This window comes from Burkholderia sp. Bp9142, assembly GCF_003853415.1.
GTDB lineage: Bacteria > Pseudomonadota > Gammaproteobacteria > Burkholderiales > Burkholderiaceae > Burkholderia.
Window position 1 is genome coordinate 55,611 of record NZ_QTPP01000020.1, and the last position, 57,671, is coordinate 113,281.

48 protein-coding genes (1 of these 48 only partly in view) are annotated in these 57,671 nt (G+C 66.0%); 9 read left to right on the forward strand and 39 right to left on the reverse strand.

All coding sequences use genetic code 11. The annotated features are described in order from the left end of the window. Positions 1 to 150: 150 nt before the first annotated feature. The 4 genes from DIE22_RS21780 to hemE all read right to left on the reverse strand — a co-directional run bounded on the left by DIE22_RS21780 (position 151) and on the right by hemE (position 9,492). Entirely contained in the window at positions 151 to 1,290 is a 1,140-nt protein-coding gene (locus DIE22_RS21780; protein ID WP_124499697.1) for a branched-chain amino acid ABC transporter substrate-binding protein, read from the reverse strand. A gap of 84 nt (positions 1,291 to 1,374) precedes the next feature. Next, positions 1,375 to 5,307 carry a trifunctional transcriptional regulator/proline dehydrogenase/L-glutamate gamma-semialdehyde dehydrogenase gene (gene putA, locus DIE22_RS21785; protein ID WP_124606085.1) on the reverse strand — a complete coding sequence of 1,311 codons (3,933 nt, stop codon included), beginning with the start codon at positions 5,305 to 5,307 and terminating at the stop codon, positions 1,375 to 1,377. A gap of 380 nt (positions 5,308 to 5,687) precedes the next feature. Next, positions 5,688 to 7,949 (reverse strand): primosomal protein N', encoded by a 2,262-nt coding sequence (locus DIE22_RS21790; RefSeq protein ID WP_124606086.1) that lies wholly within the window; start codon positions 7,947 to 7,949, stop codon positions 5,688 to 5,690. Positions 7,950 to 8,397: 448 nt separating this feature from the next. Continuing rightward, entirely contained in the window at positions 8,398 to 9,492 is a 1,095-nt protein-coding gene (gene hemE, locus DIE22_RS21800; protein ID WP_311767461.1) for a uroporphyrinogen decarboxylase, read from the reverse strand. Between the two features lie 149 nt (positions 9,493 to 9,641). On the opposite strand from hemE, the gene DIE22_RS21805 reads away from it, so the two are divergent. Next, on the forward strand, positions 9,642 to 10,442 hold the full coding sequence (locus DIE22_RS21805) for a transporter substrate-binding domain-containing protein (RefSeq protein WP_124606087.1): 801 nt from the start codon (positions 9,642 to 9,644) through the stop codon (positions 10,440 to 10,442). Between the two features lie 284 nt (positions 10,443 to 10,726). Beyond that, positions 10,727 to 10,882: a hypothetical protein gene (locus DIE22_RS38510; protein WP_221623900.1), complete on the forward strand. Its 156-nt coding sequence runs from the start codon at positions 10,727 to 10,729 to the stop codon at positions 10,880 to 10,882. A 286-nt stretch (positions 10,883 to 11,168) separates the two neighbouring features. On the opposite strand, the gene DIE22_RS21815 is transcribed toward DIE22_RS38510, so the two are convergent. The 25 genes from DIE22_RS21815 to DIE22_RS21940 form a co-directional block, all read right to left on the reverse strand. Further along, a complete protein-coding gene (locus DIE22_RS21815) occupies positions 11,169 to 12,896 on the reverse strand; it encodes an AMP-binding protein (RefSeq protein ID WP_124606088.1) in 1,728 nt (575 codons plus the stop codon). 258 nt (positions 12,897 to 13,154) lie between these two features. After that, positions 13,155 to 13,580, reverse strand: a complete 426-nt coding sequence (locus tag DIE22_RS21820; protein WP_006477288.1) for a F0F1 ATP synthase subunit epsilon — start codon at positions 13,578 to 13,580, stop codon at positions 13,155 to 13,157. 242 nt (positions 13,581 to 13,822) lie between these two features. Beyond that, positions 13,823 to 15,217, reverse strand: coding sequence for a F0F1 ATP synthase subunit beta (atpD, locus tag DIE22_RS21825; protein WP_021160446.1), 1,395 nt, complete (start codon positions 15,215 to 15,217; stop codon positions 13,823 to 13,825). A 66-nt stretch (positions 15,218 to 15,283) separates the two neighbouring features. Next, complete coding sequence (gene atpG, locus DIE22_RS21830; protein WP_124499691.1) at positions 15,284 to 16,159, reverse strand: F0F1 ATP synthase subunit gamma; 876 nt, start codon at positions 16,157 to 16,159, stop codon at positions 15,284 to 15,286. Positions 16,160 to 16,228: 69 nt separating this feature from the next. After that, a complete protein-coding gene (gene atpA, locus DIE22_RS21835; RefSeq protein WP_006756467.1) occupies positions 16,229 to 17,770 on the reverse strand; it encodes a F0F1 ATP synthase subunit alpha in 1,542 nt (513 codons plus the stop codon). A gap of 44 nt (positions 17,771 to 17,814) precedes the next feature. Next, on the reverse strand, positions 17,815 to 18,354 hold the full coding sequence (locus DIE22_RS21840) for a F0F1 ATP synthase subunit delta (RefSeq protein WP_014895498.1): 540 nt from the start codon (positions 18,352 to 18,354) through the stop codon (positions 17,815 to 17,817). A 2-nt stretch (positions 18,355 to 18,356) separates the two neighbouring features. Further along, complete coding sequence (locus DIE22_RS21845) at positions 18,357 to 18,827, reverse strand: F0F1 ATP synthase subunit B (protein WP_006751767.1); 471 nt, start codon at positions 18,825 to 18,827, stop codon at positions 18,357 to 18,359. Positions 18,828 to 18,956: 129 nt separating this feature from the next. After that, positions 18,957 to 19,229 carry a F0F1 ATP synthase subunit C gene (gene atpE, locus DIE22_RS21850; protein ID WP_021160442.1) on the reverse strand — a complete coding sequence of 91 codons (273 nt, stop codon included), beginning with the start codon at positions 19,227 to 19,229 and terminating at the stop codon, positions 18,957 to 18,959. Positions 19,230 to 19,304: 75 nt separating this feature from the next. After that, the gene (gene atpB / locus DIE22_RS21855; RefSeq protein ID WP_124499690.1) at positions 19,305 to 20,156 is read right to left on the reverse strand and encodes a F0F1 ATP synthase subunit A; all 852 of its coding nucleotides are present in this window, start codon (positions 20,154 to 20,156) and stop codon (positions 19,305 to 19,307) included. A 110-nt stretch (positions 20,157 to 20,266) separates the two neighbouring features. Then, positions 20,267 to 20,794 (reverse strand): ATP synthase subunit I, encoded by a 528-nt coding sequence (locus DIE22_RS21860; RefSeq protein WP_124499689.1) that lies wholly within the window; start codon positions 20,792 to 20,794, stop codon positions 20,267 to 20,269. 573 nt (positions 20,795 to 21,367) lie between these two features. Then, positions 21,368 to 22,498, reverse strand: coding sequence for an SLC13 family permease (locus DIE22_RS21865; RefSeq protein WP_124606089.1), 1,131 nt, complete (start codon positions 22,496 to 22,498; stop codon positions 21,368 to 21,370). Between the two features lie 13 nt (positions 22,499 to 22,511). Further along, the gene (locus tag DIE22_RS21870) at positions 22,512 to 23,405 is read right to left on the reverse strand and encodes a ParB/RepB/Spo0J family partition protein (protein ID WP_124499687.1); all 894 of its coding nucleotides are present in this window, start codon (positions 23,403 to 23,405) and stop codon (positions 22,512 to 22,514) included. Between the two features lie 31 nt (positions 23,406 to 23,436). Further along, on the reverse strand, positions 23,437 to 24,216 hold the full coding sequence (locus DIE22_RS21875) for a ParA family protein (protein WP_124499686.1): 780 nt from the start codon (positions 24,214 to 24,216) through the stop codon (positions 23,437 to 23,439). A gap of 51 nt (positions 24,217 to 24,267) precedes the next feature. Next, the gene (rsmG, locus tag DIE22_RS21880) at positions 24,268 to 24,954 is read right to left on the reverse strand and encodes a 16S rRNA (guanine(527)-N(7))-methyltransferase RsmG (RefSeq protein ID WP_124606090.1); all 687 of its coding nucleotides are present in this window, start codon (positions 24,952 to 24,954) and stop codon (positions 24,268 to 24,270) included. Continuing rightward, positions 24,951 to 26,921 carry a tRNA uridine-5-carboxymethylaminomethyl(34) synthesis enzyme MnmG gene (gene mnmG / locus DIE22_RS21885; RefSeq protein WP_124499684.1) on the reverse strand — a complete coding sequence of 657 codons (1,971 nt, stop codon included), beginning with the start codon at positions 26,919 to 26,921 and terminating at the stop codon, positions 24,951 to 24,953. Before mnmG ends, rsmG begins: the two co-directional genes overlap by 4 nt. 523 nt (positions 26,922 to 27,444) lie before the next feature. Beyond that, positions 27,445 to 28,200 (reverse strand): ABC transporter ATP-binding protein, encoded by a 756-nt coding sequence (locus DIE22_RS21890; protein ID WP_124606091.1) that lies wholly within the window; start codon positions 28,198 to 28,200, stop codon positions 27,445 to 27,447. After that, positions 28,200 to 29,984 carry an ATP-binding cassette domain-containing protein gene (locus DIE22_RS21895; RefSeq protein ID WP_124499682.1) on the reverse strand — a complete coding sequence of 595 codons (1,785 nt, stop codon included), beginning with the start codon at positions 29,982 to 29,984 and terminating at the stop codon, positions 28,200 to 28,202. The genes DIE22_RS21890 and DIE22_RS21895 overlap by 1 nt, the downstream gene beginning before the upstream one ends. Before the next feature lie 4 nt (positions 29,985 to 29,988). Next, positions 29,989 to 31,044 (reverse strand): branched-chain amino acid ABC transporter permease, encoded by a 1,056-nt coding sequence (locus tag DIE22_RS21900; RefSeq protein WP_124606092.1) that lies wholly within the window; start codon positions 31,042 to 31,044, stop codon positions 29,989 to 29,991. A 198-nt stretch (positions 31,045 to 31,242) separates the two neighbouring features. Then, positions 31,243 to 32,400: an ABC transporter substrate-binding protein gene (locus DIE22_RS21905; RefSeq protein WP_124499680.1), complete on the reverse strand. Its 1,158-nt coding sequence runs from the start codon at positions 32,398 to 32,400 to the stop codon at positions 31,243 to 31,245. A gap of 1,136 nt (positions 32,401 to 33,536) precedes the next feature. Further along, positions 33,537 to 34,511, reverse strand: a complete 975-nt coding sequence (locus DIE22_RS21915; protein WP_185640665.1) for a branched-chain amino acid ABC transporter permease — start codon at positions 34,509 to 34,511, stop codon at positions 33,537 to 33,539. After that, on the reverse strand, positions 34,511 to 35,395 hold the full coding sequence (locus DIE22_RS21920; RefSeq protein ID WP_124499677.1) for a branched-chain amino acid ABC transporter permease: 885 nt from the start codon (positions 35,393 to 35,395) through the stop codon (positions 34,511 to 34,513). Before DIE22_RS21920 ends, DIE22_RS21915 begins: the two co-directional genes overlap by 1 nt. Before the next feature lie 133 nt (positions 35,396 to 35,528). Then, on the reverse strand, positions 35,529 to 36,728 hold the full coding sequence (locus DIE22_RS21925) for an ABC transporter substrate-binding protein (RefSeq protein WP_124499676.1): 1,200 nt from the start codon (positions 36,726 to 36,728) through the stop codon (positions 35,529 to 35,531). Positions 36,729 to 36,804: 76 nt separating this feature from the next. Then, positions 36,805 to 37,560, reverse strand: coding sequence for an ABC transporter ATP-binding protein (locus DIE22_RS21930; RefSeq protein WP_124499675.1), 756 nt, complete (start codon positions 37,558 to 37,560; stop codon positions 36,805 to 36,807). Further along, positions 37,557 to 38,336 carry an ABC transporter ATP-binding protein gene (locus tag DIE22_RS21935; protein WP_040142748.1) on the reverse strand — a complete coding sequence of 260 codons (780 nt, stop codon included), beginning with the start codon at positions 38,334 to 38,336 and terminating at the stop codon, positions 37,557 to 37,559. The genes DIE22_RS21930 and DIE22_RS21935 overlap by 4 nt, the downstream gene beginning before the upstream one ends. A gap of 495 nt (positions 38,337 to 38,831) precedes the next feature. After that, on the reverse strand, positions 38,832 to 40,517 hold the full coding sequence (locus DIE22_RS21940; RefSeq protein WP_124606093.1) for a GMC family oxidoreductase: 1,686 nt from the start codon (positions 40,515 to 40,517) through the stop codon (positions 38,832 to 38,834). A gap of 269 nt (positions 40,518 to 40,786) precedes the next feature. Between DIE22_RS21940 and DIE22_RS21945 the strand changes: the two genes are divergently transcribed. Then, entirely contained in the window at positions 40,787 to 41,686 is a 900-nt protein-coding gene (locus tag DIE22_RS21945) for a LysR family transcriptional regulator (protein WP_124606094.1), read from the forward strand. Positions 41,687 to 41,794: 108 nt separating this feature from the next. Beyond that, entirely contained in the window at positions 41,795 to 42,328 is a 534-nt protein-coding gene (locus DIE22_RS21950) for a class IV adenylate cyclase (protein WP_124499672.1), read from the forward strand. Between the two features lie 42 nt (positions 42,329 to 42,370). Here the strand turns inward: DIE22_RS21950 and DIE22_RS21955 are convergent, their stop codons facing one another. Further along, positions 42,371 to 42,856 carry an Lrp/AsnC family transcriptional regulator gene (locus tag DIE22_RS21955; protein ID WP_006408082.1) on the reverse strand — a complete coding sequence of 162 codons (486 nt, stop codon included), beginning with the start codon at positions 42,854 to 42,856 and terminating at the stop codon, positions 42,371 to 42,373. A 106-nt stretch (positions 42,857 to 42,962) separates the two neighbouring features. Here DIE22_RS21955 and phhA point away from each other — a divergent pair, with 106 nt between their 5' ends. Together phhA and DIE22_RS21965 are read left to right on the forward strand one after the other, a co-directional pair. Then, positions 42,963 to 43,889, forward strand: coding sequence for a phenylalanine 4-monooxygenase (phhA, locus tag DIE22_RS21960; RefSeq protein WP_124606095.1), 927 nt, complete (start codon positions 42,963 to 42,965; stop codon positions 43,887 to 43,889). A gap of 157 nt (positions 43,890 to 44,046) precedes the next feature. Beyond that, a complete protein-coding gene (locus DIE22_RS21965) occupies positions 44,047 to 44,355 on the forward strand; it encodes a 4a-hydroxytetrahydrobiopterin dehydratase (protein WP_124606096.1) in 309 nt (102 codons plus the stop codon). A gap of 92 nt (positions 44,356 to 44,447) precedes the next feature. Here DIE22_RS21965 and DIE22_RS21970 read toward each other — a convergent pair whose 3' ends face one another. Beyond that, positions 44,448 to 44,678 (reverse strand): DUF3717 domain-containing protein, encoded by a 231-nt coding sequence (locus DIE22_RS21970; RefSeq protein WP_059682648.1) that lies wholly within the window; start codon positions 44,676 to 44,678, stop codon positions 44,448 to 44,450. Positions 44,679 to 44,800: 122 nt separating this feature from the next. On the opposite strand from DIE22_RS21970, the gene DIE22_RS21975 reads away from it, so the two are divergent. Next, a complete protein-coding gene (locus DIE22_RS21975; RefSeq protein ID WP_006401494.1) occupies positions 44,801 to 45,493 on the forward strand; it encodes a response regulator transcription factor in 693 nt (230 codons plus the stop codon). Between the two features lie 105 nt (positions 45,494 to 45,598). Beyond that, positions 45,599 to 47,083: a sensor histidine kinase gene (locus DIE22_RS21980; RefSeq protein WP_124606097.1), complete on the forward strand. Its 1,485-nt coding sequence runs from the start codon at positions 45,599 to 45,601 to the stop codon at positions 47,081 to 47,083. Between the two features lie 107 nt (positions 47,084 to 47,190). On the opposite strand, the gene DIE22_RS21985 is transcribed toward DIE22_RS21980, so the two are convergent. From DIE22_RS21985 to mnmC, 7 genes are all read right to left on the reverse strand, one after another. After that, positions 47,191 to 47,712 (reverse strand): SET domain-containing protein, encoded by a 522-nt coding sequence (locus DIE22_RS21985; RefSeq protein WP_124499668.1) that lies wholly within the window; start codon positions 47,710 to 47,712, stop codon positions 47,191 to 47,193. A 180-nt stretch (positions 47,713 to 47,892) separates the two neighbouring features. Continuing rightward, positions 47,893 to 49,005 carry an NADH:flavin oxidoreductase/NADH oxidase gene (locus DIE22_RS21990; protein ID WP_124499667.1) on the reverse strand — a complete coding sequence of 371 codons (1,113 nt, stop codon included), beginning with the start codon at positions 49,003 to 49,005 and terminating at the stop codon, positions 47,893 to 47,895. Between the two features lie 208 nt (positions 49,006 to 49,213). Beyond that, positions 49,214 to 49,924, reverse strand: coding sequence for a glutamine amidotransferase (locus tag DIE22_RS21995; protein WP_124499718.1), 711 nt, complete (start codon positions 49,922 to 49,924; stop codon positions 49,214 to 49,216). Between the two features lie 28 nt (positions 49,925 to 49,952). Beyond that, a complete protein-coding gene (locus DIE22_RS22000) occupies positions 49,953 to 50,591 on the reverse strand; it encodes a MarR family winged helix-turn-helix transcriptional regulator (RefSeq protein ID WP_124499666.1) in 639 nt (212 codons plus the stop codon). Positions 50,592 to 51,096: 505 nt separating this feature from the next. Continuing rightward, positions 51,097 to 52,212 carry a YbdK family carboxylate-amine ligase gene (locus DIE22_RS22010; RefSeq protein WP_124606098.1) on the reverse strand — a complete coding sequence of 372 codons (1,116 nt, stop codon included), beginning with the start codon at positions 52,210 to 52,212 and terminating at the stop codon, positions 51,097 to 51,099. 14 nt (positions 52,213 to 52,226) lie between these two features. Continuing rightward, positions 52,227 to 53,441, reverse strand: coding sequence for a cation:proton antiporter (locus DIE22_RS22015; protein ID WP_124499664.1), 1,215 nt, complete (start codon positions 53,439 to 53,441; stop codon positions 52,227 to 52,229). Positions 53,442 to 54,115: 674 nt separating this feature from the next. Beyond that, complete coding sequence (gene mnmC, locus DIE22_RS22030; RefSeq protein ID WP_124606100.1) at positions 54,116 to 56,074, reverse strand: bifunctional tRNA (5-methylaminomethyl-2-thiouridine)(34)-methyltransferase MnmD/FAD-dependent 5-carboxymethylaminomethyl-2-thiouridine(34) oxidoreductase MnmC; 1,959 nt, start codon at positions 56,072 to 56,074, stop codon at positions 54,116 to 54,118. A 389-nt stretch (positions 56,075 to 56,463) separates the two neighbouring features. On the opposite strand from mnmC, the gene DIE22_RS22035 reads away from it, so the two are divergent. Then, entirely contained in the window at positions 56,464 to 56,742 is a 279-nt protein-coding gene (locus tag DIE22_RS22035) for an HU family DNA-binding protein (RefSeq protein WP_006401505.1), read from the forward strand. 136 nt (positions 56,743 to 56,878) lie between these two features. On the opposite strand, the gene DIE22_RS22040 is transcribed toward DIE22_RS22035, so the two are convergent. Beyond that, positions 56,879 to 57,671: the 3' portion of a GTP-binding protein gene (locus DIE22_RS22040; protein ID WP_124499661.1), read on the reverse strand. Its footprint extends 518 nt past the window's final position; the window shows 793 of its 1,311 coding nt (coding positions 519–1,311); its start codon lies off the right edge, out of view; the stop codon is at positions 56,879 to 56,881.

Sequence of the window (57,671 nt, forward strand, 5' to 3'; positions counted from 1 at the left end):
CTGCCCCCCGCCTGCAAGATCCCTATGCCCTGCTGGCCGTGTCCCACCAAAGAAAAAACCACCGGACCCGACGGACCCGGTGGCTTTTTTTGCGTGAGGCGCGGGACGACGCATCGCGCCGCCGCCCGCTCTCCACGTCACATCAGGCTCTTACTTGCCGCCGATGCTCTTCAGCGGCTTCCACTCGCCCTTCTCGACCTTGTACATCGTGATGCCGCCGTTCCTCAGGTCGCCCTTCGCGTCATACGCGACGTGCGACGACGTGACGCCGGCCATGTCGGTCTTCGCGAGCACCGGCAGGTACTTCGCCGGATCGGTCGAATCAGCCTTCTTCATCGCGTTGAGCAACGCCATCGCGCCGTCGTACGCATACGGCGAGTAGGTCTGCACGTCCTCGCCGAAGCGCTTCTTGTACTTGTCCGCATAGGTCTTGCCGCCCGGCATTTCTTCCAGCGGGAGGCCTGCCAGCGATGCGATCGTGCCGTCGGCCGCGTTGCCCGCGATCTTCAGGAACGTCGGCGTCTTCACCATTTCGCCGCTCATCAGCGGTGCGGTGATGCCGAGCGTCTTCATCTGCTTGACCATCGGCGCTGCCTGCGAATCCGCGCCGCCGTAGTAGACGAGGTCCGGCTTCGCCGCCTTCAGCTTGGTCAGGATCGCCTTGAAGTCGACGGCCTTGTCGTTCGTGAATTCACGGTCGACGATCGTCGCGCCGCCGGCCTTCGCGGCCTTCTCGAACTGGTCGGCGAGGCCCTGGCCGTAGGCCGTGCGGTCGTCGACGATCGCGATCTTCTTCATGCCGAGATCCTTCGACGCGAAGGTGCCCGCCACCGAGCCCTGCTGCGTGTCGGACGTCATCATGCGGAAGGTCGTCTTGTAACCCTGCTGCGTATATTCCGGTGCCGTCGCCATCGCGATCTGCGGAATGCCGGCGTTCGCGTAGATGCGCGAGGCCGGGATCGTCGTGCCCGAGTTGAAGTGGCCGAGCATGCCCTTGATGCCGTCGTCGACGAGCTTCTGCGCGACCGTCGTGCCGGTGCGCGGGTCAGCCTGGTCGTCCTGCGTCTCGAGCACGAACTTCACCGGCTTGCCGCCGATCTTCGGGTTGGTCGCGTTGAAGTCTTCCAGCGCGAGCGCGATCCCGTTCTGCATATCCTTGCCGTAGTGAGCCTGAGCGCCCGTCATCGGCCCCGCGTAACCGATCTTCACGTCGTCCGCATGAGCCGTCCCCGCCAGCGACATGACAGCGACGAACGTCGCGCCTGCCAGCTTTTTCATCGTGTGTTGCATAGCATCTCCTTGGTACCAGGGTAAATGGAGCGGCTTCGGGATCGCCTTGCCGCTTCCTTTGTTTGATCCGAACGGCAAGGATGGTCAGCCGATCGTCATCAAATTCGCATTGCCGCCCGCCGCGGCCGTGTTCACGCTCACCGAGCGCTCGGTCAGCAGCCGCTCGAGCGCGTAATCTTCCGCGTCGCCGTTCTCGAACGCGCCCGCCGACACGCCCTGCACCGACACGATCGGGCCCGGCCGCTGCGCGACGTCCTTCACGAGCGTCTGCAGTTCGTCGCTGTCGCCTTCGAACAGCACCGCGTCGAACGGCGCGTCGGCCTGCTTGCGCACGGCCGCATGCGCCTTCAGCGCAGCCGGCAGCGCCGCGACCAGCGCCTCGCCCGCCGCACCGGCGAACAAGGCGCGGTTGCCCGTCGCCAGCACCGCCGCGAACTGCGCGCGCGCACCGCCCGGCGTCGCCGCGACACACAGCACCGTGCCGCGCGGGCCGAGTGTATACGTGTTTCGCTCGCCCGTCGGCCCGGTCAGCACCGCGGTCGCACCGGCCGGCACCTGCGCCAGATAGCCGTCGCAGCGTGCGGCCAGCGCCGGCTCGCGCTGCTCGATCAGCCAGTCGCGCAGCGCGGTGAGCGCCGCCGCCGGCTTGCCGTGCTGTTCGCCTTCGACCGCGCCATCCGGAATCAGCGTCTGCGCGAGCGAACGCGGCAGGCCCGACGGACGCGTCGCGAGCAGGCGCTGCAGGTACAGCGCGCCGCCGGCCTTCGGGCCCGTGCCCGACAGCCCTTCGCCGCCGAACGGCTGCACGCCGACCACCGCGCCGATCACGTTGCGGTTCACGTAGATGTTGCCGACGTGCGCGTTCGAGATCACGTGCGCGATCGTCTCGTCGATCCGCGTATGGATCCCGAGCGTCAGGCCGTAGCCCGTCGCGCGGATCTGCTCGAGCAGCTTGTCGAGCTGGCTGCGGCGGTAGCGCACGACGTGCAGCACGGGGCCGAACACTTCACGCTTGAGCTCGTCGATGCTGCCGATCTCGACCAGCGTCGGCGGCACGAACGTGCCGTGCGCACAGGCTTCCGGCGACGGCAGCTGCGTGACCGTGTGGCCCTTGTCCTTCATCGTCGCGACGTGCGTGTCGATCGTCTGCTTCGCTTCGGCGTCGATCACCGGGCCGACGTCGGTCGACAGGCGGTCCGGGTTGCCGAGCGCCAGCTCGTGCATCGCCCCCTTGAGCATCGTCAGCGTGCGGTCCGCGACATCGTCCTGCAGACACAGAACGCGCAGCGCCGAACAGCGTTGACCGGCCGAGTCGAACGACGACTGCATCACGTCCGCGACCACCTGCTCCGCGAGCGCCGACGAGTCGACGATCATCGCGTTCTGGCCGCCCGTTTCGGCGATCAGCGGGATCGGCTTGCCGTCCGGGTCGAGGCGCGCGGACAGCGTCTTGTTGATCAGGCGCGCGACTTCCGTCGAGCCGGTGAACATCACCGCACGCGTGCGCGGATCGGCGACCAGCGCCGCACCGACGGTCTCGCCGGTGCCCGGCAGCAGTTGCACCGCGCCGGCCGGCACGCCGGCCTCGCGCAGCAGGCGCACGGCCTGCGCGGCGATCAGCGGCGTCTGTTCGGCCGGTTTCGCGAGCACCGTGTTGCCGGCCGCCAGGGCGGCTGCCACCTGGCCCATGAAGATCGCGAGCGGGAAGTTCCACGGGCTGATGCAGACCACGGGGCCGAGCGGACGGTGCGTGTCGTTCGAGAATTCGTCGCGGATCTGCGCCGCGTAGTAGCGCAGGAAGTCGACGGCTTCGCGGATTTCGGCGATCGCGTTCGGCAGCGACTTGCCGGCTTCGCGCACGATCAGGCCCATCAGCGTGTGCATCTGCGCTTCGAGCAGGTCGGCCGCGCGCACCAGGCAGTCGGCGCGCGCATCAACCGGCGTCGCCTGCCAGATCGGCGCGGCAGCCACCGCGTGCGCGAGCGCCGCGCTCACGTGTTCGGCCGTCGCCTCGCTGACCGTGCCGACCACGTCGCGCTGGTCCGCCGGGTTGCGCACGTCGCGCACCGGGGCATCGGCGAGCGCGTCGTCGGCGAGCATCGGCGCCGCGCGCCACGGATGATGCGCGCTCGCGAGCAGCGCGGACGACAGCGACGCGAGACGGTGTTCGTTCGACAGGTCGAGGCCCATCGAGTTGGGACGCTCGTCGCCGTACAGGTTGCGCGGCAGCGGGATCTTCGCGTGCGGCGCGCCGAGCGGCACGACCTTCGACGCTTCGTCGACCGGATCGGCGACCAGCTCCTTCACCGACACGGTTTTATCGGCGATGCGGTTCACGAACGACGTGTTCGCGCCGTTTTCCAGCAGGCGGCGCACGAGGTACGCGAGCAGCGTTTCATGCGTGCCGACCGGCGCATACACGCGGCACGGACGGTTCAGCTTGTCGCGGCCCGTGACTTCCTCGTACAGCGGCTCGCCCATCCCGTGCAGGCACTGGAATTCGTACTGGCCCGGGTAGTAGTTCTGGCCGGCCAGGTGATAGATCGCGGCCAGCGTGTACGCGTTGTGCGTCGCGAACTGCGGGTAGACGGCGTCGGGCGCCGCGAGCAGCTTCTTCGCGCACGCGAGGTACGACACGTCCGTGTAGATCTTGCGCGTGTAGACCGGATAGCCTTCGAGGCCGTCGACCTGCGCACGCTTGATTTCGGTGTCCCAGTACGCGCCCTTGACCAGGCGGATCATCAGGCGGTGGCGGCTGCGGCGCGCGAGGTCGATCAGGTAGTCGATCACGAACGGGCAGCGCTTCTGGTAGCCCTGCACGACGAAGCCGATGCCGTTCCAGCCCGCGAGCTCCGGATCGAAGCACAGCGCCTCGAGCAGGTCGAGCGACAGTTCGAGACGGTCGGCTTCTTCCGCGTCGATGTTCAGGCCGATGTCGTAGCGGCGCGCGAGCAGCGCCAGCGCGCGCACGCGCGGCAGCAGCTCGCTCATCGTGCGGTCCTGCTGCGAGCGCGAGTAGCGCGCGTGCAGTGCCGACAGCTTGATCGAGATGCCCGGGCCTTCGTAGATGCCGCGGCCGCCGGCCGCCTTGCCGATCGCGTTGATCGCCTGCTCGTACGACGCGTAGTAGCGCTGCGCGTCCTCTTCGGTCGTCGCCGCTTCGCCGAGCATGTCGTACGAGTAGCGGAAGCCGCGCGCTTCGTACTTGCGGCTGTTCGCGAGCGCTTCGGAAATCGTCTCGCCGGTGACGAACTGCTCGCCCATCAGGCGCATCGCCATGTCGACGCCCTTGCGGATCAGCGGCTCGCCGCCGCGGCCGATCAGGCGCGTGAGCGCCGACGACAGGCCCGCTTCGCTGTTGGTCGTCACGAGCTTGCCGGTGATCATCAGCCCCCAGGTCGCCGCGTTCACGAACAGCGACGGCGCGTGGCCGACGTGCGAGCGCCAGTCGCCCTTGCTGATCTTGTCGCGGATCAACGCGTCGCGCGTCGCGCGATCGGGAATGCGCAGCAGCGCTTCGGCGAGGCACATCAGCGCGACGCCTTCCTGGCTCGACAGCGAGAACTCGTGGATCAGCCCTTCGACGCCGCCGCCCGAGCTCTTCTCGCGCAGCGCCTCGACGAGCGTCGTCGCGAGCGTCTGCGCGTCGGCCTGCAGGTTCGCCGGCAGGCGCGCCTGGCCCAGCAGGAACGGCACGCACTCCGGCTCGGGGCGGCGATACGCGGCCGTGATCGCCGCGCGCAGCACCGACTGCGGCTGCACGTTCTGCGCGAACTCGAGGAACGGATGCGGCGAGTTGTCGTCGTCGCCATCCGCCGCCTGGCTGTCGGCGAGCTCCGTCACACCGCTGCTGCCCGACAGCTCGGGCGGCAGCTGGCCGTGCTCGATCCGCTCGAGATACGCGAAGATCGCCTGCTTGATCAGCCAGTGGGGAGTGCGCTCGAGACGCGCGGCCGCGTCTTTCAGGCGCGAGCGGAGAAGGTCGTCGACTTTGACGCCGAGAGTCGTGCTTGCCATGGTGGGTTCGTGCGCCGGTGCGAGCCCGGCAATGTGGTGTGAGAGGATGCGCGAAATCCTACGGCACGCAATAAAAAGGTGCAACCGAATTACGAGATTGGTTGCACCCTAAAGTTAGTCAATATAATCAGCCACTTAGATGGTTGCAACCTAGGGGTTGCCCGTGGTCCGCAGATCGGTGTTTTCCCTGATCGGACCGATTCGGCGCGCGTGTGCAACCCTCGGCGTGCAGGACGGAGGGGAAAAAGCGGGTTGCACTGGGCAGGCTGGCGGGTGCCGCAGACAGGTGCGGAACGGGCCCCGCCAGCGAGGATCGCGCGCGGCCCGGCGGGCTCGAAGCCAGGCAGCGGCGCACGGCACGACGACCGGGCCCGCGCCGCTCAGATATCCAGCGGATCGACCTCGACGCTCCACCGGAGCACGCCCTTCAGCGCGCGCAGCTCCGGCTGCCATGCGCGCAGCGCATGCTGCAGTGCCGCCCGCGACGCGCTTTCGAGCAACAGCTGCGCGCGGTGGACGTTCGCGACCTTCACGATCGTCATCGGCACCGCGTCGTAGACGGTCACGCGATCGGCGCCCGGCAGCCCCGGCAATGCGGCCGCGGCCTGCAGCAGGAACGCGAGCGCCGCATCGAGCGTGCGTCCTTCGGCGCGCAGCAGCGCCTGGTAGACGAACGGCGGCAGGTGCGCGTCGCGGCGCTCGCCGAGCGTCGAATTCGCGAAGCCGACGTAATCCTGCCGGCCGAGCGCGTGATACAGCGCGTGACGCGGATAACGCGTCTGCACGAGCACCTCCCCCGGCAGCCCGGCGCGCCCCGCACGGCCGCTCACCTGCATCAGCTGCGCGAACAGCCGCTCGCTCGCGCGGAAATCGTGCGAGAACAGCGCGGTGTCGGCATTGAGCACGCCGACGAGCGACACGCGCTGGAAGTCGTGCCCCTTCGCGATCATCTGCGTGCCGACCAGGACGTCGACCTCGCCGGCGTGCACGTCCGAGAACAGCGCCTGCGCGCTGCCCTTGCGCCGCGTGCTGTCCGCGTCGATCCGCAGTATCCGTGCGCCGGGCACGGCCTCGGCGAGCGCCTCCTCGATGCGCTGCGTGCCGCGCCCGAGCGGCGCGATGTCGACGTTCCCGCATTCCGGGCACGACCGCGGAATGCGCGCCTCCCAGCCGCAGTGATGGCAGCGCAGCACATGCTCGGGCTTGTGCAGCACGACATAGGCGCTGCAGCGCGGGCATCCGGCGACCCAGCCGCACGCGTCGCAGGCGAGCTGTGGTGCGTAGCCGCGCCGGTTCAGGAATACGAGGCTCTGTTCGCCGCGCTCGAGCCGCGCCTTCAGCGCCGCGACGAGCGGCCCCGACAGCCCGCCCAGCGACGCGCGCCCGCGCCGCCGCTCCTCCTCGAGATCGATCAGCCGCACGGTCGGCAGCGTCGCGTCGGCCACCGCGCGGCGCGACAGCGTGAGCCGCGTGTAGCGCCCCTGCTCGGCCTGCCACCAGCTCTCGAGCGACGGCGTCGCCGAACCGAGCACGACCGGAATGCCGAGATGCTTCGCGCGCCACACCGCGAGATCGCGTGCCGAATAGCGCAGCCCTTCCTGCTGCTTGTACGCGGGCTCGTGTTCCTCGTCGACGACGATCAGCGCGAGCGCCGGCAGCGACGCGAGCACCGCGAGCCGCGTGCCGAGCACGATCCGCGCGCGGCCCGTATGCGCGGCGAGCCAGTTGCGTGCACGCTCGCCCTCGGCGAGCCCGCTGTGCAGCGTGACGATCGCGTCGTCGGCAAGCGTGCCCGCGAAGCGCGCGCGAAACGCGGCCTCGAACTGCGGCGTCAGGTTGATTTCGGGCACGAGCACGAGCGCCTGCGCGTCGGGCCGCGCATCGAGCAGCGCGGCGAGCGCATGCAGATAGACCTCGGTCTTGCCGCTGCCCGTCACGCCGTGCAGCAGGAACGGCGCGAAACCCTGCGCGGCGCGGATCGCGTCGAATGCCTCGGCCTGCTGGTCAGTGAGCGCCGGCGGCACAGCTCGTCCACCGGTTGTCGACAGGTTATCCACAGCTTTGGGCACAGGCGCATCGGCCCAGCCGATTTCCTCGACGGCGGCCCAGCCGCGCGCCGCCCAATCGTCGAGCGTGGCGGCCGCCTTCGGGTGCAGCGCGCGCGCATCGGACAACGCCAGCGAATCGGTGCCGGCGAGCGCCTGCGCGAGCCGCCGCAGCGCGGCCCCGCGCGCGGGCAGTGCGTCGGGAAGCGCGGCGCGGCCGGCTTCGCTCAGCCGGTAGCGCACCTCCGGCGCCAGCAGACGCCCCCAGCGCGGCGCGTCGCGCAGCGCCTGCGGCAGCGCCGGCAGCGCGACTTCGCCGCGACCGCGCTGGTAGTAGTCGGCCGCGAACGACACGAGTGCCAGCCAGTCCGGCGCCAGCGGCGGCAGTTCGGTACAGATTGCGTCGATCGCCCGCAACCGGGACGGCGGCACGTCGGTGTGAGTCGTTACTTCGCAGACGAGCCCGACGACCTGCCGCTTGCCGAACGGCACCTGGACGAGCGTGCCGGGCGCCGGCGCCGGCTGGACGTCGCAGCGGTAGTCGAACAGGGTGGCGAGCGGATGGTCGAGCGCGACGCGCAGGTAGGTATCGCCCATCACCGCGCTCCGGCGGCGGCGCGGGCCGCGCGAACGGCTGGCACCCGCGTCCGCGTCAAGGTGGCGAACTTAAAGTAAAACTTCAGATTCGGCGCTAAGTTTTGGATTCGCATTAGGAATCGCCGTATACCCTGACCAGCCTGTGGATAACTTTGTTGAGAACTCGGCGTTCAACCGCCGCAAAGCGCGCGGGGCCGTGCTTTCCGCTGATTTTGCCGGCCGCCCACCGCGCCCCGCGGAGCCTTATTCCATAAGGCTGCTATTCAAATTCCCGAACCATAGCGAGACAATTCGACCGATACAGGGCTCTACCGCGCTGCAACGTGGAAAATGTGCATAAGTCAAGTCTTGACAAGCCATGAATCGGCAACCGGTGCGGGGTTGCGCCCTGTTTAGCACCGACAGCGAAACACTGTCACCCCGCAGTGCAGCATGACAGCGCTGGCGCTCAGCCCGCCGCTCCGCTACGGATCTTGCGGCTGTGGCTGTGCACTTCGTCGACGAGTTCGGCGACGTGGTCAGGCGACGTGAACTGCGAAATGCCGTGGCCGAGATTGAATACGTGGCCCGGATGATTGCCGTAGCTGTCGAGTACCGCGCGTGCCTGCTCGCGCACCGCGGCCGGCGGCGCAAACAGGATCGTCGGGTCGAGGTTGCCCTGCAGCGCGACGCGCCCCGCGACGCGCTCGCGCGCAACACCGAGGTTGACGGTCCAGTCGAGCCCGACCGCGTCGACGCCGGTCGCGGCGATTTCCTCGAGCCACAGCCCGCCGCCCTTCGTGAACGTGATCACCGGCACGCGCTCGCCGTCGTGCTCGCGCTTGAGCTGCGCGACCACGCGGCGGATGTAGTCCAGCGAGAAGCGCTGGTACGCGCCGTCCGCCAGCGCGCCGCCCCATGTGTCGAAGATCATCACGGCCTGCGCGCCGGCTTCGATCTGCGCGTTCAGGTACGCGGCCACGGCCTGCGCGTTCACGTCGAGGATCCGGTGCATCAGGTCGGGGCGCGAATACGCCATCGACTTCACCGTGCGGAAATCGTCCGATCCGCCGCCTTCGACCATGTAGCACGCGAGTGTCCACGGGCTGCCCGAGAAGCCGATCAGCGGCACGCGCTGGCGGCCCTGCCCGTCGGTCAGCGCACGGCGGATCTCGCGCACGGCGCCCGTCACGTAGCCGAGCGTCGCGTCGATGTCCGGCACCGCGAGCTTCGCGACGTCGGCCTCGGTGCGCACCGGATGCGCGAACTTCGGCCCTTCGCCGACCTGGAAGTCGAGGCCGAGGCCCATTGCGTCGGGAATCGTCAGGATGTCCGAGAACAGGATCGCGGCGTCGAGCGGGAAGCGCTCGAGCGGTTGCAGCGTCACCTCGGTCGCGTAGTCGGGATGCTTCGCGAGGCCGAGGAAGCTGCCGGCGCGCGCGCGCGTCGCGTTGTATTCGGGCAGGTAGCGGCCGGCCTGGCGCATCAGCCAGATCGGCGTGTAGTCGGTCGGCTCGCGCAGAAGCGCACGCAGGAAGGTGTCGTTGAGCAGATTATGGGCCACGGTAGGAGCGACGATGCGAAGGCAAAGCGGCATTTTACCGGAGCGGGGCCGCACGGCTGCGTATCCCGATGCGATGGCGGCCATATGACGCGCGCGATGGCTCCGTTATGATCGGACGCTGATATCAAACCGAACGAAGGAGGAGACCGATGAAGACATTCGCCACGCTGGCCGCGCTCGCCGCCGCCACCACGCTTTGCTGCGCCGCCGCGCACGCGCAGACCGCTGCGACCTCGACCGCCGCCGCCGGTTCGCGGCTCGACGACGTGCTCGCCCGCGGCACGCTGCGCGTGTGCACGACGGGCGACTACAAGCCGTATTCGTACCACCGGACGGACGGCCGCTTCGAGGGCATCGACATCGACATGGCCGAATCGCTCGCGAAATCGCTCGGCGTGAAGGCCGACTTCGTGAAAACGAGCTGGCCAAACCTCACCAACGACTTCGTTGCGAAGTGCGATATCGCGGCGGGCGGCGTATCGACGACGCTCGAGCGCCAGAAGCGCGTGTTCTTCACGCAGCCGTACGTGGTCGACGGCAAGACGCCGATCGTGCGCTGCGCGGACGCCGACAAGTACCAGACCGTCGCGCAGATCGACCGGCCCGAGACCCGCGTGATCGTGAACCCGGGCGGCACCAACGAGCGCTTTGCGAAGCAGTTCTTCACGCACGCGAACCTGACCGTCTATCCCGACAACGTGACGATCTTCAAGCAGATCCTCGCGGGCAAGGCGGACGTGATGGTGACGGATGCGTCCGAGACGCTGTTGCAGCAAAAACTGAATCCGGGCCTGTGCTCGGTGCATCCGGACAAGCCGTTCCAGTTCGGCGAAAAGGCGTACATGGTGCCGCGCGGCGACGTCGCGTTCCAGCAATACGTCGACCAGTGGCTGCACCTCGCGCTGTCGACCGGCGAATACCAGGCGATCGCCGACAAATGGCTGAAGTGAGCGCGATCGCGCGCGATAACGGGGGCCGATGACGGGCACGGCCCCCGTTATCGCGGCCGCCGGACGCGATGCCGGCGGCGCTGTCCGGCGGCCGGCCGCCGCGCCGTTACACATCGGCGCGGCACGCGGCGGGGGCGAAACGGTGAAAACTGGCCGAATGGCCGACTATCGCGCCCCACGATCACGTTTCAAAATCTTTCCGACGAATGAATCGTCATACGCGGTATCTGCCGCGCGATGCACATTCCCGCGTGTAAATCGGCAATTCAGCGATGTCGCAGCGCATGAAAAACGCATTGCGCGCATACGATGAAAACTCTGCGGAAAAGATAAGTAAATATGACCTTTTTCAGGACCCCGAAAACAGCAAAAAATCCCGGGAAGCCTTATCTGGCGGGCGTTACAACCTGAAACACTTTGTTACCGCGACGGGTCATTAATTCGCCCACAATGGCCTCAACGGTTTCAACACGGATGCGGTCTCGTGTGCCAAGTGTGAGCGGACGCGAAGCGCTGCGAGCCAGTCGGTCACGTACCGAAGCCCTTCCGAGGGGCATCCCTGTTGGAGTCGTTTCCGGCCCCCCGCCGGACTCGGTTTCATCTTTGGTCTCCTCGCGCTAACCCCGTAGCGTGTGGTTTTTAGCGGGCTAATAAGCCCGCTTTTTTTCGTCCATCGAAAATGCAACGGCCCGCAAGGCCGTCACGTTTTTCCGCCGCCGGGCCGCTTCAAGCGGTCTTCTGCACGTCGAGCTTCAGCTCCTCGATCATTCGTTCGCGCATCACGAACTTCTGCACCTTGCCCGTCACCGTCATCGGCAGCTCGTCGACGAAGCGGATGTAGCGCGGAATCTTGTAGTGGGCGATCTGGCCATGGCAGAACGCCCGCACGTCGTCCTCGGTCATCTGCTCGTTAGCGCGCAGCACGATCCACGCGCACAGCTCCTCGCCGTACTTCGCATCGGGCACGCCGAACACCTGCGCGCTCTGAATCTTCGGATGCCTGAACAGGAATTCCTCGATCTCGCGCGGATAGACGTTCTCGCCACCGCGGATCACCATGTCCTTCAGCCGGCCCACGATGTTGCAATAGCCATCTGCGTCGAGCGTCGCGAGGTCGCCCGTATGCATCCAGCCGTCGACCAGCACCTCGCGCGTCTTCGCGTCGTCGTCCCAGTAGCCGAGCATCACCGAATAGCCCTTCGTGCACAGCTCGCCCGTCGCGCCGACCGGCACGACGTCGCCGTTCGGATCGACGATCTTCACTTCCAGATGCGGCTGGATGCGGCCGACCGTCGTCGTGCGCTTCTCGAGCGGATCGTCGGTCGAGCTCTGGAACGACACGGGACTCGTCTCCGTCATCCCGTACGCGATCGTGATCTCGGACAGATGCATCTGCGATACGACGCGCTTCATCGTCTCGATCGGGCACGGCGAGCCGGCCATGATCCCGGTGCGCAGCGTCGACAGATCGAATTTCCCGAACTCCGGATGATCGAGCTCGGCGATGAACATCGTCGGCACGCCATGCAGCGCGGTGCAGCGTTCGTCCGCGACGGCCGCGAGCGTCGCGACCGGGTCGAATGCCTCGCCGGGGAACACCATCGCCGCCCCCTTCGACACGCAGGCGAGCACGGCCAGCACCATCCCGAAGCAGTGATACAGCGGCACCGGGATGCAAAGCGAGTCCTGTTCGGTGAAGCGCATCGCCATCGCGATCGAGCGCGCATTATTGACGACGTTGCGATGCGTGAGCGTCGCGCCCTTCGGGCTGCCGGTCGTGCCGCTCGTGAACTGGATATTGATCGGATCGGTGGCCGCAAGCGTCGCGCCGATCGCGTCGAGCCGCGCGACATCGAGCGTGTCGCGGCCGCGCGCCATCACGTCCGCGAAGCGGAACATGCCGGCCGGCGCGACCTCGCCCATCGATACGACCGTGCGCAGGCTCGGCACGCGCGCCGCATGCAGGTCACCCGGCGTCGCGCTCGCGAGCTCCGGCGCGATCGCCTGCAGCATCTCGACGTACGCCGACGTCTTGAAGCGCTCGGCCGCGATCACGGCCTTGCAGCCGACCTTGTTCAGCGCGTATTCGAGCTCCGCGAGCCGGTAGGCCGGGTTGATGTTGACGAGGACCGCGCCGATGCGCGCGGTCGCGAACTGCGTGAGCAGCCATTCGCTGCGGTTCGGCGACCAGATGCCGACGCAATCGCCCTTCACGATCCCGAGCGCGGCCAGGCCCGCCGCGAGCGCGTCGACCTCGTGCGTGAATTCGCGCCAGGTCCAGCGTACCTGCTGTTCGCGGAACACGACGGCCGGACGATCGGGAAAGCGATCGGCTGTGTCGAGCAGGAACCGGCTGATCGTCGCTTCGGATAGCGGCACGTCGGTCGCGCCGCGCACGTACGACAGTCCGTTTTCGGGCGCGATCAGCACCCCCAAGCCAAGGTCTGCTGCCATCGATGTCTCCGTCCGTTTTTGTCTGATCGGCCCGGCACGCGACTGATGCGCGCGCCTGCTCCGCCGCGATCGCGGCGGGCAGCCTCTGCACGGATGATGCCGCGCTCCGCTGACGACACTCTGACAGTAAATCGCGGCGGCCGGATGAAATAGCACGACCGGACGATATGATCCGGCCCGCAAAAAACAGACGAAAACGACACACGAAAAAAAAGCAGCCCGAAGGCTGCTTTCTTTCGCGGGATACGCGTGCGCGGCTCAGTGCCGGCTGCGAATCTTCGCCAGACGCTGGATCGCCTCGAGCTGCGCCATCGCGGTCGCGAGCTCGGATTGCGCCTTTGCGAGGTCGAGGTCCGACTTCGCGTTCTGCAGCGTTTCCTCGGCACGCTTGCGCGCTTCCTCGGCTTTCGCCGCGTCGAGGTCCTTGCCGCGGATCGCGGTATCGGCGAGCACCGTCACGGCGCCCGGCTGCACTTCGAGAATGCCGCCTGCGACGAACACGAATTCGTCGTTGCCGCCCTCGACTTCGATGCGCACCGCACCCGGACGAATCCGCGTGATCAGCGGCGTGTGACCCGGCAGAATACCCAGCTCACCCGTTTCGCCCGGCAGCGCGACGAATTTCGCCTCGCCCGAGAAGATCTGCTCTTCCGCGCTGACGACGTCTACTTTGATGGTTGCCATATCGACTCCTGCCGACGGGAGTTAGCGCTTTAGCGCTTACGCCCGTCCCATGCCGCGCTTGGAAAGAGTTGGCGCTTCAGCGCTTACTCTTTCCTCGCGGCGGTCGATCGGAGCGGGCACTTGCGCACCTGCGCCGATCCCATGCACGGCGGGTTGAGCGTGTTGCAGCGGCATGGATGCCGGAATTATCAGTCGGACTGTTAATCCCGGTCGGACCACGCCAGCACGACTCACTCGAACCCTTACGAGATCTTCTTGGCCTTTTCGAAGGCTTCGTCGATCGTGCCGACCATGTAGAACGCCTGTTCCGGCAGGTGGTCGCACTCGCCGTCGACGATCATCTTGAAGCCACGGATCGTTTCCTTCAGCGGCACGTACTTGCCCGGCGAGCCCGTGAACACTTCAGCGACGTGGAACGGCTGCGACAGGAAACGCTGGATCTTACGTGCACGTGCGACCGACAGCTTGTCTTCCGGCGACAGTTCGTCCATGCCCAGAATCGCGATGATGTCGCGCAGTTCCTTGTAGCGCTGCAGCGTCTGCTGAACGCGACGGGTGATCGAGTAGTGCTCTTCACCGATCACGTTCGGGTCGATCTGGCGCGACGTCGAGTCGAGCGGGTCGACCGCCGGGTAGATACCCAGCGAAGCGATGTCACGCGACAGCACGACGGTTGCGTCCAGGTGGCCGAAGGTGGTCGCCGGCGACGGGTCGGTCAAGTCGTCCGCAGGGACGTACACGGCCTGAACCGACGTAATCGAGCCCTTCTTGGTCGACGTGATGCGTTCCTGCAGCTTGCCCATTTCTTCAGCCAGCGTCGGCTGATAGCCCACTGCCGACGGCATACGGCCGAGCAGTGCCGACACTTCGGTACCGGCCAGCGTGAAACGGTAGATGTTGTCGACGAAGAACAGCACGTCGAGGCCTTCGTCACGGAAGTGCTCGGCCATCGTCAGGCCGGTCAGCGCGACACGCAGACGGTTGCCCGGCGGCTCGTTCATCTGGCCGTACACCAGCGCGACCTTGTCGAGAACGTTCGAGTCCTTCATTTCGTGGTAGAAGTCGTTCCCTTCACGGGTACGCTCGCCCACGCCCGCGAACACGGAGTAACCGCCGTGTTCCTTCGCGATGTTGTTGATGAGCTCCATCATGTTGACGGTCTTGCCCACGCCAGCACCGCCGAACAGGCCCACCTTGCCGCCCTTCGCGAACGGGCAGATCAGGTCGATGACCTTGATACCCGTTTCGAGCAGTTCGGTCGACGGCGACAGTTCGTCGAACGCCGGAGCCTTCTGGTGGATCGAACGCGTATGTTCGCTTTCGATCGGGCCGGCTTCGTCGATCGGACGGCCGAGCACGTCCATGATACGACCGAGGGTCGGCTTGCCGACCGGCACCGAAATCGGCTTGCTCGTGTTCTTCACGGTCAGGCCGCGGCGCAGGCCGTCGGATGCACCCAGACAAATGGTACGGACCACGCCGTCGCCCAGCTGCTGCTGGACTTCGAGCGTCAGTTCCGAGCCATCGAGAATGAGCGCGTCGTAGATCTTCGGCATGCTGTCGCGCGGGAATTCCACGTCGATAACGGCGCCGATGCACTGTACGATCTTGCCTTCTACCAAAGCAGCAGTACTCATCGCTTTTCCTTTAAATACCTGATTCTTTACTCGCGCAAAGGCGCAGTTGTCGTCCCGGGCGCGCGCTTAAACAGCGGCTGCGCCGCCGACGATCTCCGACAGTTCTTTCGTGATCGCGGCCTGGCGGCTCTTGTTGTATACGAGCTGCAGTTCGCTGATCACCGTCTTCGCGTTGTCGGACGCGGCCTTCATCGCGACCATCCGCGCCGATTGCTCGGACGCCATGTTCTCCGCGACGGCCTGGTACACCAGCGCCTCGACGTAACGCACGAGCAGTTCGTCGACGACTGCCTGCGCGTCCGGCTCGTAGATGTAGTCCCACGACGTGGCCGGCGTACCGTCATCGGCTTCGAAGTGTTCCGACGACAGCGGCAGCAGCTGCTCGATCACGGCTTCCTGCTTCATCGTGTTGACGAAGCGCGTGTAAGCGATATAGACCGCCGCCAGCTTGCCTTCCGAGTACAGGTCGAGCTGCGTCTTCACCGCGCCGATCAGCTTGTCCAGATGCGGGGTGTCGCCGAGGTGCACGACCTGCGACAGCACCTTCGCGCCGAAGCGGTTCAGGAACCCGAGGCCCTTGCTACCGATCGCGGTGGCTTCGACCTTCTGGCCCTTCTCTTCCAGCTCCTTGAACTTCTGCACCGTCGCACGCAGCACGTTGGTGTTCAGACCGCCGCACAGACCCTTGTCCGTCGTGACGAGGATGATGCCGGCCGTCTGCGCGCCTTCGTTCGCCACCATGAACGGGTGGCGGTACTCCGGGTTCGCGCGGCTCATGTGCGCGGCGATGGCACGGACCTTGTCCGCATACGGACGAGCGGCGCGCATGCGTTCCTGCGCGCGACGCATCTTCGATGCGGCCACCATCTCCATCGCCTTCGTGATCTTGCGCGTGTTCTGCACGCTCTTGATCTTGCCGCGAATTTCCTTCATTCCAGCCATAGCTTGCTCCTTGACCGAAGCGGCGCGGGCGCATCAGCACCCGCGCGGCCTCAGTGTGTCACTCGCGGATCAATAGGCACCGGACTTCTTGAAGGATTCGATCGCCGCGCGCAGCGCGCCTTCGTCGTCCTTCGAGAGATCCTTGGTGTCTTCGATGCGCTTGATGAGGTCAGCGTGGCTGGTCTTCAGGTTGTCGCGCAGGCCCTTCTCGAACGACAGCACTTGCTTGACGTCGAGATCGTCGAGGTAGCCGTTGTTCGCGGCGTACAGCGACACGGCCAGTTCCCACACCTGCAGCGGCTGGTACTGCGGCTGCTTCAGCAGTTCCGTCACGCGGCGGCCGCGCTCGAGCTGCTTGCGGGTCGCTTCGTCGAGGTCCGATGCGAACTGCGCGAATGCTGCCAGTTCACGGTACTGCGCGAGGTCGGTACGGATACCGCCCGACAGCTTCTTCACGACCTTCGTCTGCGCGGCGCCACCGACGCGCGACACCGACACGCCGGCGTTGATTGCCGGGCGGATGCCTGCGTTGAACAGGTCGGTTTCCAGGAAGATCTGGCCGTCGGTAATCGAGATCACGTTCGTCGGAACGAACGCGGTCACGTCGCCAGCCTGCGTTTCGATGACCGGCAGTGCCGTCAGCGAGCCGCTCTTGCCCTTCACTTCGCCGTTCGTGAACTTCTCGACGTACTCTTCCGACACGCGAGCAGCACGCTCGAGCAGACGCGAGTGCAGATAGAACACGTCGCCCGGGTACGCTTCACGGCCCGGCGGGCGGCGCAGCAGCAGCGAGATCTGACGGTATGCCCAAGCCTGCTTGGTCAAGTCGTCATAGATGATCAGCGCGTCCTGGCCGCGGTCGCGGAAGTATTCGCCCATCGTGCAGCCGGCGTACGGTGCCAGGTACTGCATTGCGGCGGAATCCGATGCCGAAGCGGCGACGACGATCGTGTATTCCATCGCGCCCGTTTCTTCGAGCTTGCGCACCACGTTCATGATCGACGAAGCCTTCTGGCCGATCGCGACGTAGATACAGATCAGGTCCTTGCCCTTCTGGTTGATGATCGCGTCGAGCGCCACCGCGGTCTTGCCGCACTGACGGTCGCCGATGATCAGCTCACGCTGGCCACGGCCGATCGGCACCATCGCGTCGATCGACTTGATGCCCGTCTGCACCGGCTGCGACACCGACTTGCGCCAGATCACGCCCGGGGCGATCTTTTCGATCGCGTCGGTCAGCTTCGCGTTGACCGGGCCCTTGCCGTCGATCGGGTTGCCGAGCGCATCGACCACGCGGCCGACGAGTTCCGGACCAACCGGGACTTCCAGAATGCGGCCCGTCGTCTTGACGATGTCGCCTTCCGAGATGTGTTCGTATTCGCCGAGAATCACCGCGCCGACCGAGTCGCGCTCGAGGTTCAGCGCGAGGCCGAACGTGTTGCCCGGAAACTCGAGCATTTCGCCCTGCATCACGTCCGACAGGCCGTGGATGCGCACGATACCGTCGGTCACGGAGATCACGGTGCCCTGGTTGCGAACGTCTGCGCTCGCTTCAAGGCCCTGGATCCGGCTCTTGATCAGCTCGCTGATCTCAGAGGGATTGAGTTGCATTATTCGCTCCTGATAGTCAATTCTGTTGCGTGCCGGCGTGGCGCTCAGGCGGTCAAGGCAGCCTGCATCGATGCGAGGCGCGCGCGAACCGAGGTGTCGAGCACTTCGTCGCCGACCGTCACGCGCACGCCGCCGATCAGCGACGAATCGACTTCGACCGTCGGCTTCAGCTTGCGCTTGAACTTGCGTTCGAGGCCAGAGACGAGACTTTCGAGATCCGCGCCGTTCAGCGGGAATGCGCTCACGATCTCGGCGTCGGCTGCACCTTCACGCTCGTTCTTGAGCGCCTCGAACTGCTCGGCGATTTCCGGCAGCAGCGCGATGCGATGATTGTCGACCAGCATCTGCACGAAGTTCTTCGCTTCGGCGCCGGCCGCGACCGGCGACTTCACCGCAGCAAGCAGCAGCTCGGCCACTTGCGTGCGCGTCACCTTCGGGCTCGACGCGACCGACAGCACTTCCGGCAGACGCGCAACCTGGGCCAGCTCTTGCACGAGCGTGGACCAGGCGGCGATGTCACCTCCCTCGGCCACGCGGAACAGCGCTTCTGCGTAAGGGCGGGCGATGGTTGCAAGTTCGGCCATGATCAGAGCTCGGCTTTCAGTTGATTCAGCAGTTGGGCGTGGGCCGTTTGATCGACTTCGCGCTTCAGGATCTGCTCGGCGCCCTTCACGGCCAGCGAGGCGACTTCGCCACGCAGCGCTTCGCGCGCCTTCACGATTTGCTGTTCTGCTTCCGCTTTCGCCTGGGCGACGATGCGGGCGGCTTCAGCCTGGGCGTTGGCCTTGATTTCCTCGGCGACCGCCTGGGCACGCTTTTCGGCGTCGGCGATGCGCTGCTGGCCGTCGTTGCGGGCCTGCGCGAGTTCCTGGTCCACGCGCTTGTGCGCTGCGTCGAGTTCCGCCTTGCCCTTCTCCGCGGCTGCGAGGCCGTCGGCGATCTTCTTCGAACGTTCGTCGAGGGCGTTGATCAACGGCGGCCACACGAACTTCATCGTGAACCACGCGAGGACCAGGAACACGACCATTTGCGCAAACAGAGTTGCGTTGAGATTCACGGTGTTTCCTTATCTGCTATTCCGGAAAAATGAAACGGTAAGGCGCTCATCGAGTTGCATTCGATCAGCGCCCCAAGTCTCCGTTCCGCCCTGCGCCGGCTTGCGCCGGACGCATATTTCCGAGGAACCTTAGCCTGCGACGAGCTTCGACAGGAGCGGGTTCGCGAACGCGAACAGCATTGCGACACCAACACCGATCAGGAATGCAGCGTCGATCAGGCCGGCCAGCAGGAACATCTTCGTTTGCAGCGGGTTGATGAGTTCCGGCTGACGCGCGCAGGCTTCGATGTACTTGCCACCCATCAGCGCGATACCGATACAGGCGCCGATTGCACCCAGGCCGATGATGATGCCGATACCGATGGCGGTCAGACCCTGGATGTTGGCGATGTAAGCTTGCATGATCACTCCTTTGTGAAAAGACTTGGAACTGAGATTTAAAAAACTAAAACGGAAACTCTTTTTTGCACGCCGCGCTTAGTGCTTGTCGTGCGCCTGGCCGAGATACACCAGCGTCAGCATCATGAAAATGAATGCCTGCAACAGAACAATCAGGATGTGGAAGATTGCCCAGACGCTACCCGCGATCACATGACCAACGAAGCCGAGGAACGTTGCGTCGCCACCGAAGCTCCACATGCTGCCGAGCAGGGCGATCAACAGGAACAACAGCTCACCCGCATACATGTTGCCGAACAGCCGCATGCCGAGGGAGACGGTCTTCGCGAGATATTCGACGATGTTCAGCGCGAGGTTCGGGATCCACAGCAGCGGGTGGGCGCCAAACGGGGCCGACAGCAGCTCATGCACAAAGCCGCCCGCGCCCTTGATCTTGATGCTGTAGTAGATCATCAGGACGAACACGCCGAGCGCGATGCCGAGCGTGCCGTTCAGGTCGGCCGTCGGGACGATGCGATGGTGGGAAATCATGTCCGACAGACCGAGCAGGCCGATCACGCGGCCCGGCAGGTCGACGGGGAGAAAGTCGAGGGCGTTCATTAGCGCGACCCACACGAACACCGTGAGGGCGAGCGGAGCGATGAAGGTGCGGTTGCCGTGGACGATGGCCTTCGATTGGTCTTCGACCATTTCGACGAGCATCTCGATCGCGCACTGGAAGCGGCCCGGCACGCCCGAGGTCGCCTTGCGGGCGGCCAGACGCAGCAGGAGGATCGTCACGATGCCGCACACGATCGACCAGAACAGCGTGTCGAGGTTCCAGACGTGGATGTCGAAAATCGACGTCTGATGCGAGGTGGAGAAATTCTGCAAGTGGTGCGCAATGTACTCGGACGGATCCGGACCGCGCGTGCCTTCGCTAGCTGCCATATCGTTAATGCCACCCAAATTGTCGAAAATCGTTTTGCCCCGTTCCGCAATACGCTATTGCGGGAACGGGCCGGTGCGGTTCGTTGTCGAAACCGCACGCTGCTTGTTGCTTACCGCCAGGCCAGCGCGATCCAGTACGTCTTCAGCACGACGAGGTAGGTGACGAGGAGTGCCGGCCAGTGCACGCCGGCATAGCCGTACGCCACTGCGGCGAACATCCCGACCGTCACGCCGAGCTTCAGGGCTTCGCCCATCACCCAGCTCATCACGGTGGCCGAGCCACCTGCCTTCAGTCGTGCCACGAACAACGCGCTTGGCACCCAGCCGATCGCCCCGCCCAGAAACGCGGATTGCGCAGCGGCGCCCGGCGACTTTGAAAACAGCCACCACGCCAGCGTTGCAACCAGGGACAAGACCACCTGCGCGATCACCACCTTGTAGGGGGTTACGCGCGACGGCTTGCTCACGTTCGGCCCGAACAGCCTCTCGGCTTCCGTCCGCGTGAGCGGAACGATGTTGTTATCTTGTTGCTCGGCATCCCAGTCGTCACCATCGGACTCGCGCCGCTCGCCGGCCGCTGAAGCGGTGCGTTGCGCTCTGTGATCATCGTGCCCGTCGTTCGGCGCCTGACCCGCCATCGCAATCTTCCGCAAAATCCTTGAACCCGGCCCCAAGCTTTCCGAAAGCTTTCAGGGGTGCCTAGCTAACAAATCCGGGCGATTGTAAGCGATAGTTGCAAGTGATTCAAGGCTTTAGACGCGACAAAAACCTGCGTAAAACGACGCCTCATCATGTGAAAAACACGCGAATCTACGACGTCCGATAACAGTTGTAAGGTCGGTTCTTTGCAGCCGTATTTCTTGCGCGAAAAAGTCCGGCGGCGAGGCAACGACGCGACATCGATGCCTGGTGCGGGTGCCACCGCCGCGACGCGGTTGCAGCAGGAATTCTGCTGTGGCTCGGCCACGGGAAATGACTCGACGCATCGATGCGGGACAGGCCAAATACTGTGACCACCCCCTCGAACGCGATGCGCGAAATACGCTCGGCTGCGCGCGAGCCGATGGTCGCAATCAGTTGTTGTGCCGCCACAGAAGATCGACTGTGAATCGACGCACTTATCAACAGCCCGCGTTTCGCCATGACCGCCGACGCCGTGCGCCCTCCCCGCCAAGCTCGCAGCCCGCCCGCACCGCACTTGTCCGAATCGCTCAGCCGTGAACGAGCAACCACGCACCCAGTGCCGCGCTCACCAGCGCGAACGGAATCGACACGAGGTGAAACGGCAGCCACATGCGCGGCTCCTTCGCGAGACGCACCGCGATCAGGTTCGCGAGCGAGCCGATCGCGAAACCGAAGCCGCCGACCGATACGCCGAATGCGAGCGCACGCCAGTCGTGCGTGAATTCCGACAGCAGGATCGCCGCCGGCACGTTGCTGATGCCCTGTGACAGCACCGCGCCTGCCGCGAACACGCGCAGCGGCGAATCGAGATGGGTCCGCGCGATCGCGTCGTGGACGACGGGCAGCGCGGCCGCGCTGCGCAGCACGACGAACATCAGCACGAAGATCAGCAGCAGCAGCCAGTCGATCTTCAGGACTGCATCGCGTTTTGCCACCAGCAACGCGATCACGACGGCAATCAGGCCCGGCACCGGACGGTGCGCGTCGGCGAGCAGCACGAACGCACCGAACAGCACCGCCGCAAGCAGCGCATGCGTGCGCTGCACGGGAACGACCTCGACGTCTCCGGACAGGTCGAGCGGCTGTGCGCGAAACGCGCACGCCGTCAGCACGAGCAGCAAGGCCATCAGCGCGAGGGCAAGCGGCCCGAGCTCGACGACGAAGCGGCCGAACGACACGCCGCTCAATTGCCACAGGAACAGGTTCTGGGGATTGCCGAGCGGCGTCGCGACGGACCCGGCATTGACGGCAAGCGCAACCACGATCACGAGCCGGCGGAACGGCAACGGCGTCAGCGCGCGCAGCGACACCATCAGCGGCACGACGACGAACAGCGCGACATCGTTGGTGAGCCACATTGCGAGCACCGCCGCAAACACGACGAGCAGCATCGCGAGCCCGCGCTCCGAATGCACGTGATGCACGATGCGATGTGCGAGCCACATCAGGCACCCGGACAACTCGAGCGCCTTGGTCAGCATCAGCAAACCCGCGAGCGTCGCAACAGTCTGCCAGTCGACGCGATCGACCAGCGCGTCGAGTGGTTGCGGACGCAACCATTGCAGAATAATCAGGGCAAACGCCAGCACCGACAGCACCGGCTCCTGTAACAGCCAGCCAAGCCACCGGCGCGGCGCTACCGCGCCCGTGTTCACCATCGATCCCGCCTCGTCATTCTTCAGTTGCGACGTTGCCGCGCAGGCGCATGAGGATGCCCTCGAGCGCATCGAGGTTGCCGAAGTCGATCATCACCTGCCCTCGCCCGCGGCGGCCGAGCTTGATTTTCACCGTCGACGCGAGCAGGTCGGATAACTCTTCCTCAAGACGGCGCGTGTCGCGGCCGCCGTCATCCTTCGCGCGCGCCTTCACGGCCGGCACTTCCTTGGTCGTGTGCGCAACCAGCTTCTCGGTCTCGCGCACCGACATGCGCTTGTTGACGACCTGGTGCGCGAGCGTGATCTGCGTCGCCGCGTCGACCGCGAGCAGCGCACGCGCATGGCCCATGTCGAGATCACCGGCCAGCAGCATCGTCTGCACCGGCGACGCGAGGTTCAGCAGGCGCAGCAGGTTCGACACGGCGCTGCGCGAACGGCCGACCGATTCGGCCGCCTGCTCGTGCGTGAAACCGAATTCGTCGAGCAGGCGCTGGATACCGTGCGCCTCTTCCAGCGGGTTCAGATCCTCGCGCTGGATGTTCTCGATCAGCGCCATCGCGGCGGCGGCCTGATCCGACACGTCCTTCACGAGCACCGGCACTTCGTCGAGACCGGCCAGGCGTGCCGCGCGGAAACGGCGCTCGCCGGCGATGATCTCGTATTTGTCAGATGAAATGGGCCGTACCAGGATCGGCTGCATCACGCCTTGCGCGCGGATGCTGGCCGCCAGCTCCTGCAGGCTGCCTTCATCCATCCGCGTCCGCGGCTGGTACTTGCCGGCCTGCAGCTTGCCGAGCGCGAGCGTGTTCGGCGCCCCTTCGATCTTCACCGCTTCGGTGATGTCCGCACTGCCGCCGAGCAGCGCTTCGAGGCCACGTCCCAAGCCCTTCTTCTTTGGTACCGCGTTCATGTCTTTCTTCCTCGCTTCGCTCATGTCCGGATCACGACACCTCGAACGCGCGCACGCGGTCGATCATCTCGGCACCGAACTGGAGATACGCCTGCGCACCGCGCGAGTTGCGGTCGAACACGACGCCCGGCAACCCGTAACTCGGCGCTTCCGCCAGGCGCACGTTGCGCGGAATCACCACGTCGAACACCTTGTCGCCAAAGTGCGCTTTCAGTTGATCGGAGACTTGCTGCTGCAGCGTGATGCGCGGATCGAACATCACGCGCAGCAAGCCGATGATCTTCAGGTCGCGGTTCATGTTCGCGTGAACCTGCTTGATCGTGTTGACGAGATCCGACAGCCCTTCCAGCGCGAAGTACTCGCACTGCATCGGGATCACGACGCCGTGCGCGGCGCACAGTCCGTTCAGCGTCAGCAGCGACAGCGTCGGCGGGCAATCGATCAGCACGAAGTCGTAGTCGTCGGCCACGTGTTCGAGCGCGGCTTTCAACCGACGCTCGCGATTGTCGATGCTGATCAGCTCGATCTCGGCACCGGACAGCTCGCGGTTGGCCGGCAGTACGTCGTATGTGACGCCTTCCGGACGCACCCGCGCGTCCGTCACCGATACGCCGTCGACCAGCACTTCGTACACGGTCGACTCGCAGGCGGCCTTGTCGATCCCGCTGCCCATCGTGGCGTTGCCCTGCGGGTCGAGATCGATCAGCAGGACTCGTTGCTCCTGCGCTGCAAGGCTTGCGGCGAGATTGACCGATGTCGTCGTCTTGCCGACGCCCCCCTTCTGGTTCGCAACGCAGAAGATCTTTGCCATCGTTGGTGTGTTCCCTTTACCTTCAAACAAACGGCGCGCTACCGCGCGCCTTCAATTCGCCACGTCGACGGCAACCTCGATCAGATGCCGTTCGGCATCGAGCATCGGTACCGCCAACCGTATCGTCTGCTTTACGCGACTGCCTTCCGGCAGCCGTGCAATTTCGTCATCCGGGTGGACACCCTTCATTGCCCAGATCGATCCGCCGGGCGCGACGAGATGTCGAGCAAGTTTAACGAAGTCGGATAGATCCGCGAAGGCGCGGGATACGATGATGTCGAATTTTTCCGGCACTTCGACACCCGGCTGCAGCGATTCGACCCGCCCGGTGACGACCGACAGGTTCGCGAGCTTCAGCTCCGCGCGCATCTGCGTCTGGAATGCAGACTTCTTCTGCACGATATCGTTCAGCGTCACCTGCCAGTCCGGCTGGACGATCGCCAGCACGATACCGGGCAACCCGCCGCCCGAACCGACGTCGAGCACGCGTGCCGATGCACGGTCACGTAGATGCGGAACGATGGAGAGCGAATCGAGAATGTGCTGGATCAGCATCTGCCTCGGGTCGCGGATCGCGGTCAGGTTGTAGACCGCGTTCCACTTGCCGAGCAGCGCGACATAGTCGAGCAGCTGGTTGCGTTGTGCATCCGTCAATGCGATGTCGAGCGCGGCCGTGCCGTCGACGAGCATCCCTTCGAGTACATCCCGATTAACCGCCGGCGCGCGACGCGCCGTCATTGTTGCGTCGGGACGGTGCCGTCCCCCTGCTCGGTCGCCTCTGCGGCGGTGCCGTTACGACGGCCGAGGCCACGGCGCTTCAGGTGCACCATCAGCAGCGAGATCGCGGCCGGCGTGACGCCCGAGATCCGCGATGCCTGCCCGATCGTTTCAGGCCGGAACTCATTGAGCTTCTGGCTCACTTCGAACGACAGGCCGCGAACCTCGCGGTAATCGATACCGTCCGGCAGGCGCGTGTTCTCATTCGCATCATTGCGTTCGATCTCGCTCGCCTGACGCTCGATATAGCCCTGATATTTGATGCCGATTTCCACCTGCTCCTTGATCTGCTCGAGCAGCACCGGATCGTCGGCAAGCGGCTCCGCCGGCGCCCATTCGCCACCCTTCAGGCCGCAGACGCCGTCGTAGCTAACGCCCGGGCGGCGCAGCAGCTCGGCGAGGCTGTACTCGTGATCGATCGCCTTGCCGAGCAACGCGGTCGCCTCTTCCGGCGGCAGCGTCTTCGGCGTGACCCACGTCGACTTCAGTCGTTCGGTTTCACGTGAAACAGCGTCGCGCTTCCGGCTGAATGCGTCCCAGCGCGCGTCGTCGACGAGGCCCAGTTCGCGGCCAAGCTCGGTCAGTCGCATGTCCGCATTATCTTCACGCAGGCTCAGGCGGTACTCCGCACGGCTCGTGAACATCCGGTACGGCTCGGCCACACCGCGCGTGACGAGGTCATCGACCAGCACGCCAAGGTAGGCCTGGTCGCGACGCGGGCACCATGCGTCCTTCTCCTGCACGTAGCGGCCGGCGTTCAGGCCAGCCAGCAGGCCTTGCGCGGCCGCTTCTTCGTAACCGGTCGTGCCGTTGATCTGGCCCGCAAAGAACAGCCCGTTGATCGCCTTCGTCTCGAGCGACGCCTTCAGCGCGCGCGGGTCGAAGTAGTCGTACTCGATCGCGTAGCCAGGGCGCAGGATGTGCGCGTTCTCGAGGCCGCGCATCGAGTGCACGAGTTCAAGCTGCACATCGAACGGCAAACTCGTCGAAATCCCGTTCGGGTAGAACTCGTTGGTCGTCAGCCCCTCCGGTTCGAGGAAGATCTGATGCGATTCCTTCGACGCGAACCGATGGATCTTGTCCTCGATCGACGGGCAGTAACGCGGTCCGACGCCTTCGATTACGCCTGTATACATAGGCGAACGGTCGAGCCCGCCGCGAATGATGTCGTGCGTGCGCTCGTTCGTATGCGTGACCCAGCACGGCAGCTGCTGCGGATGCTGCTCCGCGCGGCCCAGGAACGAGAACACCGGAATCGGATCGAGATCGCCGGGCTGCTCGTCCAGCTTCGAAAAGTCGATCGAGCGGCCGTCGATACGTGGCGGCGTACCCGTCTTCAGGCGGCCCTGCGGCAGCTTCAGCTCCTTCAGGCGCGCCGACAGCGACACGGCCGCCGGATCGCCGGCGCGACCGCCGGTGTAGTTGTTCAGGCCGACGTGGATCTTGCCGTCGAGGAACGTACCGGCCGTCAGCACGACCGCACGTGCGCGGAAGCGGATGCCGATCTGCGTGACGGCGCCGACCACGCGGTCGCCCTCGACCATCAGGTCGTCGACGGCCTGCTGGAACAGCCACAGGTTCGGCTGATTCTCCAGCCGATGGCGGATCGCAGCCTTGTACAGGATGCGGTCAGCCTGCGCACGCGTCGCACGCACCGCCGGGCCCTTCGACGAATTGAGGATCCGGAACTGAATACCACTCTCGTCCGTCGCGGCAGCCATCGCGCCGCCGAGCGCATCGACTTCCTTGACCAGATGACCCTTGCCAATGCCGCCGATCGACGGATTGCAGCTCATCTGGCCGAGCGTTTCGATGTTATGGGTCAGCAGCAGCGTCTTCGCACCCATACGGGCCGATGCCAACGCGGCTTCCGTGCCGGCGTGCCCGCCACCGACGACGATGACGTCAAATTCTGTGGGAAAAAGCATGGTGGATTCCGTACGCAGGACTGCGCACGAACCTATCTGAGAAATGTATGGGCCGAATTATAGCGGGTTCGCTTTTCACCCGAAGGCCATCCGAATGGTAGGGCCTGTTCATTTGACCGTTTTTTTCGACCGATCGACCAAGCTGTGCCGCCCGCCCCCCGCCCCGCGGCTGCAACGCCAGCCTGACCTCGACGCACATCATCAAGCTGTGCAAAACCGGGCATCGGACAGCGGCTCGCGAAACTCGACATCGCCGCACCGTCACAGCATTTCCGATCGATAGCCCGGTACTTGTCCCCTGTGCAGTTCGTCTCGCGGCAATAACGAGCTGTCGCGCATGCACCGCTCGTTACCCTGTGCGCCCCGGCGCGATGGGCACCCGCTCCCATCACAGCACTTCCGCTTGTTGTTCCGGCACTTATCCCCAACCCTGGTTCACCGACGCATCGCCCTGCTCCCGGAAACAAAAACGGCGTGTTTCACGTGAAACACGCCGCCGATCTCCCGCCAACCGCCCCGACCATCAAGCCGTTTTTTTCGCCAGCCCGAGGTAGGTTTCGATCACCTGCGGATTCTGTGCCAGCTCAGCCGCCGGCCCTTCCAGCGCAAACTCTCCCGTCTCCAGTACATAGCCGTAGTCCGAGATCTGCAGTGCCGCCCGCGCGTTCTGCTCGATCAGCAGCGTCGCGACGCCTGTGCCGCGCAACGCGCTGATGATATGAAAAATCTCCTTCACGATCAGCGGCGCCAGCCCGAGGCTCGGCTCATCGAGCATCAGCAGGTCGGGCTTGCCCATCAGCGCGCGACCCACCGCAAGCATCTGCCGCTCACCGCCCGACAGTGTACCGGCTGCCTGCTTGCGTCGCTCCTTGAGCCGCGGAAACAGCGTGAACACGTGGTCGAGCTGGTCGAGGAAGTTCGATTCCCCCGCCAGCTTGCGGCGGTATGCGCCCAGCACGAGGTTGTCCTCCACGCTCATCGTGCTGAACAGCTCGCGCTTTTCCGGCACGAGACACATCCCGCGCGCGACGCGCTGCTCGACCGGCAGCGCACCCACGTCGTTGCCGCGGTACACCACCGCGCCCGACGCATGCCCGGTCACGGGCAATGCGCCCATGATCGCGTTCAGCAGCGTCGACTTGCCGGCCCCGTTCGGGCCGATCACGCTGACGATCTGCCCAGCGCCGACCTTGATCGCCGCACCGTGCAACGCCTCGACCTTCCCGTACCGCACCGCCAGTCCCCGCACCTCGAGAATCGGCATCGTCGTGTCCGCCATCACTCCACCCCGCCCAGATACGCTTCGAGCACCGCCGGGTCCTGCTGCACGTCCTGCGGCAGCCCTTCCGCGATCCGCGTGCCGAATTCCATCACCACCAGCCGGTCGGTAAGGTTCATCACGAAATCCATGTCATGTTCCACGAGCAACACGCTCATTCCTTCGGCCTTCAAGCGCCGCAGCAGATCGGCGAGCTGCTGCTTCTCCTGGTAGCGGAGCCCGGCGGCCGGCTCGTCGAGCAGCAGCAGCGTCGGATCGCAGCACAGCGCGCGCGCGATCTCGAGAATCCGCTGCTGGCCGAGCGCGAGGCTGCCCGCTTCGTCGTACATGTGCCTTTCGAGCCCGACGCGGCGGATCTGCCGCGCCGCTTCGGCCAGCAACTGCGCTTCCTCGTGCGCATTGAGGCGCGCAACGCTGCGCCAGACGCCCGTATGGCCGCGCAGATGCGCGCCGATCGCGACGTTCTCGAGCACCGTCATCGTCGGCAGCAGCTTCACGTGCTGGAACGTGCGGCCGATCCCGCGCCGGACGATCTGGCGCGACGTGAGCCCGTCGATCCGCTCGCCGCGGAACGTGATCGTGCCGCCGGTCGGCTGCAGCACGCCGGTCACGAGGTTGAACGTGGTCGACTTGCCGGCGCCGTTCGGGCCGATCAGGCCAATGATCTGCCCCGCCTTAACGTCGAAACTGACGTCGTTGACGGCCACCAGCCCGCCGAACTGCTTGCGCGCGTTGTCGACGACGAGCAGCGGCTCGCCCGCCACGGGCTTCGCACGCTGCGGCAACGGATCGGCATGGTCGGGCACATGCGCGCGCGGCCCGCGCGGAAACAGCTTCGCGACGAACGGCCACACGCCCTGGCGCGCGTACTGCAGCAACAGCACCATCAGCACGCCGAACACGATGATCTCGAAGTTGCCTTCCGAGCCGAGCAGCTTCGGCAACAGCGTCTGCAGGTAGTCCTGCAGCACGGTGAGGATCGCTGCACCGAGCACCGCGCCCCATACATGCGACACGCCGCCGACGACGGCCATGAACAGGAATTCGATCCCATGGTTCAGCCCGAACGGGGTCGGATTCACCGCGCGCTGCAGATGCGCGTAGAGGAAGCCCGATACGGCCGCGAGCACGGCCGCGTAGATGAAGATCACGACGCGCATCCATGCGGTGTTCACGCCCATCGCCTCGGCCATCACGCCGCCGCCGCGCAGCGCGCGGATCGCACGGCCGGGCCGGCTGTTGAGCAGGTTCTGCACCGACACGATCGCCGCCAGCACGACGGCCCAGATCAGGAAGTACAGGCTGCGGCCGCTTCCGAGTTCGATGCCGAACAGGTTCAGCGCCGGTATCCCGTTGATCCCGTCGTACTTGCCGAGCAGCTCGAGGTTGCCGAACAGATAAAACAACGCGAGGCCCCATGCGATCGTGCCGAGCGGCAGGAAGTGCCCGGACAGGCGCATCGTGACCGCACCGAGCACGAACGCGACGAGCGCCGTCAGCACGACGCCGACGATCAACGCGAGCCACGGCGACACGCCGTATCGCGTGGTCAGGAACGCCGTCGCATACGCGCCGATGCCGACGAACGCAGCCTGCCCGAAGCTCGTCATCCCGCCGACCCCCGTCAGCAGCACGAGCCCGATCGCGACGATCGCGTAGAGGCCGATGTAGTTCAGCAGCGTGATCCAGTATTCGGGCACCTGCAGCGCGCCGGGCAGCACCGGCAGCGCGAACAGCACCACGAGAAACACCCAGAAGGTCTTGTTGCGTACCATCGTCTTCATCGCGTCACCCCTCTTCCTCTTCCGCGTGCGGCGTCGCGAAACTGCGCCACAGCAGCACCGGGATGATCAGCGTGAACACGATCACTTCCTTGTACGCGCTTGCCCAGAACGACGAATACGATTCGAGCACGCCGACCAGCAGCGAGCCCGCGGCCGCGAGCGGATAGCTGACGAGCCCGCCGATGATCGCGCCGACGAAACCCTTCAGGCCGATCAGGAAGCCGGAGTCGTAATAGATCGTCGTCAGTGGACCGACGAGGATGCCGGACAGCACGCCGAGCCCTGCCGCCAGCGTGAACGCGAGCCGCCCTGCTTCGGTCGTGCCGATGCCGACGAGCCGCGCGCCGAGCCGGTTCACCGACGTCGCGCGCAGCGCCTTGCCGGCGATCGTGCGGCCGAAGTACACGTATAGCGCACCGATCAGCACCAGTGCGGTCACGACCACGAGGACGCTCTGCACCGACACCGTCATGCTGCCGATCGCCAGCGACGCATCGGTGAATCCGTTGGTGCGCGAACCTTCCGCGCCGAACATCACGAGCCCGAGGCCGACCATCGCGAAATGGACGGCGACCGACACGATCAGCAGCAGCAGTGTCGTGCCTTCGGCGATCGGCTGATAGACGAGCCGGTAGACGAACGGCCCCATCGGCACGACGATCGCGAGCGTCAGTGCGATCTGCGCGAGCATCGGCATCGGCTGCGCGGCAAAGCTGCGCGTGATCGCGAACACCGCGAGCGGCAGCAGGACGTAGCGGCTGCCGAGCGTCGCGAGCGTGCGTCCGAGCTGATGGCGGCGTTCGCGATGCCGGATCATGCCGCCGACTTCGAGCAGGAAGCACGCGATGCCCATCACGAACAGCAGCCAGCAGGTGGCGGGAAATTTCTGCGCCTGCAACGCCGCAAGCGTGAGCGCACCATAGGCGACGAACTCGCCCTGAGGAATGAAGATCACCCGCGTGACGGAAAACACCAGCACGAGCGCCAGCGACAGCAATGCATAAATGGCGCCGGTCGTGATGCCGTCTTGCGCGAGGATCGCCGCAATCGAGAGATCCATACGTTTCGTGTATCGAGAATGCTGCGGAGAAACGGCGACGGGAACGACCCGCGCGCGGACGGCAAGACCGGGGGTCAGGCGTCGTGCGGCGGCGTCCCGGAAGTTCCATGCGGCGCGAGCACGAGCCGCCAGGCCCGCCGCGCCGCCGACGGCGCGCACGGCGCCGTTCGCGCCGCGCCCGCCGGTTTCACGTAATGCTTACTCGGCCTGCAGTTTCCACTTGCCGTCGACGATCTGCACCATCACGCGCGCACGCGTGTCGAAGCCATTGTGGTCGGTCGACGTCATGTTGATCACGCCGTGCGACACGGGCAGATCCTTCACGCTCTCGAGCGACGCGCGCAGCGCCTCGCGGAACGCCTCGGTGCCCGGTTGGCCCTTCTTCAGCGCTTCCGGAATCGCTCGCTGCAGCAGCAACCCCGCATCCCACGCATGGCCGCCGAAAGTCGCCAGCGAACCTGCGCCGTAGGCCTTCTCGTACGCGGCCTTGTAGCCGAGCGCCGGCTTCTTCACCGGACTCGAATCGGGCAGCTGGTCGGTCACGAGCACCGGGCCGGCCGGCAGGATCTCGCCTTCGCAATCCTTGCCGCACACGCGCAGGAAATCGTTGTTGGCGACGCCGTGCGTCTGGTACACCTTGCCCTTGTAGCCGCGCTCCTTCAGTGTCTTGGCCGGCAGCGCGGCCGGCGTGCCCGAACCGGCGATCAGCACCGCGTCCGGGTTCGAGCCCATCAGCTTCAGCACCTGCCCCATCACCGACGCGTCGGTGCGGTTGTAGCGCTCGTTCGACACGACCTTCAACCCGTTCTTCGCGGCGGCCGCGTCGAACGTCTTGTACCAGCTGTCGCCGTACGCATCGGCGAAGCCGACGAAGCCGACCGTCTTCACGCCGTGCTTCGCCATGTAGCCGGCGATCGCATCGGCCATCAGCTGGTCGTTCTGCGGCACCTTGAACATCCATGCGCGCTTTGCGTCCATCGGCGCGATGATCTGCGCGCTCGCCGCAAGCGAGATCGTCGGCGTCTTGCCCTGCGACACCGGGTCGAGCATCGCGAGCGAGTTCGGCGTGACGGACGAACCGATGATGGCGTCGACGTGGTCCTCGTCGATCAGCTTGCGCACGTTCTGCACCGCGCGGCTCGTGTCGGACGCATCGTCGAGCACGATGTACTGGACGCTCTTGCCCGCGATTTCCTTCGGCAGCAGCGCGATCGTGTTCTTTTCCGGAATCCCGAGCGATGCGGCCGGCCCCGTCGCCGACAGCGTCACGCCGATCTTCACCTGTGCCGAGGCCGTCGCCGCCGCACACACGAGGCCCGCGGCAAGCAGAACCTCCATCCATCGATTCATCTTCATTGAGTTGTCTCCAAACGCTGCTCGAAAAATCCGCGGGTCGCTCGGGCGGCTCCCGGTCCTCAAACAAGTTAATAATTTAACTATCTCGCCGTGCCGCGCCTACGCTCGTTTTCCCGTGAAACGCCCGCACCGCGACCACGCCCCGGCGAGACCGCGTACGCGCGCGCCGCAGCGCGTTCCGAAGCGGTCGCTCGACCGCCACGATGCGCGGCAGCCATGTCGTCAGGATGAAGCAAGCGGAGCAATGCGGCTTGACGGGAACGGCGATCGATGCGGACGCAACGATCGCCGGAAGGTCGACCGGCCGGGCCGGGTCCGGCCACGCACACGGGCGGCGCAAGATCGGAAGACCGGCCGTTCATGCGAACGCGAGCGACGCGTCGGATGCGAACGCAACGACCGGAGAGACCGTCGTGCCGGCGAATCGCGCCAGAACGCGCATACCGGCCGCAGGACGGCTCGTGAAAGCCGGGGCATACCCGTGCGCCACCAACCCCGAACGAGCGGCGCCAACCGCCCCGCGTGCCCCGATCCATCGTCCTGCGCTTCTCATCCAACCGTACTCCCTCTTCTGCATTCTGCTTGTAGGAGAACTGCCGACCGATTTTCCCGACCGCACGGTCGGCGAAAGCTGAGTGTAACGGACGCTTTTTACGCACGCCAACCGGGTAAGCCCGGACGACATGCACGCGGCTGCGCGCCGGCCGCGATCGACTGGCGGGAATGGACGATAACGGGGGGACGGGGGGTGATGCGCGGGGTGATGCGAGGCGGAACACGGGCGCGCGAAACGCGGCGCCACTCGCCTGCACCATCGATGGAAATTCATGCACAACAAATGAAAAAGCGCTGTTGGATTCCGTCCAACAGCGCTTTGGGGTCCGGGCACTTTGTGCCTCGATTGTCTCCTCGTTCTCCACCTGCAAATTCGTTTCGCGGTGCATCAGAACTGAAACGAAGATTAAAGGACCTTTCACCCTGCGACAACTTAGCATTTACCCCTATGGTGCATCGCCGCACGAAAATGGGGCACCAGCCTTGCCGCGCGGCGCCGGCCCGAGGCCGCCGAGACGCCCTTCCCGGCCGCGCCGGATGGTGCTTCGCATCAACGGATCGCGATGCGCGACGGGATGCAATCAGGACGGCCTGAGCGTCTTGACCCGCGCGACCATCTCGCCGACGATCCCGCGCCGGAACGCAAGCACGCATGCGATGAAGATCAGGCCCGTGACGATCGTCGCGGATTCGCCGAGCGAGTGGAACCAGCCGATGCCCGTCAGCGATGCGAGCCATTCGCCGATGTCGCCGAGGCGGTCCTCCAGCGCGACGATCAGCGCCGCGCCGAGCAACGGCCCGAACAGCGTGCCCATCCCGCCGACGAGCGTCATCAGCACGACAAGGCCCGACATCGTCCAGTACGCGTCGGACAGCGTCTCGAAGCCGAGCACCAGCACCTTCATCGAACCGGCCAGCCCCGCGAGCCCGGCCGACAGGATGAACGCGAGCAGCTTGAAGCGGTCGGTGTCGTAGCCGAGCGAAATCGCACGCGCCTCGTTCTCCTTGATCGCGACGAGCACCTGGCCGAACGGCGAGTGCACGATCCGCACGATGAACGCGCACGCGGCGATGATCACCGCGAGCACGACGTAGTAGAGCGCGACGTCGTTCGACAGGTCGACCAGCCCGAACAGGTGCCCGCGCGGCACGCCCTGCAGCCCGTCCTCGCCGTGCGTGAACGGCGCCTGCAGGTAGATGAAGTAGACCATCTGCGCGAACGCGAGCGTGATCATCGCGAAGTAGATGCCCTGCCGGCGGATCGCGAACAGGCCGACCACGAGCCCGAGCAGCGTCGCGGCTGCGGTGCCGGCGAGCACGCCGAGCTCGGGCGTGAAGCCGAGCGTCTGGATGCCGTAGCCGGTCACGTAGCCGGCGGTCGCGAGGAACATCGCATGGCCGAACGACAGCAGCCCCGTATAGCCGATCAGCAGGTTGAACGCAGCCGCGAACAGCGCGAACGCGAGCACCTTCATCACGAACACCGGATACGCGCCGATGAACGGCGCGGCGAGCAGCGCGGCAAGCAGCACGCCGTAGAGCACTTTTCTCTGCATCATTTTTCCTTGCCGAACAGGCCCGCCGGGCGGATCAGCAGCACGATCGCCATGATCACGAACACGACGGTGGCCGATGCTTCCGGGTAGAACACGCGCGTGAAGCCCTCGATCACGCCGAGCAGCAGCCCCGTGATGATCGAGCCGAGAATCGAGCCCATCCCGCCGATCACGACCACCGCGAACACGGTGATGATCATCGGCTGGCCCATCAGCGGCGACACCTGGATCACCGGCGCGGCGAGCACGCCCGCGAATGCCGCGAGCGCGACGCCGAAGCCGTAGGTGAGCGTGATCATCATCGGCACGTTCACGCCGAACGCCTCGACCAGCTTCGGGTTCTCGGTACCGGCACGCAGATAGGCGCCGAGGCGCGTCTTCTCGATCACGAACCAGGTCGCGAGACACACCGCGAGCGATGCGACGACCACCCACGCGCGGTAGTTCGGCAGGAACATGAAGCCGAGATTGGTCGCGCCGGACAGCTGCGACGGCACGTCGTACGGCTGGCCGGACGCGCCGTAGATCGACCGGAACACGCCTTCGACGACGAGCGTGAGGCCGAACGTGAGCAACAGTCCGTACAGGTGATCGAGCTTGTACAGCCAGCGCAGCATCGAACGCTCGACCAGGATCCCGAACGCGCCGACGATCAGCGGCGCGAGCGCGAGCATCGCCCAGTACGGCAACCCGAAGTACGACAGCCCCATCCATGCGAGCATCGCGCCCAGCATGAACAGCGCGCCGTGCGCGAAGTTGATCACGTTGAGCAGCCCGAAGATCACCGCGAGCCCAAGGCTCAGGATCGCGTAGAACGAGCCGTTGACGAGCCCGAGCAGCAACTGGCTCAGCATCGCCGGCAACGGAATGCCAAAGATTTCCATCGACTTAGCCGTCAGAATGAGTTTCGTTGCGTGCGCAACGTTCATGCCGTCGCGCACGCGGTCGATGCAGCGGGCACATTGCTTCGGCCGCCGACGCGGCACGCCGAGGCGCGCCGCGACGCCGCGCCCACGCCTACTTCCATGCCGCGCAGCGCGTCTCCTGCTTGGTCGTGAACGCCTGCTCGCCCGGAATCGTCGCGAGCACCTTGTAGTAATCCCAGGGTTCCTTCGATTCCGACGGTTTCTTCACTTCCATCAGGTACATGTCGTGGATCATGCTGCCGTCCGCGCGAATGTAGCCCTTTGCATAGAAGTCGTTGATCTTCATCTTCTTCAGCTCGGCCATCACCTTGTCGGAGTCGGTCGTGCCGGCCGCCTGCACGGCCTTCAGGTACGTCGTCACCGACGAGTAGTCGGCCGCCTGCAGGCTCGACGGCATTTTCTTCATCTTGCCGAAGTAGCGCTGCGCCCACTGGCGCGCTGTCGCGTCGCGGTTCCAGTACCAGCTGTCGGTCAGCACGAGGCCCTGGGTCGTCTCGAGGCCGAGGCTGTGCACGTCGTTGATGAACATCAGCAGCGCGGCGATCTTCATCGTCTTCGTGATGCCGAACTCCTTCGCGGCCTTGATCGAGTTGATCGTGTCGCCGCCCGCGTTCGCGAGGCCGAGGATCTGCGCCTTCGACGACTGCGCCTGCAGCAGGAACGACGAGAAATCCGACGCGGACAGCGGATGGCGCACCGTGCCGAGCACCTGGCCGCCGTTCGCCTTCACCACCTCCGCCGTGTTCTTCTCGAGCGCCTTGCCGAACGCATAGTCGGCGGTCAGGAAGAACCAGGACTTGCCGCCCTGCTTCACCACCGCCGAGCCGGTGCCCTTCGCGAGCGCCATCGTGTCGTATGCGTAGTGGACCGTGTACGGCGTGCACTGCTCGTTGGTCAGCGTGTCGGCGCCCGCGCCGATGTTGATGTAGACCTTCTTCTTCTCGGCCGCGACCTGGTTCATCGACAGCGCGGTCGCGGAGTTCGTGCCGCCGACCAGCAGGTCGAGCCCGCCGCGGTCCATCCATTCGCGCGCCTTCGACGCGGCGATGTCCGCCTTGTTCTGGTGATCGGCGTAGACGACCTCGATCGGCTTGCCGAGCACCTTGCCGCCGAAGTCGGCGACCGCCATCCGGATCGCCTCGAGGCCGCCCTGCCCGTCGATGTCCGCGTAAAGCCCCGACATGTCGGTGATGAAGCCGATCTTCACGCTATCCGCGGCGTGTGCGGCGCCGGTGGTCAACGCTGCGGTCGCGACCGCGAGACACGCGTGTGCGAGGGTCTTCATTTTCATTGACGTCTCCTGTTGTTCTGATGCGTTGTGGTTATTCGAGGCCGCCACGGCTAGCGGCAAGGGAAACGGGGCGGCGTCACACCCCGAGCAGGTCGTGAAGGATCGGCATCTTGCCTTCCAGTTCGGATGAGCGGAAATGCTCGACGATGCGGCCATGCTCCATCACGTAGAAGCGGTCGGCGAGCGGCGCGGCGAAGCGGAAATTCTGTTCGACCATCACGACCGTGTAGCCGCGAGCCTTCAGCGCGACGATCATCCGCGCGAGCGCCTGCACGATCACCGGCGCGAGGCCTTCGGATATCTCGTCGAGCAGCAGCAGGTTCGCGCCGGTGCGCAGGATTCGCGCCACCGCGAGCATCTGCTGCTCGCCGCCTGACAGCCGCGTGCCCTGGCTCTGCCGGCGCGACGCGAGATTCGGGAACATCGCGTAGATCTCGTCGAGCGACATCGCATGCTCGCTCGGTCCGATCGGCGGCGGCAGCATCAGGTTCTCCTCGCACGACAGGCTCGAGAAGATCCCGCGCTCCTCCGGGCAATAGCCGACGCCGAAATGCGCGATGCGGTGCGTCGCGAGGCCGATCGTCTCGTTGCCCGCTACCTTGATCGAGCCGCTGCGGCGGCCGGTGAGGCCCATGATCGCGCGCAGCGTCGTGGTGCGGCCCGCACCGTTGCGGCCGAGCAGCGTGACGACCTCGCCGCGATGCACGCTCAGGTCGACACCGTGCAATATGTGGGATTCCCCGTACCAGGCCTCGAGGCCCGTGATCTCCAGCGCGGGCGTGCCGCTTTCGACGCCGCTCAATTCGCGTTCCTCCCGTTCGCTGTGCTTCATGCGTGCGCCCCCGCGAGCGCCGCGTCGGCGCTGCCCATGTAAGCCTCGATCACGAGCGGATTCTTCGACACTTCCGCATACGAGCCTTCGGCCAGCACCTCGCCGCGCTGCAGGACGGTGATCGTGTCGGAGATGCCCGCGATCACGTTCATGTTGTGCTCGACCATCAGGATCGTGCGGCCGCTCGCGACCTTCTTGATCAGCGCGGTCACGCGGTCGACGTCCTCGTGGCCCATCCCCTGCGTGGGCTCGTCGAGCAGCATCAGTTCGGGTTCCATCGCGAGCGTCGTCGCGATCTCGAGCGCGCGCTTGCGGCCGTAGGCGAGCTCGACGGTCGGCACGTGCGCGAAATCGGTGAGGCCGACCTGCGTGAGCAGGTCCATCGCACGATCATCGAGGCGCCGCAACGTGCGCTCGCTGCGCCAGAAATGGAATTCGGTGCCAAGCGCGCGCTGCAGGCCGATGCGCACGTTCTGCAGTGCGGTCAGGTGCGGGAATACCGCCGAGATCTGGAATGAACGGATGATGCCGCGGCGCGCGACCTGCGCGGGCCGCTCGTCGGTGATGTCGATCCCGTTGAAGACGATCTGACCGGCCGTCGGTGTCAGGAACTTGGTCAGCAGGTTGAAGCAGGTGGTCTTGCCCGCGCCGTTCGGTCCGATCAACGCATGGATCGCACCGCGGCGCACACGCAGGTTGACGCCGTTCACGGCGGTGAAGCCCCTGAACTCCTTCGTCAGTCCGCGTGTTTCCAGAATCGTGTCGCCGAGAATCATGTTCCCTTCCGTACGAAGTCAGGCAATGCACCGGGAAGATTCGCGCAAGCGACCGAGAACAGGTCTGCGGATGAGCGGGCTGCCCCGGACGCCATATTACGCATCGAGGGTGGTCTCCCGCGCCGACGCGTATGCACACTGCGCAACATTGTCGCCCTGTTGGTGCAGTGCAATCATCGGGATTTGCACTTATAGGGCTGGCCGCCGTATCGGACGTATCGGACGCGGCCGTGCGCGAATTGCCGGCACGCCTTTTTTGACACGCGCATCATCGGCAGTCGCGCATCCGCACGACCCGTGCCCGCTCGAACGCGGACATATTGCGCCGCGCGTCATGTCGCCGCGCAACAAAAAGGCCGCGTGAAATACGCGGCTTGCGGCGCAATCGCCGTTCACGTCGTCGATCCGCCGCGTTCCGCACGCGCCATCTTGTTTCGCATAGCGAATCAGCGGGTGCCCGGATGACGGCCCGCTGTCGAGCCTGTCAGCGTGGTGTCATGCCGCCGTCACCGCCGCGTCCGTGCGCACCTGCGTCGCTTCGTGCGCCGCGCGTCGATCGGCGCGGATCATGTCGCTCGCGCGCTCGGCGATCATCAGCGTCGGCGAATTCGTGTTGCCCGACGTGATGAACGGCATCACCGATGCATCGACGATGCGCAGCCCCGCGATGCCGCGCACGCGCAGCCGGCTGTCGACGACGGCGCGCTCGTCGTCCGCGCGCCCCATCCGGCACGTACCGACCGGATGGAAGATCGTGGTGCCGACCGCGCCCGCCGCTTCGATCAGTTCGGCTTCGGTCCGGTACTGCGTGCCCGGCAGGATTTCTTCCGGACGGTAGCGCGCGAGCGCCGGCGCGGATGCGATCCGGCGCGTGAGGCGCAGCGCGTTCGCGGCGACATGGCGATCGTGGTCGGTCGACAGGTAGTTCGGCGCGATCGACGGCGCCACACCCGCATCGGGGCTCGCGACGTGCACGCTGCCGCGCGAGCTCGGCCGCAGATGGCAGACGGAGGCCGTAAAGGCGTTGAAGCGATGCAGCGGCTCGCCGAAGCGCTCGAGCGACAGCGGCTGCACGTGGTATTCGAGATCGGGGCGCGTGAGCGCGGGATCGTCCGGATCGGACTTCGCGAACGCGCCGAGCTGCGACGGCGCCATCGACATCGGCCCGCGCTGCAGCAGCGCATATTCGGCACCGATCATCAGCTTGCCCCACCAGTGCGCGGACAGGGTGTTGAGCGTGCGCACGCCATCGACGCGAAACGCCATCCGCAACTGCAGGTGGTCCTGCAGGTTCTCGCCGACGCCGGGCAGGTCCTGCACGACGTCGATGCCGAGCGCCTGCAGCCGCGCACCCGCACCGATGCCCGACAGTTCGAGCAGCTGCGGCGAATTCACCGCGCCGGAGGTCAGCAGGACTTCGGCGCGTGCACGCGCGACGTAATCGGTGCCGCCGCCGCGATACTCGACGCCGACTGCGCGCCGCCCGTCGAAGATCACGCGCTGCGCGTGCGCGCCGGTGATCACGGTCAGGTTCGGGCGCGTCATCGCGGGCCGCAGGAACGCCTTCGACGTATTCCAGCGCACGCCGCGCTTCTGGTTCACCTCGAAATAGCCGACCCCCGAATTGTCGCCGCGGTTGAAATCGTCGGTCGCGGGAATGCCCGTCTGCTGCGCGGCCTGCGCGAACGATTCGAGGATCTCCCAGCGCAGCCGCTGCTTCTCGACACGCCAGTAGCCGCCCGCGCCGTGCGCATCGCTCGCGCCGGCGTGGTGGTCCTCGCTGCGCTTGAAGATCGGCAGCACGCTGTCCCACGACCAGCCGGCGTCGCCGGTTTCCTGTGCCCAGCTGTCGTAATCCTCGCGCTGGCCGCGCATGTAGATCATCCCGTTGATCGACGAGCAGCCGCCGAGCACGCGCCCGCGCGGATACGACAGCGCGCGGCCGTTGAGCGCCGCCTCGGGCTGCGTCTTGTACAGCCAGTCGGTGCGCGGATTGCCGATGCAGTACAGATAGCCGACCGGGATGTGGATCCAGTGATAGTCGTCCTTGCCGCCCGCTTCGAGCAGCAGCACATGGATCTCGGGATCCTCGGTCAGGCGGTTGGCGAGCACGCAGCCCGCGGTGCCCGCGCCGACGATCACGTAATCGAATTCGCCCTCGAGCGTGCGTTGGGTACTCACGATATGTCTCCTCCCATGGCGTGGTTGGATGGTGTTGGCGCTTCAGCGCTGACTCCATCCCCACGGCGGTCGACCCGACTCAACGGCTTCAGCGCTGACTCGAGTCCGATGCAAAGCGCCTTGTCGTGCGCCGCGCGGCGCGATCCCGCGCGTCGTTTTCAGCATAGTGCGTCGCGGGCGACGCGATCGGAGAAGCGTACTCCGCCCGCCGGCCGCCGATCCAATGAGTTATGCTGAACTGCGTTATAAGCCGCACTCATATCACGACGATGGATCTCACCCTGCTCCGTGCGTTCGCGACGGTCGCCCGCGAAGGCAACCTGACGCGCGCCGCCGTGCAGCTGCACCTGACGCAGCCGGCCGTCAGCCTGCAGATCAAGCATCTGCAGGAAACGCTCGGCGTCACGCTGTTCACGCGCACGTCGCGCGGGCTCGCGCTCACGCGCGACGGCCAGACGCTGCTGCCGCACGCGGAGCGCGCGCTCGCCGCGGCCGCCGACGTGCAACGCGCCGCTGCCGCGCTGCGCCATGAAGTGCGCGGCCGGCTGCGGATCGGCACGATCCTCGATCCGGGCTTCCTGCGGCTCGGCGGCTTCCTGCGCGCGCTGGTCGAAACCCATCCGCAGATCGAGACCGCGCTGCGGCACGGGATGTCCGGCTGGGTACTCGAGCAGGTGCGTGCGCAGGCGCTCGACGTCGGCTATTACATCGGCCGGCCCGGCGAGGACGATCCGCGCGACGACGCGCTGTTCCACACGGTCACGCTCACGCGTTTCGAATACCGCGTGCTCGCGCCGGCCGGCTGGAAGGAGCGTGTGCAGCGCGCGCACGATTGGCGCGCGCTCGCCGCGCTGCCGTGGATCTGGACGCCGCCCGCGTCCGCCCATCACCGGCTGCTGTCGCGGCTCTTCGCGGCGGCTGGCGCGCAGCCGGTGAAAGTTGCCGAGGTCGACCAGGAGCAGTCGATGCTCGACCTCGTCAAATCCGGAATCGGGTTGACGCTCGCACGCGACTCGACCGCGCTGGCCGAAGCGCACGCGCATGCGCTGACGATCATCGAACGCGTGACGGTGCCGACCGAGCTGACCTTCGTGACGCTCGCCGAGCGGCGCGACGAACCGGCGATCGCGGCCGCGCTGCGGCTGATCGAGACCCAATGGACGATATGAGTGCTGCTGATGCCGATGAGCCGCGGTCTCTCGTCACGCCGCCATCGCAGGCTTTTTGCTAGATTGTGCGTTCGCACACCGCGAGACCCCTGATTGAAGGAGACCCGCATGGCCCGCAACATCGAGATCAAAGCCCGCGCACGCGAATTCGACCGGCTGCGCGAACAGGCGGCTACGCTCGCGACCGAAGCGCCGCTTTTCTACCGCCAGCAGGATTTCTTCTACGACGTGCCGCGCGGCCGGCTGAAGCTGCGCCGCTTCGAGGACGGCACGCCGGCCGAACTGATCTTCTACCAGCGCGACGACCGCGACGGCCCGAAGGCGTCGTACTACACGCGCAGCCCGGTGACCAACCCGGACGCGATGCATTCGCTGCTCGCGACCGCGCTGACCACGCGCGGGATCGTGACGAAGGAACGGCACGTGTACCTGGTCGGCCGCACGCGGATCCACCTCGACCGCGTCGACGGCCTCGGCGACTTCATCGAACTGGAAGTGGTGCTCGGCCCCGACGACGACGAAGCCGGCGGCGAAGCCGAGGCCCATGATGTGTTCGCGAAGCTCGGCGTCGCGCAGGACGATCTCGTCGCGGTCGCGTACGTCGACCTGCTGAACGCCGGCGCGCCATCCGACGCGACCTGATCGGGCCCTATCCGCGGCAGGGCCTCGCGCCCCGCCGCCGCATCACGCGGCGCCGGGCGCAAGGTGCGCGAGCGGCAGCGCGCCGTTGCGCTTGAAGGTCGTCAGCACGATGTTCGAGCGGACGCTGTCGACGCCCGGCACGCGCATCAGCTTCTTCATCACGAACTGCGACAGCGCGTTGAGATCCGGCGCGACGATCCGCAGCAGGTAGTCGGCATCGCCGACCACCGCATGGCATTCGAGCACCTCGGGCAACACGTCGATCTGCTGCTGGAACTGCTCGATGATCGAATCGCCGTGGTGCTTGAGCTTCAGGCTCGTGAACGCGGTGACGCCGAGCCCAAGCTTTTCGGGGCGCAGCATCACGCGATAGCCTTCGATCACGCCGGCCGCCTCGAGCCGCTGCAGCCGCCGGCCGATCTGCGACGGCGACAGCGGCACCTCCTCGCCGAGCTGCTGGTGCGTCGCGCGGCCGAAGCGCTGCAGCACGTCGAGAAGCGCGAGATCGAAGTGATCGAGTTCCAGCATGAGCATACTCCGCATTGATTCCTGTTTTGATGCGCGATTATCGCATCAACAGGCGAATCCACGCCATCTTTGCGCCCATTCCGCACATCACCCGCTCTACACTTGCATGGTTCCCAACCACAGCATGCAGAGCCCGATCATGTCCACCGTCGTCACCGCGAAACTGCAGGAGCAGTTCGACGCGGGCCTCGAAACCCGCGCCGATTTCACCATCGACCAGCCGCTCGAACGGTACGGCCAGGTCGACCACGCGGTGTGGCAGCAGCTCCATGCGCGCCAGTCGGCGCTGCTGCGCGGCCGCGCGTGCGATGCGTTCGTCACCGGGCTCGGGAAGATCGACCTGCCGGCCGGCCGCGTGCCGTCGTTCGCGGACGTGAACCGCCAGCTGAAGCCGGCAACCGGGTGGGAGATTGTCGCGGTGCCGGGCCTCGTGCCCGATCGTGTGTTCTTCGAGCACCTCGCGAACCGGCGGTTTCCGGTCACCTGGTGGATGCGCCGCCCGGACCAGCTCGACTACCTGCAGGAACCGGACTGTTTCCACGACCTGTTCGGCCACGTGCCGCTGCTGATCGAGCCGGTGTTCGCCGACTACATGCAGGCGTATGGCCGCACCGCGCTCGCGGTCGCGGACAACGAAGCGGCGCTCGCGCGGCTGGCGCGTCTCTATTGGTATACGGTGGAGTTCGGCCTGATCCGCGACCCGAACGGCACGAACGGGCTGTCGATCTACGGCGCCGGGATCGTGTCGAGCAAGGGCGAGAGTCTCTACAGCCTCGAAAGCGCGGCGCCGAACCGGCTCGGCTTCGACCTCGAACGCGTGATGCGCACCCAGTACCGGATCGACACGTTCCAGAAGACCTACTTCGTGATCGACGATTTCGCACAGCTGTTCGCGCTCGCCGACGTTGACGGCCGTGCGCTGGCCGACCGGCTGGCCGCGCTGCCCGAATTCCCGGCCGGCGCGGTGCTCGATGGCGATCTGGTGCTGCATCGCGGCACGGGCGAAGGCTGGCCGGACGACGCGCACGCGTAAGGCTCCGGGTCACGCCGGCGTGATTCGGAGCGCCGGCGCCCGCCTCCCGACAGCCGTCCCCGGATGGCCATCCCACAACTATGAAACAATGAACGGTACCGGCTTTGCCGCGTGGCCTCTGCCCGCGGGCGGGCGCCGTTACCGAACGAGGTGCAACATGATCCACAAGCTCACATCAGAAGAACGCAAGACCCGGCTCGAAGGCCTGCCGCACTGGACGGCCGTGCCGGGCCGCGACGCGATCCAGCGCAGCCTGCGCTTCGCCGATTTCAACGAGGCCTTCGGCTTCATGACGCGTGTCGCGATCAAGGCGCAGGAGATGAACCACCATCCGGAATGGTTCAACGTATACAACCGCGTCGACGTGACGCTGTCGACCCACGACGCGGCCGGCCTGACCGAGCGCGACATCACGCTCGCGCAGTTCATCGACCAGGTGTGCGCGCACACCGATCCGGCCGCCTGAGACCTGCCTCTACCGCCGCGCGTCCTTCGATGCGCGGCGCGTCAACTTTTCATTTCCATGAACGTTTTCTAGGATGTACTCAGCGAAAGCCTTCAGCTTTCCAAGCCATCCTTAAGGCGCACGTAAGTCTCGTACGCTTTCCGCGCCTTGGGGTCCAAACCTTCCAGTTGCAGCGCGCCTCCGCGCTGTACAATCAGCAGCGCATACGGCTTGGAGAGCGCGCTGGCCTCTTCGCAGAGTTTGAGTTCGTCGCCGCTCGACGGCGAGCGGGCGCGCCAGAAATTGATCGCGGCTTCGAGGTCGTGGATCGAGATATCGGACATGATTGGATTTGATCGTTCGCTGGCCGCCATGCTTGATGTCAGGCGATGCGGCGCCCCTGTGGAAACGGCGTCGTGCTGTCCGCGTGCCTGAACCGCCAACCCATTGTACTTGAGCGAACTTCATGCGACTCCTTCTGATCGAAGACGACCGCCCCATCGCACGCGGTATCCAGAGCAGCCTCGAGCAGGCTGGCTTCACCGTCGACATGGTGCATGACGGCATCTTTGCCGAACAGGCGCTGGCACAAAACCGCCACGAACTCGTGATCCTCGACCTCGGCCTGCCGGGCATCGACGGGATGACGCTGCTCACGCGTTTCCGCCAGACCAACCGCCATACGCCCGTCATCGTGCTGACCGCACGCGACGAACTGAACGACCGGATCCAGGGCCTGAACTCCGGCGCCGACGACTACATGCTCAAGCCGTTCGAGCCGGCCGAGCTCGAAGCGCGCATCCGCGCGGTGATGCGCCGCAGCGGCCCGCACAGCGACATGCCGCGTCCGGAAGTGTCGCTCGGCGGCGTCCGCCTGTCGGGCGTCGACCGCCGCATCTTCAACGACGACAAGCCGCTCGAACTGTCGCCGCGCGAATTCGCGGTGCTCGAAATGCTGCTGCTGCGCCACGGCCGCGTCGTCAGCAAGGCCCAGCTGCAGGATCACCTCACGCACTTCGGCGGCGATCTCGGCGACACCGCGATCGAAGTCTACGTGCACCGCGTGCGCAAGAAACTCGAGCAGTGCCGTGTCGAGATCGTCACGGTGCGCGGCTTCGGCTACCTGCTGCAGGAAATCCGCCAGACCGCGAGCGTCTGAGCGGCGCCGCGCGCCGGCCGCCGGCGCGCCGCCCTGCCCGCGTCGCCGTCCGACGCACGACCGCGCCGCTCCCTGTGAGCGGCGCTTATCCATTTGCCCGTCGAAATGTCTCCTGATCCGGCTGTGACCACCAGCCTGCGCCGCTCGCTCCTCAGGCGCCTCGCCGCGCCGCTGTCGATGCTCGCGCTGATGAGCGGCCTGATTGCCTACTGGCTCGCGTGGCAATACACGCAACACGTGATCGACCGCTCGCTCGCCGATCTCGCGACCGCCATCTCCAAACAGATCCAGATCGCCGGCCCCGACGCGCCGTTCACGGTGCCGCCGCTCGCGCAGGCGATGTTCTCGGATCCGGCCGAGGCGCTGATCTACCGGATCAGCGACGGCGAGGAGGAGCTCGCCGGCGACCCGAAGCTGCCGCTGCGCGGCATCAACGTGCGCCGCATGCATCACGCGTACGTGTTCGAGGCCGAGTACGACAATCGCGCGGTGCGGGTCGCGCAGGTACGCGTCGACGAGGTCGAGGGCGGCCGGCCGATGGTGGTCGAGGTCGCGCAGCCGGTGCGGCACCGCTACCGGATCGCGGCCGAATTCCTCGTCGCGATCATGATGCCGCTGCTGCTGCTGCTGCTCGCGGGCTGGGGCATCGTGTGGCGCGTCGTGAACCAGCAGCTCGGCCCGCTCACGCATCTCGCCGACTCGCTGAACCGGCAGACCCACACGTCGCTGGAGCCGGTCGACGAAACCGACGTGCCGCTCGAGATCCGGCCGCTGACGAGCGCGATGAACGCGCTGCTCGGCCGCCTGAAGACCGCGCTCGACGCGCAGCGCAAGTTCATTGCCGATGCCGCGCACCAGTTGCGCACACCGCTCACGGCCGTGAAGCTGCATGCCGAGCAGGCGGCCGTCGCGCGCGACCCGCAGCAGACCTACGCCGCCGTGCGCGAACTGCGCGCGGCCGCCGACCGCGCGGTGCGGCTGTCGAACCAGCTGCTGTCGCTCGCGCGGGCGGAACCGGGCGAACAGGCCGCGCGTTTCGTCGACGTCGACCTGGCCGCGATGGCGTTCGAGACGGGCGCCGAATGGGTGCCGCGCGCGCTCGCATCGCATGTCGACCTCGGCTTCCAGCGCAGCGACGAGCCCGGCGAAGACGAAACGCTGAACGTGCGCGGCAATCCCGTGCTGCTGCGCGAGGTGATCGCGAACCTGCTCGACAATGCGCTGAAATACGTGCCGCTCGCCCGGCCGGACGGGGCGCGGATCACGGTGAACGTCGCGCGCGGCGCGCTCGAGGGCGGCCAGCCGGCCGCCGAGATCGTCGTCGAGGACAACGGCCCGGGCGTGCCGGCCAATCAGCAGGCCGACCTGTTCAAGCGCTTCTTCCGCGGCGATGCGCAAAGCGGCAACGGCGTCGAGACGGGCGCAGGCCTCGGGCTCGCGATCGTGCACGACATCATCGCGATGCACGGCGGCACGGTGTCGTACGAGGATGCGTCGGAAGGCGGCTCGCGCTTCGTGGTGCGGGTGCCGCTCGCCAAGCGTACCGAGAAGCCGGCGAGCGAAACGCCGGCCGCCGCGCCAACGCACTGAGTCGCGCGCGGCGGGCCCGTATCGGGCGGGACGGACGGCCGCGCGAGCTCGGCGCGCGGCGGCCATCCGCTGGCGAAGCAGCCGCGCTCGAGGCGCGGCCGCGCCGGTCACTTCTTCTTTTTCTTGTCCTTCGCGCCGGACTCGGACTTGCCGTCCTTCTTCTTTTTCTTCTTGCCGTCGTCGTCCGGCGTGGCGAGCAGCGTGCCGCGGCACGCGGCCGCGCCGCAATGGCACGCGTATTCGCGCTTGAGCTTCTTCGTCAGCTTCTCGTCGATCACGAGGCCATAGTCGTAGAACAGCTCCTCCTCGGGCCCGATGTCGCGCAGCGCGTGGATGAACACGCGGCCCTTGATTTCCTCGGCCTCGCAGTTCGGCGCGCACGAATGGTTGATCCAGCGCGCGCTGTTGCCGTCGACCTTGCCGTCGATCACGCCGCCCTCTTCCAGTGCGAAGTAGAACGTATGGTTCGGCTCGCTCGGGTCGTGCGGATGGCGACGCAGCGCTTCCTTCCACGAAATTCGCTCGCCCTTGTATTCCACTACGCGCTCGCCGGCCTTGATCGGCTCCACCGCGAACACGCCCTTGCCGTGTATTCCCGAGCGGCGCACCGCGATCCTGCGTGAACTCATCGAACGAATCCTTGTGAAGACGACTTGAATGGAAGACGGCCGCGGTCACGGCCCTGCGTCGCGCAAAACGAAAACGCGGCACCGGTCGGTGCCGCGTCGGGGCATGCGGCGAATCACCCGCATCCTACACGTTCGCGATTGCTTCGTTCAACATCGCGCGCAATATCGCGTGCATGACGCTCAACGCTGGCCGAATGCGATGTCGCCGAACAATGCCTTGTGCTCGCGCGGCTGCGAACGCCAGTACTGCGACGGCGCCGATACCTGCGCGCCGAGCTCGGCGGCCGCATGCCACGGCCAGCGCGGGTCGTACAGCATCGCACGCGCCATCGCGACGAAATCGGCGTCGCCCGCCTCGATCAGCCGGTTCGCATGCGCGGGGTCGCTGATGAGGCCGACCGCGATGGTCGGCATCCCGACCGCGCGCTTCACGGCCTGCGCGAACGGCACCTGGTAGCCGGGCGACAGCGGAATCTTCTGCAGCGGCGACACGCCGCCGGACGACACGTCGATCCAGTCGCAGCCGCGCTGCTTCAGTTCGTGCGCGAACGCGATCGTGTCGTCGAGCTCCCAGCCGCCCTCGACCCAGTCGGTCGCCGACACCCGCACGCCGACCGGCCGGTCCGCCGGAAACGCCGCGCGCACGGTCTCGAAGATCTCGAGCGGAAAGCGCATCCGGTTCTCGCGCGAGCCGCCGTATTCGTCGGTGCGCCGGTTCGCGATCGGCGACAGGAACTGATGCAGCAGGTAGCCGTGCGCCGCATGCACTTCGATCGCATCGATGCCGAGGCGCGCGGCACGCTTCGCGGCGGCCGCGAACGCTGCGCGGATCCGGTTCAGGCCGGCCACGTCGAGCGCGAGCGGCGGCGTTTCGCCATCCTTGTGCGGCACGGCCGACGGCGCATGCGGCAGCCAGCCGCCATCGGCGACGGACACGAGCTGGCCGCCCTTCCACGGCACCTCGCTCGACGCCTTGCGCCCCGCATGCGACAGCTGCATCGCGATGCGGACCGGCGAATGCTTGCGGATCGACGCCAGCACGGGCTTGAGCGCCGCTTCGGTCACGTCGTCCCACAGACCGAGGTCGCCGGCCGTGATGCGTCCGTCCGGTTCGACGGCGGTCGCCTCGATGCACAGCAGGCCCGCGCCGGACAGCGCGAGATGGCCGAGGTGGATCATGTGCCAGTCGGTCGCCTCGCCGCGCTCGGCCGAGTACTGGCACATCGGGGAGATCACGATCCGGTTCGGAAGGGTCACGCCGCGCAGCGTGAACGGAGAAAACAGCGCAGTCATGGATGCCGCTCGCCAGGAAGGGGAAAGAGCGGACGAGCGTAGCATGCGGGCTCGAAGCCTGCTGGCGGCCGGTTCGGCGGCAAGCGGTGGTCAGGCAGGGCCGGCGTGAAGCCGGCGGCAATGGCGGTGCCGCACGCACGCGGCATGCAGCAGGGCGCCGGCCGCCCTTGCCTGCGGGCCGGTCACGCGCGGTGCCGCACGCCCGGGATCAAAGCCCGACGCTGTCGAGCCACTCCGCGAACATGCGTCGCGCGGCCGTCTCCAGCGCGGGACCGTGCTGCGTGGTGTCCGCGCGCAGCCGGCACGCGTCGATGCCGGGCGTCGACGCGATTTCGCCCGCGTTGCCGATCAGCCAGGGTTCGAAGCGGTCGGCGCGGATTTCGGGATGGCATTGCAGCGCCAGCACGTGCTGCCCCCACGCGAACGCCTGGTGGCGACATGCCGGTGTCGAGGCGAGATGGATCGCGCCGCCCGGCAGGTCGAAGGTATCGCCGTGCCAGTGCAGCATCGAGGTCGCCGCGCCGTCGAGATGGCGCATCGGCGACGCGCGGCCCGCGTCGGTGAGCGTCAGCGGCGCCCAGCCGAGTTCCTTCCGGGCGGCCGGATAGACGCGCGCACCGAGCGCGCGGGCGATGAACTGCGCACCCAGGCAGATGCCGAGGATCGGCAGTCCCGCGTCGATGCGCTGGCGCACGAGCGCCGCGAGCGGCGCGATCGACGGATACTGCGCGTCGTCGTACACGCTGAGCGGCCCGCCAAGCACCACGAGCAGCGACGGCTGGAGCGCGTCGAGCACCTCGACGCGCGACGATCCGACGTCGACGTAGCGCACCCGCCGCCCGCGCTCCCCGAGCACCTGCTCGAAGCTGCCGAGGTCCTCGAAATGCACGTGGCGGATCGCCACCACTTCAGCGTTCATCATCGGCCTCCCGGTCGATCGACGGACGTCAGCCGGCGAACACCTTCCAGGTCTTCTTTTGCGTCGCCGCGTCGGCTTCTTCTTGCACCGAACAGTCGAGACGCAGATCGCTGTCGGACATCGACAGGTCGAGCGCCGCACAGTAATGCACGGTCTTCTTCGACTGCTTGCCCGGCTGGAAATGCGCGCACGTCAGGCACATGCGCTGCGGCGGCGTCGCACCGGCCACCTGCAGTTCGCGCAGCGTCTTCAGCAGCGCGCGGTACAGCGCGCCCTGCTCGTCCGCGCCGAGCTTGCCGACCGCCTTCGTCAGGAATTCCGGCCATTGCAGCGCCTTCTTCGCCGCGGTACGGCCGCGGGCCGACAGGCGCACGGCGAGCGCACGGCCGTCGTCCAGTGCACGGCGCTTCTCGACGAGCCCCTTCGTTTCGAGCGTGCTGACGGCATCGCTGGTGGTCGCGGCCGTGAGCTGCGTCTCACGCGCGATCTCGCCGAGCCGCATCGGGCCCTTGCGTTGCAGCAGCAGCACGAGGATCTCGCCCTGCGTCGGCGTGAGGCCTGCGCCTTCCGCCCAATCCCATGCCTGGCTTCGCATGGCCGTACTCAACCGCAGCAAGCTGTGGGTCACACGTCCCGAAGCCTGATTCCCGTAAACGCCTTCGCTCATAGTCTTTTCGCTTTGCCGCCGCCCGGATTGCCGAGCAGCCGTAGTGTGGAGATCGAATGTCTATCTCAAAACAGACGCCCGTGGAAGAGCGTCGACACGGCCGTCGCGAGGCACACGCGGCGGTCGCGTTCGCGGCGACCGGTGAGACACACGTCGTTCCGGTGTCCGCAAAGCCGACATTCTAAGCGAGAGCGGAAAATCGCACAGCTAAGTTATCCCCTTCATTCTGTGGAAAATCGCTGGATAACCGGATTTTTTCGTTGTGCCGGCAATCGCTGCCGGCCCCGCGGCGCCACGCGCAACCATTTTCCTGTTCGGATCAGCCATCGTGCCGACGACACCGGTCCACCGGGTTATCCATCCCGCAGAGCGTTGACTTTGAAGCGGAATATAGGGTTATCCACAGATTTTCAGGACGACTGGCGACGCGCCGCGCACGAATCGGCGTCGACCGGCGTTCAGCGAATCGCCGCGCGGTCGAGTCCGTAATCTGCAAAACATTTTTTCATTCACGCCAGCGCAGGCACTGCTGGCGAACCGTCTCGTTCAGCGATTTTTCCTGCTTGAAAACGGTTCTCAACCACGAAGCGTCGTTCACGCGCGCCTGCGCGAGCGCGCCGATCTCGTCGAGCGCCGCGCGCGAGCCGAGCGCGGCCGCATGCGGCGCGATCCGGTCGAGCGTGTCGAGGATGTCTTCCGCGATCGTGCGGCGCTCACCGGTCTGAGGATTGACGCAGGTGCCCTCGAGCCCGAAGCGGCACGCTTCGAAACGGTTGAACGTGTAGACGAGATAGTCGTCCTCCGACAGCTTCAGCGGCCGGTCGGTCAGCAGGTAGCACGCGAGCGTCTGGATGTAGCACGCGATCGCGGCCGCGCGATCGACCGACAGCGGCGTGTCCATCACGCGCACCTCGATCGTCCCGTAGCCGGGCTTCGGCCGGATGTCCCAGTAAAAGTCCTTCATCGAGTTGACGACGCCGGTGTTGACCATCTTCGTGAAGTACTCCTCGAAGCTGTCCCAGGTCAGCACGAACGGCGCGCGGCCCGACAGCGGGAACGCGAACACCGAATTCAGGCGCGCCGAATGGAAGCCCGTGTCGACGTTCTGCACGAACGGCGACGACGCGGACAGCGCGATGAAGTGCGGAATGAAGCGCGACATCGAGTGCAGCAGGAACAGCGCGCTGTCCGGATCGGGACAGCCGATGTGCACGTGCTGGCCGAACACGGTGAACTGCTTCGCGAGATAGCCGTACAGCTCGGAGATGTACTGGAAGCGCGGCGCGTCGTAGATCTGCCGGTCGCTCCACTGCTGGAACGCGTGCGTGCCGCCGCCGCCCAGCCCGACGTTGAGCTGGTCGGCCGCCTTCACGAGCACGTCGCGGATCGCATGCAGCTCGGAGACTGCCTGCTCGTGCGTGTGGCAGATGCCGGTCGACAGCTCGATCATGCTCTCGGTGATTTCCGGCGTGATGTTGCCGGGGAAGGTCTCGCCCTGGATCAGCCGCATCAGGTCGGATGCCGCCTTGGTCAGGTCGTAGTTGTGCGTGTTGACGACCTGGATCTCCAGTTCGACGCCGAACGTGAACGGCTCGGAATTGACAAAGGTTTCGAGTGCCATGGCAGGTTCCGGAATCAGTTTCTGTCGCTGCGTTCGCTGACCGCCGACAGGCAGCGGTACACGACGAACGGGCTGACGAGCTGCAGGATCACGATCGTGCACATCACGATCGCGCGCAGGTGCGGGTCGAAATTCGGATAGAGCTGGTAGGTGTCGTCGACGAGCAGGTACGACAGCGCGGACATCGGTGTCAGCGCGATGCCGAGCGCGACGCCCTGCTTCATCCCGAGCCCGCTCGGCTTCGCGAACACGACGACGCCGGCCAGCTTCGCGGCGAGCCGCGTGACGATCAGCGCGATCGCGAGCAGGCCGCCGAGCGCGATGTCGCCCCACGTGAACGACGTGAGCGTCAGCACGAACAGGATCACCGTCAGCAGCCAGCCGGCCGTGCCGAAATGCTCGGGCCACAGCTGCGGCCGCGCTTCGAGGTTCTTCACGATGATGCCGGCGAGCAGCAGCGTGAGCAGCGTCGACAGCTTCAGCGCCTGAGCCACCGCGATTGCGAGCATCACGAGCCCGAACAGCGCGACGAACGAATGCTCGTCGCGCATCGTCGCGGTCATGTGACGAAACAGGTAATTGCACGCCCGCGCGACCAGGTACGCGACGATGAACGAACCGACAATCAGGTAGACGGGTTGCAGGATCGTCGCGAAAACGTTCCCGTACGCTTCCTGGTGGAGCCAGCTCGTGACGAGCTTGGTCAGCACGATCGCGTACACGCTGTTCAGCGCGGTCAGCGTGATGAGGCGCTGCGACACCTGCCCTTCCGCGCGCAGTTCGGTCTTGAGCTGGATCACCATCGACGGCGACGTCGCGATCGCGATCGCCGACAGCACCAGCGCGACCATGCCCGACACGCCGAGCGCGAGCATCACGAACAGCACGAGCACGAACGTCAGCGTCGCCTCCGCGAGGCTCGATGCGATGAGCCATGGATTACGGTGTATCCATTTCAGGTCGAGACGGCTGCCGAGCTCGAACAGCAGCAGGCCGAGCGCGACGTCGATCAAGAGCCGCGAGGTTTCGTCGGTGCTCGCGTCGATCACGCCGAATCCGAACGACCCGGCCACGAGACCGATCACCGCATAGCCGGTGATGCGCGGCAGCCGCCACGCGCGATAGCACAGCTCGCCGCACAGGCCAGCCGCGAACAACGCGAGCCCGGCCCAGAACACGGCATCCGGCGAGAGCGGCCAGTTGGGCAGGAATGAGAACGCCGACTTCATCGTGGTGACTTCTCCTTTGGAAGCAATCGCCAGCGGCGCGGGGTCAAGCGTCAGAAATGAGATGCGCGCCGGCTGGGTATCGCCCCGAATGTGATTGTTGTGGTCGACGACGGCGGGACATGGGATCCGCCTCTTCCGCCATCCGGCGGAACTGTCGTTCAGGCTGCCGATCTGGATTGTCGGCCTGGTGTGTGAACGGACTGCGCAGTCTCGAAGATTCAGATTCGAAATCGTGCCGACCGTTCCATTGAAGCATGTCCGGCGCTTGGCCGAACGAACGCGAAGGAAACCGATTGTGCCACAGCTTTTTCGCTCCGGAACCGATCGAATCGGCCCGCGGGGCTGTGAGGCACCGCAGGTCTTTGGTTTCAAAGGTTTATTTGTATATATACGTAGTAGAAGTTAACAAGGCGCCCACAGTTCTGTGGATAACTTCAGTTTACGCAACAAGATCAAGGTGTTGGCGCGGCCATAACCCGTTGTACAGGTTGTTCGCTCACAGAGGTTTGAGTTGAGTAACTTTGGGGCCGTTTCACGGCTGTGCCGGGTTGCCCAGTTTACGTCCACTGTGATTGCACACGAAGTGCGCGTGGATTCCGCCGGGTTATCCACAGCATCGCGTGGATAACCCGGTACAGGAAAATCGAAGAACTGTGAGGATTCGACTGACGAGATCAGCCGATCCGGCGGCCGCGCAGCGCGCGGATCAGGAATCGGGCCGGGTCGACGGCGTCGGCGAGTTCGCGCTCGAGCGGCAGCGGCTCGCCTTCGAGTTGCGACGCGATCAGCTCGGCGCCGAGCGCTGCCCATACAAGGCCGCGCGAGCCGTACCCGAATGCGCCGTAGAGACCCGCGGTGCGCGGCAGGTCGCGCGCCTTCGCGCCGCTCAGCGCGCGAGCGTTCGCGACCGCCTGCGCTTCGTCGGCGAGCGGGCCGATCACCGGCACGCGGTCGGCGACGACCCAGCGAAACGCGACACGCCCGCGCAGCGCATCGACGTCGGGCGGCTCGCCGATCAGGCCCGGCAGCAGATGCCGGATGCGCTCGAGGTTTTCGATATGTCCGGTGGTGCGCATCGCACGATCGACGTCGTCCGGTTCGAACGTCGCGCCGATCAGCAGCGTGCCGTCGTCGAGCGGCACCGCGTAGCCGTCGCCGATCGCGGGGCACGGCAGCGGCGCCGTGCTGCCGGGCGGCAGCAGCGTGAGCTGGCCGCGCACCGGCTGCAGCGCGACATGCCGCAGGCACGCGAGACGAACCGCGTCGCCCGCGTTCGCGAGTACGACGACCGGCGCTTGGGCGAGCATCGCGCCTGCCGCATCGACGGCGCGCCACGTGTCGCCATCGCGCTCGAGCCGTGCGACTTCGGTGCCGGCCAGCAGTTTCACGCGCTCGCCGGCCGCCGCCAATTGTGCTGCACACACCCCGGCCGGCCATACGGCGCCGCCGTGCGGAAACAGCAGGCCGCCGTGTGCGACCGGCAGGTTCAGATGCGCGCGGGCGGCATCGGTGTCGAGCAGCGACACGTAGTCGGACGGTGCGCCGAGCGCGTCGAACGCATCGCGCATCCGCGCGAAATCGTCGGCCGATTCCGCGAGATGGATCATTCCGTTCGTGCTGCGTGCGAACGCATGGCCGGCATTTTCGAGCGCACGCCAGCGTGCGAGTGCATGCAGGAACCCGCTGCGCGTGAGGCGGCTCGCGACGTTGTCGTCGCGCGTCATCAATGGATGGAATACACCGGCCGGATTGCCTGATGCCTCGCTCGCGATCCGCGCGTGCCGCTCGATCAGCGTGATGTTCCAGCCGCGTGCGGCGAGCCGTTCGACCATCGCGCAGCCTGCCAGGCCGGCACCGATCACGATCGCTTCGCGCGCGGCGACCGGCAACGCGCGCGGCGGTTCGTGCCGGCGCATCCGCCAGCGCGGTGCGTATTCGCCGGCGCGCAATGCGGGCTCGCCCGCGCAATCGTCGACGTCGCGACTCGTGAAACCCGTTTCCTCGAGTGCACGTTTCACGGTGTCGTCGCGCGAATGCGTTGCATAGGTCGCACCCACGCCAGCAATGCGCGCGAGCGCGCGCACCACGTCGGCCGACAGCAAATCGCCGTGCGCGGCCGACGCGACATTGCCGAGATAGAACGCATCGGCGCGCGCGACGAGCCGTTGCAGCATGTCATGCGCATCGCCGAATGCAAGCGTGAGCACCACGCGCCCTGCGTCGAATTCGAGCCGATGCAGGCCGGGCACATGCATCGGCCATGCATCGACCAGTGCCTCGGCATTTTCCGATTTGGTTGCGTCCGCAACCATGTGGGAAACGGCACGGCGCAGGTCCTCGCGCGCGAACGGATGTGGTTCGATCGCGACGAAATGCAGCCGCTCGCAGCGCGCGGGATCGTCGCGCCACGCGGCCCACGTCGCGAGAAAACGGCTGCCGGTGCCGAATCCCGTCTCGACGATCGTATACGTGCGGCGGCCCTGCCAGCGGGCCGGCAGCCCGTTGCCGGCGAGCATCCGGTTCGCGTGCGCGCGTGCACGCGACGCATCGCGAGGGAGCTCGCCGTACTCGGGCGAGACGAGAATGCCGTCGTCGCGGCGGGCGAGCGTGGCGGGAACGAGTCGGTCGGGCATGCGAAACAAAAAACGTGGCAGCCAAGCCTGGCAAGGGATTGCGCGGAGGGGTCCGGCGGGCCGTTGGCAAAAGCCAACGACGTTGCACGCGGGCGGACCCGGCTGCTCATCCTGTCCGGTTGGCGCAGGTCAAAAAACGGGCAATCGACGATTCATTCGGCGAAATACCGATGAAAATCTTTGAAACCCTTGTCGTTATTGGGTTTGCGCTGCGCTATCATAGCAACGCCGTACCGCGGGGTGGCCGCCGGCAAGCCGGACGGCACGTCGCGCGGGCCAGGATTCGGCGCTGTGTCGTCGGAGTCTGACTCTCGACGGCACGGTTCGCGCACGTATAATCGGCGCGTTCGCGCTGTTCGTGTCAAACCTAACCTGAAAAAGGAACCTTAATGAACAAACAGGAACTGATCGACGCCGTCGCCGCCCAAACGGGCGCCAGCAAGGCTCAAACCGGCGAAACGCTGGACACGCTGCTCGAAGTCATCAAGAAGGCCGTGTCGAAGGGTGATGCGGTTCAGCTGATCGGCTTCGGCAGCTTCGGTTCGGGCAAGCGCGCAGCACGTACGGGCCGCAACCCGAAGACGGGCGAAACCATCAAGATCCCGGCAGCCAAGACGGTCAAGTTCACGGCTGGCAAGGCGTTCAAGGACGCCGTCAACAAGCGTTGATTCAGCGCCTGTTCCAGGAAAAAAACCCGCCGAGAGGCGGGTTTTTTGTTGGGCGCTCGCAGCATTTTCGCCACAGTTCGCGCCACTCTTGCAAGATTTAACGGTTGCTTTTCGCAGGCCGTTTTTTTACCGCGTATTACGCGTGCACGATCTGCGCGTCCGGATCTTCGTCGTCGTGCGCGTCGACATCCCATGCCGGGAACGGATCGTCGAACGCGGTCCATTGCGCCGCACCGAGCGTGAATTCCGCATCGGTGAGCAAGCATGCGTCGAGTTTCGCGCGCCATGCATCGGCATCGAGCCCGATGCCGATCAGCACGAGTTCCTGACGGCGATCGCCGACCGAACGGTCGTCGAGGTCGCCCTGCCACTCCGTGCGAATTTCGGCGAGCAACTCGTCATCGTCCGGCCATTCCGAGCGATCCTGCGCGGCCCACCAGAGGCCTGCCGGGCCATGCCGGCACACCCCGCCCGCCTGCGACAGCGAACCCGCGATGTCGTTGCGCGTCGCCAGCCAGAAGAAGCCCTTGCTGCGCAGCACGCCCGGCCACTCCTGATGCAGCAGCGCCCAGAGTCGTGCCGGATGAAACGGCCGGCGCGCGCGGTAAACAAAATTGCCGATGCCGAATTCGTCGGCTTCGCCGTGCACATGCGCATGATGCGGATCATGGCACTCGGGATCGTCGCAATGCGTGTGATCGTGATCGAGCGACGCGAGCCAGCCCGGCGCGTTCGCGGCTTCGTCGAAATCGAAGCGCCCGGTGCTCAGCACTTCGTCGAGCGGCACGTTGCCGAACGTCGACACGACCTGGTGCGCGCGCGGGTTGAGCCGCGCGAGGATGTGCTGCAGGCGCACGAGTTCGTCGGCGCCGACGAGGTCGGCCTTGTTGATCACCAGCACGTCGCAGAATTCGATCTGCTCGATCAGC

Excerpts from the sequence above, each read along its gene's own strand:
- DIE22_RS21970 (WP_059682648.1), bottom strand. The coding sequence starts at position 44,678 with ATGTCCGATATCTCGATCCACGACCTCGAAGCCGCGATCAATTTCTGG.
- atpD (WP_021160446.1), bottom strand. The coding sequence starts at position 15,217 with ATGAGTACTGCTGCTTTGGTAGAAGGCAAGATCGTACAGTGCATCGGC.
- DIE22_RS22035 (WP_006401505.1), top strand. The coding sequence starts at position 56,464 with ATGAACAAACAGGAACTGATCGACGCCGTCGCCGCCCAAACGGGCGCC.
- DIE22_RS21860 (WP_124499689.1), bottom strand. The coding sequence starts at position 20,794 with ATGGCGGGTCAGGCGCCGAACGACGGGCACGATGATCACAGAGCGCAA.
- phhA (WP_124606095.1), top strand. The coding sequence starts at position 42,963 with ATGGTTCCCAACCACAGCATGCAGAGCCCGATCATGTCCACCGTCGTC.
- DIE22_RS21985 (WP_124499668.1), bottom strand. The coding sequence starts at position 47,712 with ATGAGTTCACGCAGGATCGCGGTGCGCCGCTCGGGAATACACGGCAAG.
- DIE22_RS21870 (WP_124499687.1), bottom strand. The coding sequence starts at position 23,405 with ATGAACGCGGTACCAAAGAAGAAGGGCTTGGGACGTGGCCTCGAAGCG.
- DIE22_RS21840 (WP_014895498.1), bottom strand. The coding sequence starts at position 18,354 with ATGGCCGAACTTGCAACCATCGCCCGCCCTTACGCAGAAGCGCTGTTC.
- DIE22_RS21930 (WP_124499675.1), bottom strand. The coding sequence starts at position 37,560 with ATGAAGCACAGCGAACGGGAGGAACGCGAATTGAGCGGCGTCGAAAGC.
- atpG (WP_124499691.1), bottom strand. The coding sequence starts at position 16,159 with ATGGCTGGAATGAAGGAAATTCGCGGCAAGATCAAGAGCGTGCAGAAC.
- DIE22_RS21865 (WP_124606089.1), bottom strand. The coding sequence starts at position 22,498 with ATGGTGAACACGGGCGCGGTAGCGCCGCGCCGGTGGCTTGGCTGGCTG.
- DIE22_RS21945 (WP_124606094.1), top strand. The coding sequence starts at position 40,787 with ATGGATCTCACCCTGCTCCGTGCGTTCGCGACGGTCGCCCGCGAAGGC.
- atpA (WP_006756467.1), bottom strand. The coding sequence starts at position 17,770 with ATGCAACTCAATCCCTCTGAGATCAGCGAGCTGATCAAGAGCCGGATC.
- atpE (WP_021160442.1), bottom strand. The coding sequence starts at position 19,229 with ATGCAAGCTTACATCGCCAACATCCAGGGTCTGACCGCCATCGGTATC.
- DIE22_RS21895 (WP_124499682.1), bottom strand. The coding sequence starts at position 29,984 with ATGAAGACGATGGTACGCAACAAGACCTTCTGGGTGTTTCTCGTGGTG.
- DIE22_RS21790 (WP_124606086.1), bottom strand. The coding sequence starts at position 7,949 with ATGGGCGATACCTACCTGCGCGTCGCGCTCGACCATCCGCTCGCCACC.
- DIE22_RS21995 (WP_124499718.1), bottom strand. The coding sequence starts at position 49,924 with ATGAACGCTGAAGTGGTGGCGATCCGCCACGTGCATTTCGAGGACCTC.
- DIE22_RS22015 (WP_124499664.1), bottom strand. The coding sequence starts at position 53,441 with ATGAAGTCGGCGTTCTCATTCCTGCCCAACTGGCCGCTCTCGCCGGAT.
- DIE22_RS21805 (WP_124606087.1), top strand. The coding sequence starts at position 9,642 with ATGAAGACATTCGCCACGCTGGCCGCGCTCGCCGCCGCCACCACGCTT.
- DIE22_RS22010 (WP_124606098.1), bottom strand. The coding sequence starts at position 52,212 with ATGGCACTCGAAACCTTTGTCAATTCCGAGCCGTTCACGTTCGGCGTC.
- DIE22_RS21975 (WP_006401494.1), top strand. The coding sequence starts at position 44,801 with ATGCGACTCCTTCTGATCGAAGACGACCGCCCCATCGCACGCGGTATC.
- DIE22_RS21990 (WP_124499667.1), bottom strand. The coding sequence starts at position 49,005 with ATGACTGCGCTGTTTTCTCCGTTCACGCTGCGCGGCGTGACCCTTCCG.
- DIE22_RS21905 (WP_124499680.1), bottom strand. The coding sequence starts at position 32,400 with ATGAAGATGAATCGATGGATGGAGGTTCTGCTTGCCGCGGGCCTCGTG.
- DIE22_RS21955 (WP_006408082.1), bottom strand. The coding sequence starts at position 42,856 with ATGCTGGAACTCGATCACTTCGATCTCGCGCTTCTCGACGTGCTGCAG.
- DIE22_RS21935 (WP_040142748.1), bottom strand. The coding sequence starts at position 38,336 with ATGATTCTCGGCGACACGATTCTGGAAACACGCGGACTGACGAAGGAG.
- DIE22_RS21820 (WP_006477288.1), bottom strand. The coding sequence starts at position 13,580 with ATGGCAACCATCAAAGTAGACGTCGTCAGCGCGGAAGAGCAGATCTTC.
- atpB (WP_124499690.1), bottom strand. The coding sequence starts at position 20,156 with ATGGCAGCTAGCGAAGGCACGCGCGGTCCGGATCCGTCCGAGTACATT.
- DIE22_RS21950 (WP_124499672.1), top strand. The coding sequence starts at position 41,795 with ATGGCCCGCAACATCGAGATCAAAGCCCGCGCACGCGAATTCGACCGG.
- DIE22_RS21875 (WP_124499686.1), bottom strand. The coding sequence starts at position 24,216 with ATGGCAAAGATCTTCTGCGTTGCGAACCAGAAGGGGGGCGTCGGCAAG.
- DIE22_RS21815 (WP_124606088.1), bottom strand. The coding sequence starts at position 12,896 with ATGGCAGCAGACCTTGGCTTGGGGGTGCTGATCGCGCCCGAAAACGGA.
- DIE22_RS21965 (WP_124606096.1), top strand. The coding sequence starts at position 44,047 with ATGATCCACAAGCTCACATCAGAAGAACGCAAGACCCGGCTCGAAGGC.
- DIE22_RS21890 (WP_124606091.1), bottom strand. The coding sequence starts at position 28,200 with ATGGCGGACACGACGATGCCGATTCTCGAGGTGCGGGGACTGGCGGTG.
- rsmG (WP_124606090.1), bottom strand. The coding sequence starts at position 24,954 with ATGACGGCGCGTCGCGCGCCGGCGGTTAATCGGGATGTACTCGAAGGG.
- mnmC (WP_124606100.1), bottom strand. The coding sequence starts at position 56,074 with ATGCCCGACCGACTCGTTCCCGCCACGCTCGCCCGCCGCGACGACGGC.
- DIE22_RS38510 (WP_221623900.1), top strand. The coding sequence starts at position 10,727 with ATGAAAAACGCATTGCGCGCATACGATGAAAACTCTGCGGAAAAGATA.
- DIE22_RS21900 (WP_124606092.1), bottom strand. The coding sequence starts at position 31,044 with ATGGATCTCTCGATTGCGGCGATCCTCGCGCAAGACGGCATCACGACC.
- DIE22_RS21920 (WP_124499677.1), bottom strand. The coding sequence starts at position 35,395 with ATGGAAATCTTTGGCATTCCGTTGCCGGCGATGCTGAGCCAGTTGCTG.
- DIE22_RS21915 (WP_185640665.1), bottom strand. The coding sequence starts at position 34,511 with ATGCAGAGAAAAGTGCTCTACGGCGTGCTGCTTGCCGCGCTGCTCGCC.
- mnmG (WP_124499684.1), bottom strand. The coding sequence starts at position 26,921 with ATGCTTTTTCCCACAGAATTTGACGTCATCGTCGTCGGTGGCGGGCAC.
- putA (WP_124606085.1), bottom strand. The coding sequence starts at position 5,307 with ATGGCAAGCACGACTCTCGGCGTCAAAGTCGACGACCTTCTCCGCTCG.
- DIE22_RS21780 (WP_124499697.1), bottom strand. The coding sequence starts at position 1,290 with ATGCAACACACGATGAAAAAGCTGGCAGGCGCGACGTTCGTCGCTGTC.
- DIE22_RS22000 (WP_124499666.1), bottom strand. The coding sequence starts at position 50,591 with ATGAGCGAAGGCGTTTACGGGAATCAGGCTTCGGGACGTGTGACCCAC.
- DIE22_RS21980 (WP_124606097.1), top strand. The coding sequence starts at position 45,599 with ATGTCTCCTGATCCGGCTGTGACCACCAGCCTGCGCCGCTCGCTCCTC.
- DIE22_RS21925 (WP_124499676.1), bottom strand. The coding sequence starts at position 36,728 with ATGAAAATGAAGACCCTCGCACACGCGTGTCTCGCGGTCGCGACCGCA.